This is a genomic window from Streptacidiphilus sp. EB103A, assembly GCF_041261405.1.
GTDB lineage: Bacteria > Actinomycetota > Actinomycetes > Streptomycetales > Streptomycetaceae > Streptacidiphilus.
This window is the reverse complement of sequence record NZ_JBGCAQ010000038.1, coordinates 1-41,585: the sequence shown is the minus strand read 5'-3', so window position 1 is coordinate 41,585 and position 41,585 is coordinate 1. Positions and strand designations below refer to the sequence as shown.

Below are 41,585 nucleotides of genomic sequence, written 5' to 3'. Positions count from 1 at the left end.
TCATCCTCGCCGCCCACTCACGACGCACCACAACCACCCACCCCACCAACAACGACCCCTGGACGATCACCAGCTACGAAAATCTTGTATGAGCCTGCATTTTGGGTCACTTGATCTACTTTTGGGTCACTCGTCCGACAGACCACGCCCGCTATGTCCGGGTTTGGCGTCGCGGGAGTGACCCGAATGTATGGGCAGTGACCCGAAAAGCCCGGCCCGAGGGGGAACCGGGGTCACTTTTGGGACAAGGTGTCACTTGATCATGCCGCAATGCCCGAATTGCCCTGATCCTGGCGTACCAAAAACACCCCCGCGTCCCAAAAGTGACCCCGGTTCGCTCGAACCCCTCTCGCAGAACCGGTTCTCCCCCCACCCCGCGACCCCCAGCCCGGGAACGGCGCCCGGCCCAGACCCGGCTCCCCCGCTGCTGTTGGCCCGCGAGCAGAGCGAGCAACAGCAACAAGCCACGGACGGGGGTGGGCGGCAACGGTGGCGCCATATAAGCCACCTACAGCTGCCGCAAACCCCGACCAACCCGCGCCCACCCACGACAGCTGCCGCCCCGACGGCGAGGCGGGGCGGCAGCGGCTCAGGGGCGACGGTCCGTCAGTCCGTCAGTTCGTCAGCCCGTCAGTTCGTCAGCCCGTCAGGTGGGTTCGCGTCGGTTGAGGCTGAAGAGGGTGTAGAGGATCAGCGAGGAGGCGAGGCCGACGGCCCAGCCGTAGTCGGCCAGTGGCTTGAGGAAGGGGATCAGGCCGTGCACCGGGAAGGGGCCCTGCTTGACGCCCTTGGCGTCCAGCGCGGAGTAGGAGCCGCCGACGGCGAGCACCGCCCCGACGACCAGGGCGACCACCGCCCGCCAGTTCCAGCCGCCCGTGTACCAGTAGCGTCCGCTCGCGCGGTAGAGCTCGTCCACGTGCAGGCTGGTGCGGCGCAGGATCCAGTAGTCGGCGATGAGGATGCCGGAGACCGTGCCGAGCAGGCCGCCGACGGTGCCGAGCCAGGTGAAGATGTAGACGTTGGGGTTGGAGTAGAGCTTCCACGGGAAGATCACGATGCCGATGACGCCGGTGATCAGGGCCCCGGTACGGAAGTTGACGAAGCGTGGGAGCAGGTGCGCGAGGTCGTAGGCCGGGCTGACCACATTGGCCGCGATGTTGGTGGAGAGGGTCGCGACCAGCACCACCAGCAGCGCGAACAGGGTGCCCGGGATGCTGCTCATCTTCCCGGCGAGCTCGATCGGGTCCCAGATCGGGGCGCCGTAGACGGCCTGCGAGCCCGAGGTGACCAGCACCGACAGCAGTGCGAAGAGGGTCATCGTGGTGGGCAGGCCCAGGGCCTGGCCCCAGAGTTGGGCGCGTTGGCTGCCGCCGAACCGGGTGAAGTCGGGGATGTTCAGCGAAAGCGTGGACCAGAAGCCGATCATGCCCATCAGCGAGGGGAAGAAGACCTTCCAGAAGCCGCTCCCCCAGCCAAGCGTCGACGGCTGGTTCAGCAGCGGGCCGAACCCGCCGGCCTTGACGGTGATCCACACCAGCAGCGCGATCGCGCCGACGATGACGAACGGCGCGGCCCAGTTCTCGAAGCGGCGCAGGGTCTCCATGCCGCGGGCGATGATGGCGATCTCCAGCACCCAGAACAGCAGGAACGACAGCCACAGCGTCCAGGCGTAGCCGCCGATCTGGGAGGCGTTCGCCCAGCCGTGGCCGAACGCCTTCCCGGCCAGGACGAAGATGCCCGAGCCGCCGATCCAGGTCTGGATGCCGAACCAGGCGCAGGCCACCGCGGCCCGCATCATCGCCGGCAGGTTGGCCCCGCGCACCCCGAAGGAGGCCCGGGCGAAGACCGGGAAGGGGATCCCGTACTTCGTGCCGGCATGGCCGTTGAGCAGCATCGGCACCAGCACGATCAGGTTGCCGAGGGCGATGGTGAACACCGCCTGCTTCCAGTCCATGCCGAGGGCCACCAGGCCTGAGGCCAGTGTCCAGGAGGGGATGCAGTGGGACATCCCGATCCACAGGGCCATGTAGTTGTAGGTGGTCCAGTGCCGCTTCTCCAGCGGGACGGGGAGCAGGTCGCCGTTGGCGAAGCGGGGGTCGTCCAGGACGACGTCGGGGGCGAGCTCCACCCGGCCGTCAGGCGCGGTGAGCTGTCTGGAGGTCAGGTCGGCGGGCTGGGCGGTAGCGGACATAGGCACCTCGGATCGCGGGAGGCCGGTGCGGAGAGTCGGTGCGGAGAGTCAGTGCGGTGAAATGGTGCGGCTTGGCTGGTCGGACACACGCTAGCGCCGGAGTGTTTCGCTCGGGTTCGCCGTCTGGTACCCGCCCGTCTCAGGACGGCGACCCGCCGGCCTCGTGGGGGTTCGGGGGGTCGCTCCCCGGAAAATTGGAGTAGCTGAACGCCGGAATGACGGCGGATCCGTATGCGTCGATGGTGCTCTCGACGGCGTCGTGCATGGCGTAAACGGCGAACTGGTCGACGCCCAGGGCGCGCAGTTGCTCCAGCTTCTCCAGGTGTGCCTCGACCGGGCCGAGCAGGCAGAACCGGTCCACGATCTCGTCGGGGACGAAGGCGGTGTCGGGGTTGCCGGCGCGGCCGTGATGGCTGTAGTCGTAGCCGGCGCGGTCCTTGATGTAGTCGGTCAGCGCCTCAGGGACCATGTCCGAGTGCTCGCCGTAGCGGCTGACCAGGTCGGCGACGTGGTTGCCGACCATGCCACCGAACCAGCGGCTCTGCTCCCGGGCGTGGGCGAGCTGCTCGTCGCTGCCGTCGGTGACATAGGCCGGGGCGGCGACGCAGATGCTGATCGAGTCGGGGTCGCGGCCGGCCTGCTCGGCGGCGTTGCGGACCGCCTTGACCATCCACTCGGTGAGGAAGGGGTCGGCCAGCTGCAGGATGAAACCGTCGGCCTGACGGCCGGTCAGTTCCAGCGCCTTGGGCCCGTAGGCGCCCATCCAGATCGGGAGCGCGCCGTCCTTGACCCAGGGCAGCCGCATCATGGTGCCGTCGATCTCGGTCTCGCGGCCCTCGGCGAGTTCCTTGATGGCGTGCATGGCCTCACCGAGGCGGGCCAGGGTGGCCGGCTTGCGCCCGGCCACCCGCATCGCCGAGTCGCCCCGGCCGATGCCGCAGACGGTGCGGTTGCCGTAGGTGTCGTTGAGGGTGGCGAAGAGGGAGGCGGTCACCTCCCAGGTGCGGGTGGACGGGTTGGTGACCATCGGGCCCACGGTCATCCGCTCGGTCTCGGCGAGGATCCGGGCGTAGGTGACGAAGGGCTCCTGCCACAGCACCACCGAGTCGAAGGTCCAGCCGTAACCGAATCCGGCCGACTCGGCCCGCTTCATCCGGTCGATCAGCAGCTGGGCGGGTGGGTCCGTCTGCAGTACGAGGCCGAAGTCCATGCTGTCGCTCCATTCCTGAGTTTCTGCCAGATGATCCAGATGATGCTGCGTCAGATCAGATACTGCGAGGTGCCTCGCGGCAGGTACGTCCCGTGGCCGGGACGGCCGACGTACTCGCCGTCGTGGATCACTGCAGCGCCGCGGGAGAGCACGGTGCGGGCCCTGCCGGTGATCTGCTTGCCCTCGTACGCCGAGTAGTCGACGTTCATGTGGTGGGTGGCGGCGGACATGGTGTACCGCTCGTGCGGGTCGAAGATGACGATGTCGGCGTCGGCGCCCGGGGCGATGGTGCCCTTGCGCGGGTAGAGGCCGAACATCCGGGCCGGGGTGGCGCAGGCCAGCTCGATCCAGCGGCGGCGGGAGAGGTGCCCGTCCAGGACCGCCTGGTGCAGCAGGTCCATCCGGTTCTCGACGCCCGGCAGCCCGTTGGGGATCTTGGAGAAGTCGCCCCGGCCCAGCTCCTTCTGCCCGTTGAAGCAGAACGGGCAGTGGTCGGTGGAGACCACCGAGAGGTCGTCGGTGCGCAGCCCGCGCCACAGCGCGGCCTGGTGCTCGCGGGGCCGCAGCGGGGTGCTGCAGACGTACTTGGCGCCCTCGAAGTCGGGCTCCGCCAGGTTGTCGGTGGAAAGGAACAGGTACTGCGGACAGGTCTCGCCGAAGACGTTCAGCCCGAGCCGCCGCGCGGCGGCGATCTCGGCGACGGCCTGCTCGGCGGAGACGTGGACGATGTAGAGCGGCGCGCCGCCGGCCACCCGGGAGAGCTGGATGGCCCGGTGGGTGGCCTCGGCCTCCAGCAGCTCGCGGCGCACCTCGCCGTGGTAGCGCGGGTCGGTGCGTCCGGCCGCCAGCGCCTGTTCGACCAGCACGTCGATGGCGATGCCGTTCTCAGCGTGCATCATGATCAGGCCGCCGTTGTCGCCACCGCGCTGCATGGCGCGCAGGATGCGGCCGTCGTCGCTGTAGAAGACGCCGGGGTAGGCCATGAACAGCTTGAAGGAGGTCACGCCCTCCTCGACCAGGATGTCCATCTCCTTGAGGGAGTCCTCGGTGACATCCGACATGATCATGTGCAGGCCGTAGTCGATGGAGCAGTTGCCCTCGGCCTTGGTGTGCCAGGTGTCCAGGCCGTCGCGCAGGGAGCGGCCGACGGACTGGACGGCGAAGTCGATGATGGTGGTGGTGCCGCCCCAGGCGGCGGCGCGGGTGCCGGTCTCGAAGGTGTCCGAGGCGGCGGTGCCGCCGAAGGGCAGCTCCATATGGGTGTGTGCGTCGACGCCGCCGGGGATGACATAGCGCCCGGTGGCGTCGTACTCGGTCTCCGCGGTCCAGGCCTGGGCGGCGGAGCTGCCGGTCGCGGCGAGGGCGACCACCCGTTCGCCCTCGATCAGGACGTCGGCGTGGACCTCCTCTGCGGCGGTGATGACCAGGCCGTTGCGGATCACGGTGCGGGGCAGGGACACGGTGGGTCAACTCCCTTCGATGACGGTGCTCTCGGCGCGGCGCAGCGCCTCGATCAGCAGGTCGGCGCCCTCGACGGCCTCGGCCTCGGTGAGCGACAGCGGCGGGGCGATCCGCAGGACGTTGCCGGACAGGCCGCCCTTGCCGATGAGCAGACCCAGCTCCCGGGCGTGCTCCAGGGCGGCTGTGGCGGCGGCGGGCGAGGGCTCGCCGTCCGCGTCGACCAGTTCGACGCCGATCATCAGGCCCTTGCCGCGGACCTCCCTGACCAGCGGGAGATCCGCCACGCGCAGCTGCTCGACCAGGGTGGCGCCGGTGTGCAGGGCGTTGCCCTGCAGGTCGTGCTCCAGCAGGTAGCGGAGGTTGGCGAGGGCCCCGGCGGTGGTGACCGGGCTGCCGCCGAAGGTGGAGATGGAGTTGGCGTCCAGGCAGTCCATCACCTCGGCGCGGGCCACCACCCCGCCCATGGCCAGGCCGTTGCCGATGCCCTTGGCGAAGGTGAGGATGTCGGGCGGCCCGGCCTCGCCGTGGGCCTGCCAGCCCCAGAAGTGGTCACCGGTACGGCCCCATCCGGTCTGCACCTCGTCCGAGATCCAGAGGATGCCGTGCCGGTCGAGCACCCGCTTGAAGGCGGCGAACAGCCCGTCGGGCCCGTGGGTGAAGCCGCCGACGCCCTGGATCGGCTCGGCGATCAGCGCCGCGACACTCCCGCCGACCTGGCCCAGCAGGTCCTCCAGGTCCTCGGTGCAGGCGGCGATGAAGTCGGCGTCCGAGAGGTGCGCGAACGGGCCTCGGGTGCGGACCCCGCCGTGGACGTAGAGGGTCTGCAGCGGGGAGAGGCTGGTCGGCGACCAGGCGCCGTTGCCGGTGATGCCGATGGTGGTGAAGGAACGGCCGTGGTAGCTGTTCCGCATCGCCAGCACCTGGTTGGAGTGCCGGTAGGCGGTGGCCAGCAGCAGGGCGGCGTCATTGGCCTCGGTGCCGGAGGTGGTGAAGAAGACCTTGGCGTCCGGGATCCCGGAGAGACCGGCGATCTGTTCCGCCAGCTCGACCATGCCCGAGGAGAGGTAGAGCGTGGAGGAGTGGATGATCCTCCCGGCCTGCTCGGCGACGGCCTTGGTGACCTCCGGCAGCGCGTGGGCGGTCATGGTGGTGAGGATGCCGCCGAAGAAGTCCAGGTAGCGGTTGCCGGCCGAGTCCCACACATGCCGGCCCTCACCGTGGGTGAGCTCGATCGGGTCGCTGTAGTACGTGGCCAGCCAGGCGGGGGTGACGGCGCGGTGGCGCTGGTAAAGGGTCTGGGTCGGGGTCGGCGTTTCTGATGCGCGGCTCTCTTCGGACATGGTCGGCTCAGGCCTCCGCGAGCGAGCCGTAGGCGTCCGGGCGCCGGTCCCGGTAGAAGGCCCACTGATGGCGGACCTCCTCGATCAGGCCGAAGTCCAGGTCGCGCACGACCAGCTCCTCCTCCTTGTCGGAGGCCGGCTCGCCGACGAACTGGCCGCGCGGGTCCACGAAGTAGCTGGTGCCGTAGAAGTCGTTGTCGCCGTACTCCTCGACGCCGACCCGGTTGATCGCGGCGACGAAGTACTCGTTGGCCACGGCGGCGGCCGGCTGCTCCAGCTGCCACAGGTAGGCGGACAGGCCCCGGCTGGTGGCGGAGGGGTTGTAGACCAGCTGCGCCCCGGCCAGGCCGAGCGCCCGCCAGCCCTCGGGGAAGTGCCGGTCGTAGCAGATGTAGACGCCGATCCGGCCGACGGCGGTGTCGAACACCGGCCAGCCCAGGTTGCCGGGCTTGAAGTAGTACTTCTCCCAGAAGCCCTTGACCTGCGGAATGTGGTGCTTGCGGTACTTGCCGAGGTAGCTGCCGTCGGCGTCGATCACGGCTGCCGTGTTGTAGTAGACACCGGGCTGCTCGACCTCGTACACCGGCACCACGATGACCATGTTGAGCTCGCGGGCCAGGTCCTGCATCCGGGTCACAGTCGGCCCGTCCGGCACGGCCTCGGCCCAGGCGTAGTGCTCCTCCTCCTGTACCTGACAGAAGTACGGAGCATTGAAGACCTCTTGGAACCCGATGATCTGCGCGCCCTGGGCGGCGGCCTCACGGGCGTAGCGCTCGTGCAGGTCGATCATGGAAGCGCTGTCGCCGGTCCACCTGGTCTGGACGAGTGCGGCGCGGACGATCTGAGCGGGGTTGGTCATGACACACCCTCACCTTCTACCGACGGGCTGACATATCGACCCGCATGTCTACGTGCGTAGACCGTAGGACGATCAACACAATCCTGGCAATACGTCGGGCGTAACACAGCGAAGACATTCGTGTTTCCCGCAACACCTGCAGATCACTCCTTTGGACGCGGGAAACCCCAGAGCGAGGCGATCAGCGCTCGCGTGGAGCGCTCGAAGAGCCGCTCGGGGTCCGGGGCCCCGGCCAGGGTCGCGGCCAGGGCCGGGTCCTGCTCCGCCGTCTCCTCGTCCCACAGCTCCGGCTCCCCCGGCTGCTGCCGCGGCGCGCGGTCGCGGTTGCGCTCCACCAGGACGAAGCCGACGACATGGAACTGCAGCACCCGGACCGCCTCGGCCGCCTCCGCCCCGCGCAGCCCCGCGGCGTGGGCCTCGTGCACCAGGGCGCGCTGCGCGGGCAGCATCATCAGCTCGGTCAGCCCGCGCTCGTGCACCAGCGCGATCAGATGCGGGCGCGCCCTGAGCTTGTGCCGCAGCGCCAGCGCGACGGACTCCGCCCGCGCCGCCGGGGTGGCGCCGTGCGCCTCGATCTGCCCCATCTCGGCGACGGTGCGCTGCACCAGCTCGTCCAGCAGCGCCTCCCGGTTCCCCACATGCCAGTAGATCGCGGTGACGGCGGCGCCCAGCTCCGCCGCGAGCTTGCGCATGGTCAGCGCCGCCGGGCCCCGGTCGCGCACCAGTGCCTCGGCGGCGAGCAGCACACCCTCGCGATCGATCGGCTGACGACCGCCCGACTGACGATTGCTCGACTGACGACCATCCGTCTGACGATCCGTCATCTTCCTTCGTCCTTCGGTCTTTACCCTTCGCGCCTTTCGGAGTAACAGTGTTACAGACCTCAACGCAGCAAGGGAGAACAGCCATGGCACGCGTACGGTACGGTCCGCGCACCGAAGCCGACATCGCCGCGACGAAGAGCAGCCGCGCCGTCCTCCCCGACATCTGGTCCACCGGTGTCGTCGCCGTCTGGGAGAGCGACCCGGACGCGGTGGCCCAGGTCCTCCCGCCGCCGCTGAAGCCGGCCGAGCGGGCCCTGGTCCGGGTCAACATCAGCCAGGTCGACCTGTTCGGATCGCCGCTCGGGGCCGGATCGTTCGCCGTAAGCGCGCAGCACGGCGCGCACACCGGCTGGTATCCGCTGGTGATGCCGATGACCACGGAGCGGGCGCTGATCGGCGGCCGGGAGGTGTTCGGCGAGCCCAAGAAGCTCGGCGAGGTGGCCGTGGTCCGCGACGGCGACCGGGTGAGCGCCACCCTGACCCGGCACGGGATCACCTTCGTCGAGGTGGTCGGCCGGGTCACCGGTGAACTGCCGCTCCCTGAGCCGGTGGAGAAGCTGGACTTCTACCTCAAGTTCCTGCCCGCCGTGGACGGTGAGGGCTTCGACCTGGATCCGGTGCTGGTGCACTGCACCCGCAACGAGCGGGTCCGGCGGCTGGAGTCCATCGACGGCGAGGTGATCCTGCGGGAGTCGGCGTTCGACCCGGTGGCAGACCTGCCGGTGCGCCGGCTGCTGGAGATCACCATCGGCGAGAAGACCTCGGACCAGCGCGGCCGGGTCGTGGAGCGGGTCAGCGCACAGGCGCTGCTGCCCTACGTCCACCAGCGCTACGACGACCCGATGCAGGTGCTGGACGCGCCTGCGGCCCCCGCGGCCCCTGCGGCGCCCACCGGGGGCCAGTGATGGAGCTGCTTCCCGGACAGGTGGCCGTGGTGACCGGCGCCGCGAGCGGCATCGGCCTGGCCATGGCGGAGCGCTTCGCCGCCGAGGGCCTCAAGGTCGTCCTCGGCGACGTCGAGGAGCCCGCGCTGGACAAGGCCGTCGCCGGTCTGCGCGAGCGCGGCGCGGAGGCGATCGGCGTGGTGACGGACGTGTCCGAGCGGGCCGGTGTGGACGGCATGGCCGACGCGGCGTACGGGACCTTCGGCGCGGTGCATGTGCTGTGCAACAACGCCGGGGTCGGCTCGGGCGCCGAGGGCCGGATGTGGGAGCACGAGCCCAACGACTGGAAGTGGGCCTTCGCGGTCAACGTCTGGGGCGTGTTCCACGGCATCCAGGCCTTCGTCCCCCGGATGCTGGCCGCCGGGGCGCCCGGACACATCGTCAACACCTCCTCGGGTGACGGCGGTATCGCCCCGCTGCCCACCGCCTCGGTGTACGCGGTGACCAAGGCCGCGGTGGTCACCATGACCGAGTCGCTCTACGCGCATCTGCGTGCCGAGCAGGCCGCCGTCAGCGCGTCAGTGCTCTTCCCCGGGCCGCACATGCTGCGCACCGGACTGTGGGAGTCGCACCGCAACCGCCCCGAGCGCTTCGCCAAGGAGCGGCCCCGGCGGACGCCGTACCGCAGCCTGGCGGGGTGGGAGGCGGCCATGGAGGCGGCCGGGCAACAGGTCGAGTTCACCCCGGTCGAGGAGGTGGCCGGGACGGTGGTGGACGGCATCCGCGCCGACCGCTTCTGGATGCTGCCCCCGAGCGAGCACAGCGACCGGGAGATCCGGGCCCGCTCGCAGTCGATGCTGGAGCGCAGCAATCCGACGTACCTGGAGAACTTCATCCAATGGGATGAAAAGGCATGAGCATCATCGGAGATGACTGATGACGACCCGTCAAGAAGGCTATTCGGACCCCTACCTGATCATCTCCTCGGACTGCCACGCCGGGCTGCCGACCGAGCAGTACCGCCCCTACCTGGAGTCCGCCCACCACGAGGCCTTCGACGGCTACCTCGCCGAGGCCGCACACCGGCGGGAGCAGGCGACCCGGCTCGGGGTGCGGAACGAGGCCTTCGCCCAGAAGTGGTTCGAGGAGCACAAGGAGGGCCTGCGCGGCGGCTGGGACGCGGCGCAGCGCGACAAGGAGCTGGACGGCGACGGCGTCGCCGGCGAGGTGGTGTTCCCCGACGCGGACGCCGTGGACAGCACCACCGCCGCCCCCTTCGGCGTCGGCCTGGGGCTGAGCGGGGACCAGGACCCGGTGCTGGGCATGGCCGGGGCCAAGGCCCACAACCGCTGGCTGGCGGAGTTCATCGCCGACAGCGCGGTGCCGGAGCGGCACGCCGGGGTGGCGCTGCTGCCGATCACCGCCGAGGTGGGGGCGGTCGTCGCGGAAGTGCGCCGGGCGCACGCCTCCGGGCTCCGCGCCATGATGATCCCCTCGATGTGGGTCAACGGGCCGCCGTACCACGACCGCCGCTACGACCCGGTCTGGGCCGTCTGCGAGGAGCTGCGGATGCCGGTGGTCACCCACTCCGGCGCGGCCCCGCACCATGAGTACGGCGACCACCTCGGGATCTATGTCACCGAGGTGACCTTCTGGCCGTCCCGCCCGCTGTGGTTCCTGCTCTGGTCGGGTGTGTTCGAGCGGTTCCCGGGACTGCGCTTCGGCGTGGCCGAGTCGGGCTGCTGGTGGCTGCCCAACCTGCTCTGGTTCATGGACCGGCTGTACCTGGGCGCGCACGGCGGCAAGAAGCTGTCGCCGTTCTCGGAGCTGACCATGGCGCCGAGTGCCTACGTCGACCGCAACTGCTTCATCGCCGCGACCAACACCAAGCGGCGCGAGCTGGCGCATCGCTACGAGATCGGTGTGGACGCCATCTGCTGGGGCAGCGACTTCCCGCACCCCGAGGGCACCTGGCCGAACACCCGGCAGTGGATGCGGACGGCCTTCCACGACATCCCGATCGGGGAGACCCGGCGAATGCTGGGACTGTCCTGCGCCGAGGTCTTCGGCTTCGACACCGACAGGCTGGCCCCGATCGCCCGCCGAATCGGCCCCACCCCCGCCGAGTTGGGCCAGCCCGAGGACCAGTCCGCGGTGGAGGCCGCCTGGGCGCCGGCCCGGGAGGTGGGCCGGCACTGGCTGACCGGACACGACTTCCCGTTCATCGGCACAGCCGCCCCGACCGAGGGGAGGACGCTGTGACGGACCGTCAAGAAGCCTTGGAGTCAGCTCCGGAGCGGTACACCGTCATCTCCGCCGACTGCCACGCCGGCGCGGACCTGCTGGACTACCGCCCCTACCTGGACTCCCGGCACCACGAGGCCTTCGACGCCTGGGCCGCGACCTACGTCAACCCCTTCACCGACCTCATGGCCGACGAGGCCGACCGCAACTGGGACTCCGACCGCCGGCTCGCCGAACTGGAGCAGGACGGCATCGTCGCGGAGGTGGTCTTCCCCAACACGGTCCCGCCGTTCTACCCCATCGGCTCCCTCACCGCACCGGTGCCCACTGCTGAGGAGTACCGCCTCCGCTGGGCCGGGCTGCAGGCCCACAACCGCTGGATGGCCGACTTCTGCTCGCTGGCGCCCGGCCGCCGGGCCGGGACCTTCCAGATCCTGCTCAACGACGTGGAGGCGGCCGCCGCCGAGGTCCGCCGCTGCCATGCGGCCGGGCTCACCGGCGGGGTGGTCCTGCCCGGCGTCCCGCCGGGATCCCCGGTGCCCGAGCTGTACTCGGCGGCGTACGACCCGCTGTGGGCGGTGTGCGCGGAGCTCGGCGTCCCGGTGAACCACCACGGCGGCTCGGCCGGACCGCTGCTGGGCGAGGAGCCGGCCGCACGGGCGGTGTTCATGGTGGAGACCACCTGGTTCTCCCACCGGGCGCTGTGGCATCTGATCTTCGGCGGCGCCTTCCGCCGCCATCCGGGCCTGCGACTGGTCCTCACCGAACAGGGCTCCGGCTGGATCCCGGGCGTGCTGGACATGCTGGACTACTACCACGGGCGGCTGGTCGGAGCGGCGACCAGGGCCGCGACGGCGGAGTCCAAGTTCGGGGCGGGCCTGGCCGAGGCGATGGGCGCCGGGCCGCGCGCGGTCTGGGAGGCCAACTGCTACGTCGGCGCGAGCTTCATGCGCGCCCACGAGGTGCCGCTGCGCGACCGGATCGGCCTCGACAAGATCATGTGGGGCAGCGACTTCCCCCATGACGAGGGCACCTGGCCCTACACCACCGAGGCCCTCCGCACCGCCTACGCCGGCCTGCCGTACGACGAGGTAGCCGCCATGGTCGGCGGCAACGCCGCCCACGTCTACGGCTTCGACCTCCCCACCCTCGACGCTCTGGCGGCCAAGGTCGGCCCCCTGGTCACCGACGTCGCCCAACCCCTCCCCACACCCCCACCGGGCGCCACCAGCCCGGCCTTCGCGACGGGAGGGTCGGTCCGGGTCTGGTGACAGCGGCCCATCCGCGGAGCCTGTCGTCTGCCCGAGCTACAAGCGGCGGAGCTGGATCCGGGGGTGCTTGCCCAGCAGTTGCGTCATGTCGTCGACGTCGCTGGTCAGGAGCGCGATGTTTCCGGGGCGCGCGAGAGCGGTGGCGGCGAGTATGGCGTCGATGGCGTACTTATGGCCGTGCAGCCCGGCACCGAGGAGCAGATCCGACGCTGTACCGGCGACGGCTTCCGTGACCGGCTCCACGGTGATCTTGGACAGGGTCCAGCGAAGGGCGGAGCGGTCGATCTTCGCGTGCACGATCTCGACCAGGATCGCGGCGCTGGTGACCACGGGGATGTCCTCCGCCCAAGCCGCCTGAACCCAGTTCTGCACCTCGCGGGTACGACGAACGGCCTGGGACAGCCCTTCGCTGTCCAGCATCAGGGCCTGGATCATGCGGCCGGATTGTTCTTCTGGCCGGACGTCTCGCCGCGCAGGAAAGCTCGCGCTTCCTCGACGGCCCGTTGGTCCGGCGGGCCGTTGACGGCCTCGAAGTCGTCCAGGAGCTCGCGCAGGTTGTCACGGGCGATTCGGCGCACGACTGCCTCCTCGACGTAGCGGGAGAACTCCCGCTTGCCGACCCGGGAGCGTACTGCCTCGACTGTGCCCTGATGCAGCGACGTACTGACCGTCACTGTCGGCCCTTCTCCCGGGGCGGCGCCGCCGTCTGGTGTCCACTTCGGTGCATCGGTTTCCGGCATGACCACACTCTAATGGAAAGTCTATGAATTGAGGGAGGCGACATGTTGGCAGCACCTACGCGTCGGTAACAACCTCTGTACAGGCGATCTCTCTCGCTCTACGCTCCCCTGCATGCCGAACCTGCCCGATGCCGTGCTCTGGTCCGTGCCCGCTTTCGTCCTGCTCACTGTCGTCGAGATCGTGTCGTTCCTGGTCCATCCGGACGAGGAGGAGCAGGGGTATGCCGGGAAGGACACCGCTACCAGCCTGACGATGGGGCTGGGAAGTCTGGTGACCAATCTCGGGTGGAAGATCCCGGCGTTCGCGCTGTACAACCTGGTGTACGCGCTGACGCCGTTGCGGGTGCCGGTGTTGTGGTGGACCACGGTGCCGTTGATGCTGCTGGGGCAGGACCTCTGTTACTACTGGTCGCACCGGAGTACGCATCGGGTGCGGCTGCTGTGGGCGCAGCATGTGGTGCACCATTCCAGCAGGCACTACAACCTGTCGACGGCGCTGCGGCAGCCGTGGACCGATCTGACCTTCGGGGTCTTCTATCTGCCGCTGGTGCTGCTCGGGGTCTCCCCCGCCGCCGTGGCGTTCTGCTCCTCCGTCAATCTGGTGTACCAGTTCTGGATCCACACCGAGCGGATCGACAGGCTGCCCCGGCCGCTGGAGTTCGTGCTGAACACCCCCTCGCACCACCGTGTGCACCATGCCTCGCAGGGCGGCTACCTGGACCGCAACTTCGGCGGGATCCTGATCGTCTGGGACCGGCTGTTCGGCAGCTTCACCGCCGAGGGCGACCGGCCCGTGTACGGGCTGACCAAGAACATCACCACCTTCAACCCGCTCCGGGTGGCCACCCACGAGTACGCCGCGATCGGCCGCGACCTGGCCGCCGCGCGCAACTGGCGCGAGCGCGCCGGGTATCTGTTCCGGGGTCCGGGGTGGCAGCCGGCGGACCTGACGGAGCGGCAGGCATCCACGCAGGAAGCCAGGGTCGCCGCGTGAGGCTGCGTGCGTACGCGGCGCTGTCCGTCGCCCATCTGGTGTTCATCCTGCTCGGCTGGGGCCTGGCCCGGGATATCAGCAAACCGTTGCTGATGCTCATACTGGCTGCGACTGTCGCTGCGGCCGCCCCGAGACTGCTGTTCTGCGCACTGATCGCGTCCTGCGCCGGGGACACTTTCCTGATATTCGGCGGCACCTGGTTCCTGCTCGGCATGGGCGGTTTCGCCGTGGCCCATGCCTGCTACGTCACCTGCTTCGTCCGCGGCGGCGCCCTGCGCGACCGCCGTCGGGTGCTGCGGACGGCGGCGCCGTATGCCGTGGTCTGGGCCGTGCTGATCACGCTGCTGTGGCCGGACCTGGACGCAGGGCTTCGCGTGCCGCTGGCCTGCTACAGCCTGCTGCTCACCGGCACCGCCGTGAGCTCCGCCTGCGCCGGGCTGCGCACCGGCTTGGGCGGCGGGCTGTTCCTGCTGTCGGACTCGCTCATCGCGAGCGGCCTGGCCCACTGGCCGCAGCTGCCGGTCGCGGACTTCTGGGTGATGACCAGCTACCTTGCGGGCCAGTACCTGCTCGCCACCGGCATCGCCGACCGTTACAGCGCCAGGTCGACGACGACCGGGGCGTGGTCGGACGTCCCCTTGCCCTTGCGGGCCTCGCGGTCGACGTAGGAGTCGGTGACCGCCTCCACGAAGGGCTTGTTGGCGTAGGTGAAGTCGATCCGCATGCCGTAGTTCTTGGGGAAGGCCAGCCCCCGGTAGTCCCAGAAGGTGTAGGGGTGGTCGTACTTGAGGGCGCGCGGGAAGACGTCCGCGAGGCCGACGTCCCGCAGATCCGCGAGCGCTTGCCGCTCCGGGGCGGTGACGTGGGTCTGTCCCTCGAACTTGGAGACGTCCCAGACGTCCTCGTCCGTGGGCGCCACATTGAAGTCGCCGAGCACCGCGAACGGACGCGCACCCGCCGTGTCCTCACGGACCGCCTCCCGCAGCGCGGCCAGCCACTCCAGCTTGTAGGCGTAGTGGGCGTGACCGACCTCGCGACCGTTGGGCACGTACACCGACCAGACCCGGACCGGGCCGCAGGTCGCGGCGATGGCCCGGGGCTCCTGTTCGGGCTCGAGCTCGATCAGCGAGGGCTCGGCGTCGGCGGCCGGATCGGCCAGGTAGCCCGGCTGGCCGGGGAGACCCCGCACCACGTCCTCGATGCCCACCTTGGAGAGGATCGCCACGCCGTTCCAGCGGCCGGTGCCGTGCGCCGCGGCCTCGTAGCCGAGCTCGCGCACCGCCTCATAGGGGAACGCGTCGGTGGCGCACTTCAGCTCTTGCAGGCAGAGCACATCGGGCGCGGCCGAGCCCAGCCATTCGAGCAGCTTGGGCAGCCGGGCGTTGACCGAGTTGATGTTCCAGGTGGCGACGCGGACGGTCATCGAGAGCTCTGCTTCCTTGCGATGGAGCGGCGGGCGGTGGGCCGACATCAACCTACCGCCCGCCACTGACAGCGGCCCGCTACCGGGCCCGGCCCGTCACTGCGGGCCGACCGGCCACACCACGGCGGCCGCGCCGCCGCCCCGGCGCACCGGTTCGGCCGCGGCCTGGAGCCGGCCGTCCGGGAGCGCCTGGATGCCCGTCGCCGCGCCGATCTCCGGGTTCGGTGCGAACACCTCACCGATCGCGGTCAGCGCCGCCGCGTCGGGGGAGGCCAGGAAGGCCGGCTCGGCGTCGGAGGCCGCCCCGTTGCGCTGGCTGGCCCGGGGGGCGGCGATGGCCTGCTCCAGGGTCAGTCCCCGGTCGACGTGGCCCAGCAGGGTCTGCAGCACCGTGGTGATGATGGTGGAGCCGCCCGGCGAGCCCAGCGCGAAGTCGAAGCGCCCGTTCTTCAGGACGATCGTCGGCGACATGGACGAGCGCGGACGCTTGCCCGCCGCCGGCAGGTTGGGGTCGGGCACCCCCGCGACCGGGGCGGTGAAGTCGAAGTCGGTGAGCTCGTTGTTGAGCAGGAAGCCGCGCCCCGGCACGACCATGGCGCTGCCGCCGGTCTGCTCGATCGTCAGGGTGTACGAGACCACGTTGCCCCAGCGGTCGGCGACCGTCAGATGGGTGGTGTTGGTGCCCTCGTAGGTGGTGGGCGCCGGGGTGCCGGCGGAGGAGCAGCCGGTCGACGGGTGCAGCGGGTCGGCGGGGGCCAGCGGGCTGGTGAGGCTGGAGTCCGGCTTGATCAGGCAGGCGCGCGAGTCGGCGAAGCGCTGCGAGAGCAGGGCCTGGGTCGGTACGTCGACCTGGCTGGGGTCGCCCACCCAGCGGTTGCGGTCGGCGAAGGCGATCCGGGTGGCCTCCAGGTAGTCGTGCAGGTACTGGGTGGAGCTGGCGTCCTTGAGGTCGAAGTTCTGCAGGATGTTCAGGGCCTCACCGACCGTCGTCCCCCCGCTGGAGGAGGGTGCGATGGAGTAGACGTCCAGGCCCCGGTAGTCGACCTCGGTCGGCGCCTGCTGCTTGACCCGGTACGCCGCCAGGTCCGCGGCCGACAGCTTCCCGGGCCGGGCGTTCCAGCCCGAAGCGGGGTCCACCTGCGGGTTCTGCACCAGGGAGGTGATGTCCTGGCCGATGTCGCCCCGGTAGAGCGCGTCGGTGCCCTTGGCCTCCAGTTCGCGGTAGGTGGCGGCCAGATCGGGGTTGCGGAAGACGCTGCCCACGGCCGGGGGCTTGCCGCCGGGCAGGAACAGCGCGCGGGTGGCCGGGAAGTAGGCGAAGCGGGTGGCGTTGGCGGCGGTCTGCTGGGCGAAGGTGGCGTCGACGACGAAGCCTCCGTCGGCGAGCTTCTCGGCCGGTTTCAGCGAGTCGGCGAAGGAGCGGGTGCCCCACAGCCGCAGCGCCTGGGCCCAGGTCTGCGTCGTGCCGGGGGTTCCGACGGACAGCCCGCTGCTGACCGCGTCGGCAAAGGCCAGCGGTTTGCCGTCGGCGCCGATGAAGAGGTTCTGATCGGCGGTCAGCGGTGCGGTCTCCCGGCCGTCCAGAGTGCTGACCTTGTGGGTGCGGGCGTTGTAGTAGACGAAGTACCCGCCGCCGCCGATCCCGGAGGAGTACGGCTCGGTGACGCCCAGCGCGGCGGCGGTCGCGACGGCCGCGTCCACGGCGTTTCCGCCCTTGCGGAGTACGGCGATCCCGATGTCGGTGGCCTCCGCCGAGACGCTGGAGACCGCGCCGCCGTAACCGGTCGCCTCCGCCTGCTTGGGCGCGGGGGTTGCGGCAGGGGCAGCGAGTGCAGAAGTGAGGCCGACCGACGGGGCCGCGCCGGTCGTGGCGACCAGCGCGACGGTGAGGAGCAGCGGTGATGCGAGACGTAACGGTGAACTCATGCGTGCCTCCGGTACCGGTGTGACTACGGCTCCATGACGATGTACAGACCATTGCTTCACGGCGGACCGCGATCGCACAAGGACACCGGAGGGTGACAGCGCCGGGGCGGTGCGTGCGCCTGCGGGGGCGTCGGCCATGATGGTGGGCGACAACTCGGACAAGCGGAGCCGGGGCGAGCGGAGCACTGAGGCGGGCGAGGGCGATGGCGGTACTGGCGGGTGTCGGCTACTCCGGGCCGCCGGCCTGGACGCTGGGCCGGGTGTTCAGTGACTGGCAGGTCGAGCCGGTGGTGCTGGCGCTGGCGGTGCTCGGGACCGCGGGCTACCTCTTCGGTGTGGCCCGGATCCGGCGCGGCGGCGGCTCCTGGTCCTTCGGCCGGGCCTTCGCCTATCTGCTGGGCATGGCGCTGTGGGTGTTCACCACCTGCTCCGGGCTCGGTGTGTACGAGAAGGTGCTGTTCACCGACCGCGCGGTGCAGGCCGTGGTGCTGCTGATGGTGGTGCCGCTGCTGCTGGCCATGGGCGCGCCGGTGACCGTGCTGGTCGAGGCGGCGCCCGAGCGGCTGCGGGAACGGCTGCGGGCCGGGCTGCGCGGCCGGGCCGCGCAGGTGCTGATGTTCCCGCTGGTGTCGACGGTGCTGCTGATCGTGCCGCCGTGGCTGCTGTACTTCAGCCCCTGGTACCGGCTGTCGCTGACCACCACCGGCTTCAACATCCTCTTCCACGTCGCGTTCGTGCTGTTCGGCCTCGCCTACTTCTGGCCGCGGCTGCAGCTCGACCCGGTGGCCCGGCACTACCACCCGCTGCTGGGCATCACCATCACCGTCGCCGAGGTGATCTTCGACGCGGCGCTGGGCTTCATCCTGGTGTTCGGCTCGCATCTGCTTCTGCCGCACTACTGGGAGGCTCTGAACCGGCCCTGGGGCATGTCCGCGCGCGCCGACCAGTCCTGGGGCGGAGCCGTGCTGTGGGGGCTCGGCGACATCGCCGGGGTGCCCTTCCTGGTCGCGCTGATCGTCCGGGTGGTCCGCGAGGAGCGGGTCCGCACCGCCGAGGTGGACGCCCAGCTGGACCAGGAGGCCGAGGCCAGGCAGGAGCTCCAGCGCACCGAGGGGGTGCTGGCCGAGCCGGAGGACATGATGCGGCCCTGGTGGCTGGACGACCCCAACCTGGCCCACCGTTACGGCCAGCAGGAGTAGGGCGTTCGGGCGGTACTTTTTCTGCGGGCCGTAGGGGGCTTGTCGCGCAGTTCCCCGCGCCCCTGGGGAGTGCAACTTGCTCGCAGCGGATCAGTAGCAGCACCGTGGGGGCGCGGGGAACTGCGCGACAAGCCAGGCAGGTGCTGCAGCCTGGAGTCGGCGGAACCGCTCTAACGGCGGTCCTTCATGTAGGTCTCGTACTCGGCGACGATCTCCTCGGTGGGACCGTCCGCGCGGATCACCCCGGCCTCCAGCCAGATGGTGCGCTCGCAGGTGTCGCGGATGGAGTTGTTGTTGTGCGAGACCAGGAAGACCGTGCCGGCCGACTCCCGCAGCTCCTTGATCCGCTGCTCGCTGCGCCGCTGGAAGGCGCTGTCGCCGGTGGACAGGGCCTCGTCGATCAGCAGCACGTCATGGGTCTTCGCCGCGGCGATGGAGAACCGCAGCCGGGAGGCCATGCCCGAGGAGTAGGTGCGCATCGGCAGCGAGACGAAGTCGCCGCGCTCGTTGATGCCGGAGAAGTCCACGATGTCCTGGTACTTCTCCCGCACGTCCGCGTAGGACATGCCCATCGCCAGGCAGCCCAGCACCACGTTGCGCTCACCGGTCAGATCGTTCATCATCGCCGCGTTCACGCCCAGCAGCGACGGCTGGCCGTCGGTGTAGATGGCCCCGGAGGCGGTCGGCAGCAGTCCGGCCACCGCCGACAGCGTGGTCGACTTGCCGGAGCCGTTGGAACCGATCAGACCGATCGCCTCGCCCTTGTAGGCGATGAAACTGATCCCGCGGACCGCGTGCACCTCCGAGATCGCCGGGGACGCCTTGCGGCGCACCATCCGCGACAGCGCCGAGGTGGCCGAGCCGCGCCCGGCCCCCGTGCCGTAGATCTTGTAGACGATGTGCACGTCGTCCACGATCACGGTGGGGATCCGCCCGCGGCCCTCCTCAGCCACGGCCGTACTCCTCCTCCGCCCTCCAGAAGAAGAAGTACCCTCCGACGCCGACCACCAGCGACCAGGCCACGGTCGACAGCCAGACATGCGCGGGCAGACTGCTGGCCGACACCGAGTCCATCAGCGCGTAGCGCATCAGGTTGTTGAAGATCAGCGCCGGGTTGGCGTTCAGTATCACGGCCACCCAGTGCGGGGCGTGCCGGGTGAAGGTGGTGACGCTCCAGAACACCCCGGAGGTGTACATCCAGGTCCGCATGATGAACGGCATCAGCTGGGCCATGTCCGTGGTCTTGGCGCCGATCCTGGCCATGAACATCGCCAGTCCCGCGTTGAAGACCGACTGCAGGAACAGGATCGGCAGGACCAGCAACCAGCGCAGCGTGAACGGCTCCCCGGTGGCCAGGATGATCACGCCCAGCACGCCCATCGAGAACAGCAGTTCCTGGAGCTGGATCACGGTGAAGGCGATCGGCAGGCAGGCCCGCGGGAAGTGCAGCGCCCGGATCAGACCCAGGTTGTCGGCGATCGAACGAGTGCCCGAAAGCACCGCAGACTGGGTGAACTGGAAGACGAAGACCCCGGTGCAGAGGTAGGCGATGAAGTTGGGAATGCCCCGGTTGGTCCCGAGCAGCAGGCCGAAAATCAGGTAGTAGACGGCCGCGTTCAGCAGCGGCGTCACCACCTGCCAGACCTGACCCAGCCGCGCGGCCGTGTAGGTCGCGGTCAGCCGGGCGGTGGCGAACGCAACGATGAAATGGCGCCGCCCCCACAGCCTTCGGGTGTACTCCGCGATCGGGGGCCTTCGCCCGCTGACGGCCAGTCCGTAACGCTCCGCCAGTGCCGCACTGCTCAGCGCCGTGTCCGCGCCGCCGTGGTACTCAGTCACCCTCAGACATTCTCATGTGCCAGGGGGCTCGGCAGCACGGACGCAGCAACGGGCACCGAATGGCGCAGCAGTGGACACCTCAGGTTCACCTACCGCCTCGTCAGATGACAGGAACCCCATCAGACGTAGGGGTCCCGTCGTCAGATCACCGGCGGCCGTCCCAGTCTGGTCATCCGCCAGACCGTGCGCCAACGGATCGGCCGGCGCGGTCCGCAGGGGGTTCGCCAGCCCTCGACGAAGCCGGCGAACCAGGCCCTGAACGCGGGCGCCGAGGGGCGCCGGGCCAGGGTGAGCACCAGCCAGACCCCGGTGTACACCGGCACCAGCAGGGCGGGCAGATTGCGCCGGGCCAGCCAGACCCGGTTGCGGGCGATGTTGTGGTTGTAGATCGCGTGCCTGCTGGGCGGGGTCTTCGGGTGGTGCAGCAGGATGTCGGCCCGGTACCGGATGTCCCAGCCCGCGTCCAGGGCGCGCCAGGCCAGGTCGGTCTCCTCATGGCCGTAGAAGAACTCGCCGGGGAGCTGGCCCGCGGTCGCGAACACCTCGCTGCGGACGGCACTGGCGCCGCCGAGGAAGGTGGTGACCTTGGAGGAGTGCATCGGGTCGGCGGCGCGCAGCCTGGGCACGTGCCGGCGCTGGGTCTCGCCGCTCTCCGGGTCGGCGATCCGGAAGCTGACGATGCCCAGCCGCGGCTCAGCGGCGAAGGCGGCGCGGATCCGCTCGGCGTCGTCGTCCTGCGGCAGCAGCCCGTCGTCGTCGAGGAAGAGCACCACGTCGACGTCGGAGCCGTTGCTGCCGAAGGCCTCGATCCCGACGTTGCGTCCCCCGGGGATGCCCAGGTTCTCCGCGGTCTCCACCCCCCGTACGCCCTGGGGCAGTTCGGGCAGGTCCGCCAGCGGGACGCCGTTGGCGACGACCACGCTCTGCACGGCGGGGCCGCGCTGGGCGGCTACGGAGTCCAGCAGCGCCTTCAGCTCGACCGGGCGGGTGCCCTGGGTCAGGATCACCGCGCCCAGGCGCAGCGGGGCGCTCATCTCAGCCTGCTTGACAGCACAATGCTAACCAGGTGCAGTACCGTCTGGAGCATCGCGATCCCGGCCAGGACCGCGACCGCGAGCCGGGTGAAGAACAGGTCTCCGTGGGCGAAGTCGGCGATCCCGGCGGCCAGCAGCACCAGCGAGGCCTCGACCCCGCCGATCAGCCGGTGGAACTTCAGCCCGGCGGCCAGCTTGCGGGCCGTGGCGACGCCGGAGGCGCGGGGGACGGCGGCGGAGTCCTTGACCGCGGTCAGCCCGCGGCGGATCCGGGCGACGTCCACCAGGTCGGTCTCGGCCTTGATCATGATCGCGCCGAGCGCGGCCAGGGTGCCGAGGAAGGCCCACATCCAGTTGACGGCGCCGACCTGCTTGAAGAGGTCGGCGGCCCGCAGTCCGGCGCCGGTGAGCAGCGCGGCCTCGGACATGTAGTGGCCGACCCGGTCCAGGTAGACCCCAGTGGTGGAGGTCTGCTTGCGCCAGCGGGCCAGCTCGCCGTCGACGCAGTCCAGGCAGAGGTAGGCCTGGATCAGCAGCGCGGCGAGGATCGCCCCGGTCAGGCCCGGGAGGAGCAGTGCGGCGCCGCCGAGGATGCCGGTGAGCATCATCAGCCAGGTCAGCTGGTTGGGGCTGACCGGCGCGTCGACCAGGTGCCGGGTGATCCGGGACGAGATCTTGCGCATGTAGAGGCGCCCGGCCCAGTGCTCGTCGGAGCGGCGCTGGAGCATCCCCTCGGGGTGGGCGACGGCGCGGAACTCCGCCAGGGTCGGCTTGCCGCCCTTGGCGGGCTTGCCGTCGCGGTCGCCGTGCTCGCCGTGGTTACGCGGTGGTGCTGACGTGTTTGACATAGTCGGTGTATGCGTCCCGGATGGCAGTGGGGTCGAGGTCGAGGTGCTCCAGGATGGTGAACCGTCCTGGACGTGTCTGCGGAGCGTAGTGCACCGCGGCGATGAACTCCTCGTCGGTGAAGCCGATCTGGTCGGCCGTCACCGGCAGGTTGTGGCGGGCCAGCACTGTGGCCATCTGCCCGCAGAGGTCGAGATCGCCGCGCAGGTAGGTGGCGAAGGCGCCGCCGAGGCCGACCTGTTCGCCGTGTTGGGCGGAGCGGGTCGGGTAGAGGATGTCCAGGGCGTGGCTGATCTCGTGGCAGCCCCCGCTGGCGGGACGGCTGCTGCCGGCCACGTTCATGGAGATGCCGGTGAGCACCAGCGCCTCGGCGAGGGCGCCGAGGAAGTCGTCGTCGTCGAGGGTGCCCGGGTGGCGCAGCATCATGGTGCCCGAGGTACGGGACATGGCGGCGGCCAGGCCGTCGACCGCCTCGCCGGTCTCCCGGTAGGACAGCTCCCAGTCCGCGATGCAGGAGATGTTGGAGACCGCCTCGCCGACCCCGGCGGCGACGAAGCGCGGCGGGGCCTGCCGGATGACGTCCAGGTCGACGATGATGCCGATCGGGCTGGGCACCCCGTAGGAACCCCGGCCTGCGTCGTTGTCCAGGGTGGACACCGGGGAGCAGATGCCGTCGTGGGCGAGGTTGGTCGCCACGGCGACCATCGGCAGGCCGACCCGGGCGGCGGCGTACTTGGCCGCGTCGATGATCTTGCCACCGCCCAGGCCCACGACCGCGTCGTAGTGGCCCGAGCGCATCTGCTCGGCGAGCAGCACGGCCGAGTCCAGGGTGCCGCCGGCGACCGGGAACCAGTCGGCGCCGGGCAGCTGCGGTTCGAGCCGCTCGCGCAGGGCGGCGCCGGAGCCGCCGCTGACGGTGACCGCCAGTCGGCCCGAGGCCGAGATGCGCTGGTCGGCGAGGATCGTTCCGAGGTCGTCCAGGGCCCCCGCCCTGATGTCGACGACCAGCGGCGAGGGAACCAGTCGGGTCAGTACCGGCACGCGATCTCCCGTCCCTTGGCCAGGTCGTCGTGGTTGTCGATCTCGACCCAGGACACCTCGCCGATGGGCTGCACGTCGACGCGCTGCCCCCGGTTCACCATCTCCTGGTAGCCGTCCTCGTAGTACAGCTGCGGGTCGCGCTCGAAGGTGGCCTGCAGCGCGGAGGCCAGGTCGGCGGCGGCGTGCGGGTTGATCACGGTGAGGCCGATGTACTCGCCGGTGGCGTCGGCCGGGTCCATCAGCTTGGTGATCCGGCGCACCCCCGTGGCCGGGTCGACGACGACCTTCATCTCCTCGTCGGCGAGCTTCTTCACGGTGTCCAGCGCCAGCAGGATGCCGGGGGCGCTGCCGGCGGCGGTCAGCCGCTCGTTGGCGTCCAGCATGGTGCGCTGCACCGAGGCGGGGTGGACGGTGTCGCCGTTGGCCAGCAGCAGGCCCTCGCGGAACAGGTCGCGGGCGCACCACAGCGAGTAGGCGTTGTTCCACTCCTCGGCCTTGTCGTTGTCGACCAGGGTGAGCTTCAGACCGTACGTCTGCTCCAGCGCGGCCTTGCGCTCGTACACGGCCTCCGCCTGGTAACCGACCACGATGGCGACCTCCTCCATCCCGACCTCGGCGAAGTTGCCCAGGGTCAGGTCGAGGATGGTCCGCTCGCCGTCCACCGGCACCAGGGCCTTGGGGAGGGTGTCGGTGTAGGGGCGCAGACGGCGTCCGGCGCCGGCGGCCAGAACGAGGCCGATCATGGGTTTCTCCGGTCCTAGGGGGCGTGCGGTGGCTCGCCTGGGGGTGGGCGTGCCGTTGCGATCGTAGGCGCTTCCGGACGTCCGGCCGAAAACGGCGGTGTCGATCATCATCGCGGACGGCAGTACCGGGCGACAAGCTTGGGCCATGTCACCGAGCTCACCTGCCCGGTACGGCAGACTGGTCCGCAGCAAGGGGCACGCCTGCCACGCCTGCCGCTCGACCCACGCCGAAAGGTCCTGCATTGTCGACCACTGAACCGACCACCCTGACCGCGACCGAGATCCTGCTGGAGCTGGTCGACGAGCAGGGACGGACCATCGGGACAGCGGAGAAGCACGCCGCCCACCAGGCTCCCGGGCAGTTGCACCGGGCCTTCTCCGTATTCCTGTTCGACACCGAGGGCCGGATGCTGCTGCAGCAGCGGGCCCTGGCGAAGTACCACTCCCCCGGTGTCTGGTCGAACACCTGCTGCGGGCACCCCTACCCCGGTGAGACCCCGTTCGCGGCCGCGGCCCGGCGCACCGCGGAGGAGCTCGGCGCCGCGCCGGTGCGGCTGCAGCAGGCGGGGACGGTGAGCTACGACCACCCGGACCTGTCGACCGGCCTGGTCGAGAAGGAGTACAACCACCTGTTCGTCGGGATCTCGGCGGCCGAGCAGCACCCCGACCCGGACGAGGTCGCCGCCGTGCGCCTGGTCACCCCGGCGGAGCTGGTGGCCCTGCGGGCGCAGAAGCCGTTCTCGGTGTGGTTCGGCACGGTGCTGGACGCGGCGCTGCCGGCGGTACGGGAGCTGCTGCCGGGGGCGGGCTGGTAGTCGGGTGGGGGAGGCGGGACGTTTCCGCAGCTCCCCGCGTGGCTTGTGGGATTCTCTGCTGCAGACCGTAAGGGGCTGGTCGCGCAGTTCCCCGCGCCCCTGGGTAGCTGCAACGTCCCGCAGTGGGCAAGTTGCACTATCAAGGGGCGCAAGGAACTGCGCGACAAGCCAGGCAGGCGCCGCTGCCGCCTAGTGGGTCAGCACCCGCAGGCTCCCGCCCACCCGGGCGAGGTCGGCCGGAACCTGCCCGACCACCTTCTCGCCGTCCACCGCGACCATCGGGACGACCGCCGAGGAGAGGAACGAGTTCAGGCCGGTGAGCAGGAAGTCGCCCAGCCCGCCGGCGACGATCCGCAGCACGGCCGCGCCGCCCTTGGCGCCCTCGACGGTCACCTCGGCGGTCCGCCCCCCGCCCAGCGGCAGCGAGACCGTGACCGGGCCCTCGTTGTCGCTCTGGATCAGCACGGTGAGGTAGCCGGTGTCGGCCGCCCCGGCGACGGTGCGCCAGTAGGCGTCGGCGCTGCCGGTGACCACCTGCGGACCGTCGAACAGCGGGCCGTCGGCCGGGGCCGCAGCGGAACGGCCGGGCGCGGCCAGTGCCTCCGCCAGCACCGTGCAGGGCCGCAGCAGCTCGTCGAGCTGCGGCACCTCGCCGCCGATCAGGTCGACCCGGTGCCCGGCCGCCAGGTGTCCGGCCAGCAGTTCCTGCACCCGGCGGTGCATGAACGCGCCGCCGTGCAGCACCAGATGCGGATGGTCGGCCAGCGCGTCGAGGTCTGCCGACTCCAGGTCGACGACCCGGTAGTCCCGTCCCTCGGTGCGCATCCGCTCGTGGAACGCCCGCAGCGGGCGCCCGCAGGCGGCGCCGCCGATCGGCTCGGCCGCTCGGTCCGAGGGCGTCCAGGCGGCCACCGCAGCGTAGGGCGCGTACAGCGCCCAGCTGGGGCCGGTCATCTGACGGGCCGCCAGGAACTCGCCGCCGTGGAGGCCGAAGAAGTCCGCGAGCATCCGGACCGTGCCGGCCTTCCCGGTGGGACGGCCCTCGGCGTCGATCGGCGGGCAGTCCGGATAGGGCGGGGCGTGCATGACGTCCATGTCCTCGCCCCAGCCCGAAGTTGCCACGCCGGTGTACACGTTGACGCCGGTGGCCCCGGCCGCCAGGGCCAGCACGCTCTGGTGGAAGCTGGTCGCGCCGGCCGCGTACGCACGGTCGTACAGCTCCGAGAAGCCCCAGTTCTCCTCCATGTTGGGGCCCGGGGCGCGCTTGGCGGCCAGCACATAGCGGGCATGCGCGTCATGGTCGGTGGAGACCACGCCCATCCAGTTGGTGAAGCCGTAGTTGATGCCGTTCCAGCGCTCGGGGCGGACCCGGGACAGCCAGTCGTCGAAGGAGTGCACATGCTCGGCCGGGGGGTTCACGTTGACCAGCACCGGGACCTCCGGGGCCAGCGCCTCGGACCAGCCGTGGTAGGCCGCGGCCAGCAGATCGGCGTGGTAGCGGCCCCAGTCGGCGCGGGCCAGCTGCTCCTGCACCGAGGCCGCGGTACGGCGTTCGCGCGGCGGTTCGATCCGGGCCCAGTCGTCGTGGTCGGTGCCGTGCGCCTGGTTGTAGGCGTCCAGGCTGCCGTAGTACCCGCTCAGCCCGCTGCGGAAGAAGGCCAGTCCGGGCGCGCTGTAGTCGTAGCACCACAGCGGCAGCGCCCCGTCGGTGAACAGGCCCTCGTTGGCTATCTGCACCAGCACCACCGGGCCGTTGGGGGCGGTGGTGGCCTGCAGCACCTCCTTGCTGACGGCCCGCATCCAGTCACCGACCCGGGCGGTGAAGTACGCGCCGAGCGGCGCGGGCAGCGGCCAGCGCTCGACCTTCCCGTCCGCGCCCAGCCGCGAGCCCGGCCAGAGGCCGGGGTCGCCCTCGGCGTCCAGGATCGCCTCGACCTCGGGGTTGTGCGCCGGGCAGATCCAGTCCGGCAGGCCGCCGTAGTTGGTCTCGGCGTGGATGAACGGGCCCGGCTTGGCGATCACGCTCAGGCCGAGCTCCGCGCAGATCCGCAGATAGCCCAGCAGGTCCCGGTCCGGACGGGTGGTCCCGGTGAAGTCCGGGAGCACGTCCGGATCCGGCTGGTGGTGCCGCCAGGGGATGTAGCTGGTGACGCACCGGATCCCGGTCGCGTCACGAAGGGTTCGCAGCCGATCCCGCCACACCGACGGGTTGTCCCGGTAGTACGGATAGTCGGCAGTGGCGAGCAGGCCGGGGGCGCCGTCGGTGTGGAGCACGCCGTCTCGGAGCTCGATGCGCACAGGGGGTCCTCTCGGGGCGAAAAGTCAGGGGTCGGTCGGTCTGCCAACGAACGCAGTTGACGCTGCGCTGATTGAGACGCCGTCAGCCCTGGCGGCTGCGGCGGATGTTGTCGCGGAACCAGCGGCCGCTCTGCTTGACGGTGCGCTTCTGGGTCTCGTAGTCGACGTGGACGATGCCGAAGCGCTTGTCGTAGCCGTAGCTCCACTCGAAGTTGTCCAGCAGTGACCAGGCGAAGTAGCCGCGGACGTCGGCGCCGGCGTCGCGGGCCGCGGCCACCGCCTCGATGTGCTCGGCGAAGTACGCGGTGCGCTCGGCGTCCTGGACCTCGCCGTCCTGGTCCGGCTGGTCGTCGAAGGCGGCGCCGTTCTCGGTGACGTAGAGCGGGATGCCCGGGTAGTCGGCGCCCAGCCTGGTCAGCATGCCGGTGAGGCCGAAGGGGGTGATCTCCCAGTCCATGGCCGTGACCGGATAGCCCTGGGGGACGAGCCGGGTCAGCGCCACCCCGTCGGCCGTCGCCTCGACCGCCGAGTCGTCCTCGGCGGTGCCCGAGAAGTAGTGGCTGGTGTAGTAGTTGACGCCGAGGAAGTCCAGCGGCTGGGCGATCACCGAGAGATCCCCGTGCTGGACCGGGAGATGCACCCCGCGGGCCGACAACTCGTCGACCACGTCGGTCGGGTAGCTGCCGAGCACCAGCGGGTCGGTGTAGATCCGGGTGCCGAAGCCGTCGGCGCGGCGCGCCGCGGCGCGGTCGGCGTCGGTGTCGGTGGCCGGCAGCGCATGCGCGGTGTTGAGGGTGATGCCCACCTGGATCGGCTCCGGCGCGGCCTCCCGCAGCCGCTGGGTCGCCAGTCCGTGGCCGAGCAGCAGATGGTGCACGGCGGCCATGGAGTCGCCGAAGTCCTGCCGTCCGGGGGCGTGGCGGCCGGTGTCATAGCCCAGGACCGCGGAGCACCAGGGCTCGTTGAGCGTGGTCCACCAGCGCACCCGGTCGCCGAGCCGGTTCATCGCGATCTCGGCGAAGTCGGCGAAGCGGTGCGCGGTGTCCCGGGCCGGCCAGCCGCCGGCGTCCTCCAGCTCCTGCGGCAGGTCCCAGTGGTAGAGCGTGACCCAGGGCAGCACCCCGCGCTCCAGCAGCCGGTCCACCAGGCGGTCGTAGAAGGCGATGCCGCGCTGGTTCACGGCGCCCCGGCCGCCCGGCTGGATCCGCGGCCAGGACAGCGAGAAGCGGTAGGAGTCCACGCCGAGGCCGGCGATCAGGTCCACGTCCTCGGGCATCCGGTGGTAGTGGTCGCAGGCCACGTCGCCGTTGTCACCGCCGAAGACGGCTCCGGGCACGCGGCTGAAGGTGTCCCAGATCGAGGCGGTCCTGCCGTCCTCGAAGGCGGCGCCCTCGATCTGGTAGGCGGAGGTGGCGACGCCCCACAGGAAGTCCACGGGGAAGCGGGAGCCCGCGTCGGAGCGCGGCTCGGGCGCGGACGCGGACGAGCGGTCGAGGCTGGTCGTCATGGTTCTCCAAGTCGGGCCGGGATGGCGTACTGCGGCGCAGCAGTGCGGGAGAGCGCTCTCTCGCACAGTGGGAGTGTTGCGCCCACCCTCCACGACCGTCAAGAGCCCCGCTGGAAGACCTGTTTGCCGTCGTCTTGGCTCCGAGAGGTGAAGCCAGGTCACATCCCTGCAACACCGTTGACTTCGAGTCTTGACAGCAACCACGCCCGGGGGCAAGCTCCGGGCAAGCGGAGAGCGCTCTCTCTGCTCGGTCGGCGAGTTAACTCTTTGTTGCCGGAACGTGATTGACGTGACGCAGATTACCCTGCTTGACTCCCCGACGGAACCGGTTACGGAACCGGTTCCCCACCGATCAATGACGAACGGAGGCGGACGTGCCGATCACCATCGCCGACGTGGCCAAGCACGCCGGGGTCAGCAAGACCACGGTCTCCCGGGTCCTCAACGGCAAGGGCGAACTCAACGCGGCCACAGCCGCCCGGGTACGCCAGGTGATCGCCGAGCTCGGCTACGTCCCCAGCGCCGGCGCGGTCGGCCTGGCCCGCGGACGGACCCAGATCGTCGGCATGCTGGTGCCCTCGCTGACCTGGCCGTGGATCGGCCAGGTGCTCCAGGGCGTGGTCGACGTCGTGGAGGCGGAGGGCTTCGGCCTGCTGCTGTTCACCTGCAACCGCGGCGAGGAGTCGCTACGCCGCTTCGCCCAGCAGGTCTCGGCGAAATCCTTCGACGGACTCCTGGTGATAGAGCCCGAGGGCACCCTCGACTACATCACCGAACTCCATGAGGCAGGCCTCCCGGTCGTCCTCATCGACGACCGCGGCCACCAGCCCATCTTCCCCTCGGTCGCCACCACCGACCGCTCCGGGGGCGCCTCGGCCGCCCGCCACCTGCTGGAACTCGGCAGGCGGCGGCCGGTCGTGGTCACCGGTCCGGAGAGCTTCGGCTGCGTCCAGGACCGACTGACCGGATTCGCCGACGAGTACGCGGAGGCGGGCCACCCCCTGCCGCCGGAACACGTGCTCGTCGGCGACTTCACCTTCGAGCAGGGCCGCAACGCGGTGAACCGGCTGCTCTCCACCGGCGCCTCCTTCGACGCGGTGTTCGCCCAGAACGACCTCTCCGCCACCGGCGCCCTGCTGGCCCTGCGCGAGGCCGGGCTGCGAGTGCCGGAGGACGTGGCCGTCGTCGGGTTCGACGACGTGCCGCTGGCCTCGTACAGCGAACCGGCGCTGACCACCGTGCACCAGCCGCTGCGCGAGATGGGCGACGCCGCCGCCCGGATGCTGCTCGCGCACTTCAAGGGCACGCCGCTGCCGACCGCGGCGGAGGTCCTCCCCACCCATCTGGTCGTCCGCGACTCCACCCGGTCCCGGACCTGATCGCAGCGTCTCGGCCCTGCACCGACGCACCGCTGCACCGCTGCACCCCCTGAGCCGCTCCACCTGAGATCCGTCTCGCACCACCCCGTTGAGCAGGCAGGACCGCCCCCCGGCGCCCTGTCGCAGTGAGCCACACCCTCAAACCGACATCTTCCGAAGTGGGGATCAATGCGCGTCAACCGCACCGCCACCGCAATCTTCGCCGGCGGCCTGGCGATAACCTGCCTCGCCGCTTGCAGCAGCAGCAACCCCGGGAGCAAGAGCAACAGCGGCTCCTCCAGCGGCGCCACCGTCCTGAAGATCGGCATGCCCGACGCGACGCTGACCGCCAACAACAACCCCTACCTCAACTCCTCGGCGGCAGCGGCCCTCGGCTACCGCTTCATGATCTACGAGCCCATGGCGATGCCCAACGACGCCAACCCCGCCGCCGCGGCCAAGCCGTGGCTCGCCAGCGCGTGGAGCTGGACCAACAACTACAAGACCGTCACCTTCACGCTGCGTAGCGGAGTGACCTTCTCCGACGGCACTCCGATGACCGCCGACGACGTGGCCTACTCCTTCCAGATCCTGAAGGACAAGCCGGCGCTCAACTTCAACGCGCTCGACATCGCCAGCACCAGCGGCAGCGGCAGCACCGTCACCGTCAACTTCAACACCTCCCAGTTCGTCACCCAGGCCAAGGTGCTGAAGACCTTCGTCATCCAGAAGAAGCAGTGGTCCGCGATGGCGGACCCGACCACGGACGTAGTGGCCAACCCGATCGGCACCGGCCCGTACACCCTGAAGTCCATCAACACCCAGAACGCCATCCTGGACGCCCGGGCGAGCGGCTACTGGCAGACCGCGCCGAAGGTCAAGGAGCTGCAGTACACCTCCTACTCCGGCAACGACACCATGACCACCGCGCTCACCAGCGGTGCGGCCGAGTGGTCCTACGTCTTCATCCCCAACGCCAAGACGATCTACGCGGCCAAGGACCCGGCCCACAACCACCTGTTCTTCCCGCCGAACCTGAGCGCGGACGGCCTGTGGATCAACACCACCGTCAAGCCGTTCGACAACGCGGCGCTGCGCGGGGCGATGGCGATGGTCATCAACCGTGAGGACATCTTCAACCAGGGCGAGTCGGGCTACTTCAAGCCGCTGGTCAACAGCGTCACCGGACTGCCCACCCCGGCCGGCAACTCCTTCATCTCCCCGCAGTACGCGGGCAAGACCGCCTCGGTGGACGTAGCCGGCGCCAAGGCCAAGCTCACCGCGGCCGGCTTCAAGTACAACGGCAGCACCCTGGTCGACCCGAGCGGCAAGCCGGTCACCATCACCCTGACCGACCCGGCCGGCTGGTCCGACTACCAGACCGACCTGAGCATCATCGCCGACAACTTCTCCCAGATCGGGATCAAGGCCACCATCGACAAGGCCGACGAGAACGCCTGGACCAAGGCCATCGGCGCCGGCAACTTCCAGGCCGCGATGCACTGGACGAACGGCGGTTCCACGCCGTACGACTTCTACGAGAACATCATGGACGGCGCCAACCTCAAGCCCATCGGCACCGACAGCCCCAACGGCAACTACGGGCGGTTCAACAGCCCGCAGGCCACCCAGGCGCTGAAGGACTACGCCAACGCCGCGGACGACGCCTCCCGCGCCAAGGCCCTCAGCACCATCGAGGACATCATGGTGCAGCAGACCCCGATGATCCCGACCTCGGCCGGCAACGTCGGCGCCGAGTACTCCACCAAGAACTGGACCGGCTGGCCGGACGACTCCAACGTCTACGCGGGCGGACAGCCGACCATCCCCAACGCGCTCCAGGTCGTCCTCTCGCTGACTCCGGCCAAGTAGCGCAGGCTCCACGGCAGGCCGCTCCACCGCACAGATCGCCCACCCGCGCTCCGGTCCCGCCCCGTCTCCCCACCGGGCGGGACCGGGGGCACCGACCCACGAATGGATACCGGGATGACGCTGACTCATACGTCAGATCAGCCACCGGCGCCGCCGGACAACGACACCGTCCTCGAGGCCGACGGGCTCACCAAGCACTTCGCGGTGCGCAGAGTGGGACGCCAGGCCATGACCCGAGCTCCACGGGTGGTCCACGCCGTCGACGACGTCACCCTGACGCTCCGCCGGGGGCGGGTCACCGCCCTGGTCGGCGAGTCCGGATCCGGCAAGTCCACCGTGGCGCGGCTGCTCGCGCAGCTGTACCCGCGCACTGGCGGCGACATCCGGCTGCACGGGACGTCGGTGACAGTCCGCGGGGGGAGGCGCTTCCGGGCGTACAACCGCAAGGTCCAGATGATCTTCCAGGACCCGTTCGCCTCGCTCAACCCGGTCCACACCATCCGCTACCACCTCAGCCGGGCGCTGCGGATCCACGGCAACGCCGGCAGCGGCGCGGCCGAGCTGCATCAGGCGCTGGAGAACCTGCTGGAGCGGGTCCAGCTCACCCCGGCCACCCGCTACCTGGACAAGTTCCCACACGAGCTGTCCGGCGGCCAGCGCCAGCGCGTCGCGATCGCCCGAGCCCTCGCGGCCGATCCCGAGGCGCTGCTCGCCGACGAGCCGGTGTCCATGCTGGACGTGTCGATCCGGCTCGGCGTGCTCAACCTGCTCAGGGACCTCAAGGAGCGGCTGCACCTGGCCATCCTCTACATCACCCACGACATCGCCTCGGCCCGCTACTTCGCGGACGACACCCTGGTGATGTACGCGGGACGGATGGTGGAGGGCGGCGACAGCGAGACCGTCACCCAGAACCCGGCGCACCCCTACACCCAGCTGCTGATCAGCTCGGCGCCCGACCCCGACCGCATCGTCGGCGAGGGCACCCCGGACGACACCGTGGACGCCTCGGGCGGCGAGCCGCCGAGCCTGATCGACCCGCCGGCCGGCTGCCGGTTCAACCCGCGCTGCCCGCACGCCATGGACATCTGCCGCACCGAACTGCCGCCGCGCTTCCCGGTGAACGGTGACCCGGGGCACTGGGCGTCCTGCTGGCTCTTCGACGCGGAGCACGGTCCCGCGAAGGCCCCGCCCCCCGCGGAGGTGTCCGAGTGAAGTACTTCCTGCAGCGGCTGGCGTTCTACCTCTTCACCGCCTGGGCCGCGATCACCATCAACTTCTTCATCCCCCGGCTGATACCCGGCGACCCGGTGATGGCCCTGATCAACAAGAACCGGGGCCAGATCGACTCCCATGCGATCGCCTCGCTCTACATCCTGTTCGGACTGAACAAGCACCAGAGCCTGTGGTCCCAGTACACCGCCTACCTGGCCAAGCTGGCCCACGGCGACCTGGGCATCTCCTTCTCCAACTTCCCCACCCCGGTCTCCACCATCCTGGTCAACGCGCTGCCGTGGACCATCTGCCTGGCCGGCGCGGCGACCGTCATCAGCTTCGCGCTCGGCACCTTCCTGGGTGTGCTGTCCGGCTGGCTGCGCGGCTCCCGGCTGGACTTCCTGCTTCCGGTCACCACCTTCATCTCCTCGATCCCGGCGTTCTGGCTGGGCCTGCTGACCGTGGCCACGGTCATCGCGGTGGGCAGCACCTTCCCGGTCTCCGGCGGCTACGACCCCGGGCTGATCCCGCACGCGGACACCACCTTCATCGGCAGCGCCATCGAGCACAGCTGGCTGCCGCTGGGGATGCTGGTGGTCACCACCATGAGCGGCTGGATCCTCAGCATGCGCAACATGATGGTCACCGTCGGCTCGGAGGACTACATCACCGTCGCCCACGCCAAGGGGCTTTCGGACCGTCGGGTGATGTTCAACTACGCGGCCCGCAACGCGCTGCTGCCCAATGTCTCCGGCTTCTCGCTGGCGATCGGTCAGATCCTGGGCTCCACCGTGCTGGTGGAGATCGTCTTCAACTACCCGGGCGTCGGTTACATGATGCTGCAGGCCGTCGGCTCCACCGACTACCCGCTGATGCAGGGCGTGTTCCTGTGCATCACCCTGGCAGTGCTGGTGGCCAACCTGCTGGCCGACATCGCCTATCTGATCCTCGACCCGCGCACCCGCAAGGAGGGCTGAGCGATGGCCACCGCCGCGTCCAACACCGCCCTGACCTCGGGTGGTTCCGTCGCCCCGCACGACCCCGAAGCGACCGCGCCGGATTCCACCCGGTCCAAGCGCCGCCACCTGCGCTTCCTTTCCAGCCCCAAGGCCGCCGTCGGCGCCGGGCTGCTGCTGTTCTTCACCGTCCTCGCGATCGTCGGCCCCTACATCACCCCGTACGACCCGAGCGCGCGCAGCAACGACCTGCTGCAGGCCCCGTCCTGGCACCACTGGTTCGGCACCACCCACCTCGGCCAGGACATCTTCAGCCAGGTCGTCGACGGCACCCGCAGCGTCATGTACGTGGGCTTCCTGGCCGGCCTGGTCGCCAGCGCGCTGGCGGTGCTGATCGGGGTGACCTCCGGCTACCTCGGCGGCTTCGCGTCGGACGCACTGTCCGCGCTGACTAACGTGTTCCTGGTGATCCCGGCGCTGCTGCTGATCATCATCATCACCTCCAGCCTGCCCACCGGCGGCGAGACCGTGGTCGGCCTGGTCATCGGCTTCACCTCGTGGGCCTGGGGAGCCCGGGTGCTGCGGGCGCAGACCCTGTCGCTGCGGCGCCGGGACTTCATCGAGGCGGCCCGCGCCACCGGGGAGTCGACCTGGCGCATCATCGTCTTCGAGCTGCTGCCCAACCTCAGCGCGGTGATCATCTCCGGATTCATCGGCACGATGATCTACGCGGTGATGAGCGAGATCATCCTGGCCTTCATCGGCGTCCCCGGCCTGGCCGACTGGAACTGGGGCACCGTCCTGTACTGGGCGCAGAGCCAGCAGGCCCTGGCCCAGGGCGCCTGGTGGTGGTTCGTCCCGGCCGGACTCGCCATCGCGATCCTGGGGACCTCGCTGTCGCTGGTGAACTTCGGCATCGACGAGTTCGTCAACCCCCGACTGCGCAACAACGGTGAGCGCGGCGCCAAGGGCGCCGACGGCCGCCCGGTACGGATGCGGGTCGGCTTCACCCCGGTCGTCATCCCGATCCCCGACGAGCCGGACGAGTCCGACCGGCCCGGAGCCGGCGTGGTCGGATCCACCAGCACGAGTGAGGATGTCGCACAGTGAGCAGCAAGGCGTCCGGCAAGGAGCCGGTCCTCAAAATCCAGAACCTGTGCGTCGACTACGGCCTCGGCAAGGACTCGGTGCAGGCGGTCCGCGACGTCAGTCTGACGCTGCACCGCGGTGAGGTGCTCGGCCTCGCCGGTGAGAGCGGGAGCGGCAAGTCCACGCTCGCCTACGGCCTGACCCGGCTGCTGCCCCCGCCCGGGGTGATCACCGGCGGCAAGGTGATCTACCACCAGCCGGGCGGCGACCCGGTGGACGTGCTGCGGCTCAGCGACGCCGGTCTGCGGCAGTTCCGCTGGGCCGAGACCTCCATCGTCTTCCAGGGCGCGATGAACTCGCTCAACCCGGTGCACACCGTCGCCTCCCAACTGATGGACGTCATCGCGGCGCACGAGCCGAGGATGCCCAAGTCGGCGCGGCTGGCCCGGGCCAAGGAACTGCTGAAGCTGGTGGGCATCGCCCCTGACCGGCTCAACAGCTACCCGCACCAGCTCTCCGGCGGCATGCGCCAGCGGGTGATGATCGGCATGGCACTGGCCCTTGAGCCGCAGGTCGTCATCATGGACGAACCGACCACCGCGCTCGACGTGGTGATGCAGCGTCAGATCCTGTGCCAGCTGGTCGATCTGAGGGAGCGGCTGGGCTTCTCGGTGCTGTTCATCACCCACGACCTGTCGCTGCTGGTCGAGTTCTCGGACCGGATCGCCATCATGTACGGCGGCCGGATCGTGGAGGAGGCCCCGGCGGCCAAGCTCTACAAGGACCCGCTGCACCCCTACAGCCACGGCCTGCTGAACGCCTTCCCGCCGCTGCGCGGGGAGCGACGCGAGCTCAGCGGCATCCCGGGCTCCCCGCCGGACCTGCGGTCGATGCCCACGGGCTGCGCCTTCAACCCGCGCTGCCCCAAGGCCTTCGACCCCTGCCGCACCGACCTCCCGCCACTCGTCGTGCCCACCGACAGGGAGGGCGAGAACCGCACGGTCGCCTGTTGGCTGCACCCGGGGGCCTGAGAGCCCCGCATCAGACTCGACCCGGCCGACGGCTCTTGAGGGGGAGCCGCCGACCGGGTCGTCCCTTTAATCGCACGTATCAGCGGCCGGAACGGCGACGGGACGCCTGCTCGGGAACTCGGTCAGGGGGTGCCGTGCATGAGCCTTGCCGTGCTGCGCGGGTACGGAACGGGGACCGGGCGGTCCATCGGCGGCCCGGGCGGCGGCGGTCATGTCAGTGGGGACGGGCAGGAACGCCAGCAGCGCGGCGAGGGCCAGGGAACCGATCACGCGAGCAGGGCTCACGGTCTACCTCCAGAAGTGCCGGTGCGGGGGCCCGGATGGGTTCCGGGGCTGCACCCGCACGTGGCGAAGGTAGGGGAATCGATTCTCCGGGCCTCCTGGACACACTCAACGGCGCGTCAATTTGTCGACAGATGGCCGAATAGGCATTCATTGTCACTAATGCACCCGTACGGCGTCACTCCGCAGGATGACTGGCCAGCGAGGGTTCGAGCTCCCTGGCGAGCTGCCGCGGAATCACCGGCTCTTCCACGAGCGCCGGTCGCGCTGCGCCGCAGCACCAGCACTGCCACCGCCAGCAGGACCGCGGCCACCGCCGCCAGCACCGGCCCCACCGAGCTCAGCTCGGTGTACGAGGCCCCCACCGCGTACCCCGTCGCCGACTCGGCGGAGGCCCAGAACAGCCCCGCGACCAGGCTGTACGGCGCGATCCTGCGGAACCGGAGCCCGGCCGCCCCGGCGAGGTGCGGCGCCAGCGTCCGTACCACCGGCATGAACCGGCAGACGAAAACCGCCGCCCCACCGCGCCGGGCCAGCAGCCGATAGGTACGGGTCAGCATGACCCTGGGCACGCGCCGTCCGATCGCGCTGGTTCCCAGCCGGGGTCCGAGCGCCCGTCCGGTCCGCTGGGCCAGCAGGTCCCCCACCAGCACCGCGGTCACCGCGGTGGCGATCACCAGCGGCAGCTGCACCGTACCCGTCCGCGCCAGGAACCCCGAGATCAGCAGCGTGGTCAGGCTCGGCGCGAAGGCACTGAGCAGCAGCACCGACTCGGCCAGCACCACGGCCGCCTCCGCCCCGTACACCGCCAGGGGCGGCAGCTGCACCAGCAGCTGCTGGAGCCAGCTCATCGCGGGGCACCTCCCCGGACGGAAGGCAGCCGAGCCGGACGCTGCCAACCTGGACGACGTACGAGCGACTGCCAAGCCGTCCGCAGCGATGCCAGCCCGGTCTGCGCCGCCTCGACGAGGAACAGCCATCCGTCCGCGTCCCGCTGCGCCAGCACCCGCCGGTCGATGATCGCCTGCTCGGTCATACGCTCCATGGACTCAACGCTAGGAGCTGGCGGCGCTCAGGTGATCCGCCCAGAGGAGGGTCCCCCGGCACGCCGCCCTACCACCCGAGGACTACACGAACGGGAAGCAGCTCCCCCCTGCGGATTGTTGCAGCGGTGTGATGGTTGACGGCGTGGTGGTTGACGAGGAAGCAGTACAGCATCGCAGCGACGCTCAAAGCAGTGACGTCGTGGTGATCGGCGCCGGCCAGGCCGGGCTGGCGGCGGCATTCCATCTGCGCCGCCGCGGTCTGCCGCCCGGCTCCGGCTTCACCGTCCTGGACGCCGAGCCGGCCCCCGGCGGGGCCTGGGCGCACCGGCCGCCGACCCTCACCATGGCCGCCGTGCACGGCTTCCACGAGCTCCCCGGCATGCCGCTGCCGCCCTTCGCCGAGCAGCGCCCCGCCCGCGAGGCGCTGCCGGAGTACTTCGCCGCCTACGAACATGCCCATGACCTCCAGGTCCTGCGCCCGGTACGGGTCCACGCGGTACGGGAGGCCGGCGACGGGCGGCTGCTGGTGGAGTCGGACGCCGGGCGGTGGACCGCCAGGGCGCTGATCAACGCGACCGGGACCTGGACCAGGCCGTTCATCCCGGCGGTCCCGGGCGCCGCCGACTTCCGGGGCCGGCAGCTGCACAGCTCGCACTACCGCGGCCCACAGGAGTTCACGGGCCGGCGGGTGCTGGTGGTGGGCGGCGGCGCCTCGGCGATCCAGGTGCTCGCCGAGACCGCCGCCGTCGCCGACACCCTCTGGGTGACCAGACGGCCGCCGGTGTTCCGGGAGGACCGGTTCACACCCGAGCTCGGCCGCGCCGCCGTCGCCATGGTGGAGCGCCGGGTCCGCGCGGGCCTGCCGCCCGCGAGCGTCGCCTCGGTCACCGGGCTGCCGCCGACGCCGGCGCTGCTCCGGGCCCGGGAGCTCGGCGCGCTGCACCGGCTGCCGATGTTCGAGCGGCTCACCCCGGAGGGGGCGGTGTGGTCGGACGGCCGCACCGAGCGTTTCGACGCCGTCGTCTGGGCCACCGGCTTCCGCCCCGAGGTAGGCCACCTGGCACCGCTGAACCTGCGCTCCCCCGGCGGCGGCATCCGGCTGGACGGAACCAGGGCCGTCGCCGACCCCCGGGTCCACCTGGTCGGCTACGGCCCGTCCGCCAGCACCATCGGCGCCAACCGGGCCGGCCGCGCGGCAGCGGTGGCGGTGGACCGACTCCTCGCAGCGGACCGTACGGACGCGCTCGCGACTACGGCTTCTACTTCTACGGCTTCTACGGCTTGATGGCGACCCCGCCGTAGGCGTTGGCGTGCGAGCGGGGCAGCACCACGTCCTCCAGGTCGCCGTCCGGTCGCCATTCGTGGACCGGTACCACGCCGGGCTCCAGCAGTTCCAGGCCCTCGAAGAGGCGCAGCACCTCGGCATGGGTGCGCGGGGTGAGGCTCACCCCGGAACTGTTGACCGCCTGCAGCGCCGACGCGGCGGCGGCCAGCTTGTCGGCGTCCATGAGGTCACCGGTGGCGTGCGAGAGGATCACCACGCTGCCGGGGGCGAGTTCGGCGGTGTAGCGGGCCAGCACGTCCGCCGGGCGCTCGCCGTCCGGGATGAAGTGCAGCAGTGCCACGCAGATCAGCGCGACCGGCCGGCTGAAGTCCAGCAGTTCGCGGCTCTCCGCGGAGCCGAGGATCTTCTCCGGGTCGCGGACGTCCGCGTCCACATAGCCGGTGCGCCCCTCCTGGCTGCCCCGGAGCAGGGCGCGGGCGTGGGCGAGCACGATCGGGTCGTTGTCGACGTAGACGACGCGCGCCGTGGGGTCGACGGCCTGGGCCACCTCGTGGGTGTTGCCTGCGGCGGGGATCCCGGTGCCGATGTCGAGGAACTGCTGGATGCCCAGTTCGGCCGCGCTGCGCACGGCCCGCCCCAGGAATCGGCGGTTGGCCCGGGCCCCGGCCGGGACGTGCGGAAGCAGTTGCACGACCTGGGCTGCCGCAGCGCGGTCGGCCGGAAAGTTGTCCTTTCCGCCCAGGTAGTAGTCGTAGAGCCGGGCGGAGTGCGGTACGTCCGGCCGCAGATCCTGCGAGGGAGGCACGTCCTCGTCGCTGTCGTCGTGCACGTGATCGGCTGACGTGTCGGACACGCTGTCCCCTACCCTCTTCTGGTCGTGCTGTCGCTTGACATGTTCCCTCATCACCGGCCCCGATCGTCGGAAGTCGGCGCAAGAGGAGCCCTTCCGTCCGCCGCCTGATGTGTTCAACTCATGAAGATGGCATATGCTATTGACGATGCATCACCATGATGGCTTGATGTGAGACACGTCGCGTCGCCCTTCCCGGCCGTCAAGCCCTGAAGCGCGGCCGACCCAGCCGAGCCACCCCTCGGCGCCCCCTCGTGACGGCTTCCCACGCCACTTGGGGGCTCCGGGCTCGACTTCACCCACATCGCCCACATCACCGGTCCCGGGCGGGCGAACATGATTGCTGACATCACGTCAGTGATCGACTCCAAAAACCGCTGTGCCGGAGCCTGCGCGTAGCGGATCATCTCCTGCATGACTCTTCTGCATCAGGCCGGTCCGGGCGACGGGACGGCCGCCTCCGTCGAGCCCGCCGACCTGCTGCCGCTGCGCATCAGTCTCGACGACGGCGACGGCCCCGGCGACGTCGTGGACGCCCTCGCGCTCGCCTCCTTCACCATGGGCGCCCAGCCCTGGGCCAGATCCGCCTCGGTCAGCCCGGCCAAGCCCGACGCGACGCTGCTGCCGGCCGGCGCACGGGTGATCCGCCGCAGCGAGGCGGACAACCGTACCGTGCTGCTCGCGGACGGGCCGGGCTGGACGCTCAAGGCGTCCTGGTGGCGCAACGGTGGAACAGTGAACGCGGATGTGACCGTCACCGCCGCCGACGACGAACTCGCCAAGTCCATCCTGGCGCAGGCCATCGACGGTGCGGAGGAGGAGAAGCCCACCGAGGAGGACGTGGTCGCCATGGGCTTCTGGCACCTCGCCGCCGGCCGCGGCCCGGTCCGCGCCCGACGCCGGATCGAGGCCCCCGGCTGGGACGCGGTCCGCAGCAACTACACCCGCAGCGTCGTCGACTCCTTCGACGGCCTGATGAGCCTCCAGCCCGAGCAGGTGATGGGCAGGCTGCTGCTGATGCACGGTCCCCCCGGCACCGGAAAGACCACCGCGCTGCGGACCCTGGCCCGCGCCTGGCGCGAATGGTGCTCGGTGGAGTGCGTGCTCGACCCCGAGCGGCTGTTCTCCGATCCCGGCTACCTCATCGAGGTGGCACTCGGCCCGCAGCGCCAGCACCACGGCCCGGGCGCCGGCGACGACAGCGGCGAGGAGCAGTGGCGCCTGCTGCTCCTGGAGGACTGCGACGAACTCATCCGCGGCGGCGCCAAGCGCGCGGCCGGACAGGCGCTCTCCCGGCTCCTCAACCTGACGGACGGTCTGCTCGGCCAGGGCCGCAAGGTCCTGGTGGCGGTGACCACCAACGAGGACCTCGAGCGCCTCCACCCGGCCGTGGTCCGCCCGGGCCGCTGCCTCGCCCGCATCGAGGTCGGCCCCCTCACCGAAACCGAGTCCACCACCTGGCTCGCCTCCGCAGCCCCCACCCCACCCGGCGGCGCAACCCTCGCCGAGCTCTACGCCCTCCGCCAGGGCCCAGGCATCCTCCTCCCGCAGCAGGCGGCGGCGCGGGACGGGTTGTATCTGTGAGGTGGCGGTTCGGGGAGGCGGGGCGGCGTAGCTGCTTGTTTGCGGAAGCTGTGGGTGGCTTACATGGCGCCACCGTTGCCGCCCACCCCCGCCCGTGGCTTGTTGCTGCTGCTCGCTCCGCTCGCGGGCCAACTGCGGGAGGTGGCGGCCTGGTTGGGCGCCGTAGGCCCGTGCGGGCGGGCGGGCGTACGGGCGGGCCAGGGGGCGCGCGGCGGTCGGCGTGGTCCATTTTGGGCTCATACAAGATTTTCGTAGCTGGTGATCGGTTCGGTGGGGCTGGTGACGGGCTGCTGTTCTGGGTGCAGGCTGGGGTCGTGTGACATCGAAG

37 protein-coding genes are annotated in these 41,585 nt (G+C 70.4%); 16 read left to right on the top strand and 21 right to left on the bottom strand.

What is annotated here, in order from left to right; all coding sequences use genetic code 11:
• Nucleotides 1-646: 646 nt before the first annotated feature.
• The 6 genes from ABH941_RS39505 to ABH941_RS39480 form a co-directional block, all read right to left on the bottom strand.
• Entirely contained in the window at nucleotides 647-2,191 is a 1,545-nt protein-coding gene (locus tag ABH941_RS39505; protein ID WP_370136394.1) for an NCS1 family nucleobase:cation symporter-1, read from the bottom strand.
• A 139-nt stretch (nucleotides 2,192-2,330) separates the two neighbouring features.
• Entirely contained in the window at nucleotides 2,331-3,401 is a 1,071-nt protein-coding gene (locus ABH941_RS39500) for a TIGR03842 family LLM class F420-dependent oxidoreductase (RefSeq protein WP_370136386.1), read from the bottom strand.
• 50 nt (nucleotides 3,402-3,451) lie between these two features.
• Nucleotides 3,452-4,855 (bottom strand): dihydropyrimidinase, encoded by a 1,404-nt coding sequence (gene hydA / locus ABH941_RS39495; RefSeq protein ID WP_370136405.1) that lies wholly within the window; start codon nucleotides 4,853-4,855, stop codon nucleotides 3,452-3,454.
• Nucleotides 4,856-4,867: 12 nt separating this feature from the next.
• On the bottom strand, nucleotides 4,868-6,202 hold the full coding sequence (locus ABH941_RS39490; protein WP_370136379.1) for an aspartate aminotransferase family protein: 1,335 nt from the start codon (nucleotides 6,200-6,202) through the stop codon (nucleotides 4,868-4,870).
• A gap of 7 nt (nucleotides 6,203-6,209) precedes the next feature.
• A complete protein-coding gene (locus ABH941_RS39485) occupies nucleotides 6,210-7,061 on the bottom strand; it encodes a nitrilase-related carbon-nitrogen hydrolase (RefSeq protein WP_370136375.1) in 852 nt (283 codons plus the stop codon).
• Nucleotides 7,062-7,204: 143 nt separating this feature from the next.
• Nucleotides 7,205-7,885, bottom strand: coding sequence for a TetR/AcrR family transcriptional regulator (locus ABH941_RS39480; RefSeq protein ID WP_370136372.1), 681 nt, complete (start codon nucleotides 7,883-7,885; stop codon nucleotides 7,205-7,207).
• A gap of 83 nt (nucleotides 7,886-7,968) precedes the next feature.
• On the opposite strand from ABH941_RS39480, the gene ABH941_RS39475 reads away from it, so the two are divergent.
• Genes ABH941_RS39475 through ABH941_RS39460 form a run of 4 tightly spaced genes read left to right on the top strand, consistent with a single transcriptional unit; the run spans nucleotide 7,969 to nucleotide 12,284 of the window.
• Entirely contained in the window at nucleotides 7,969-8,790 is an 822-nt protein-coding gene (locus ABH941_RS39475) for an acetoacetate decarboxylase family protein (protein ID WP_370136369.1), read from the top strand.
• On the top strand, nucleotides 8,790-9,686 hold the full coding sequence (locus tag ABH941_RS39470) for an SDR family NAD(P)-dependent oxidoreductase (RefSeq protein ID WP_370136365.1): 897 nt from the start codon (nucleotides 8,790-8,792) through the stop codon (nucleotides 9,684-9,686). Before ABH941_RS39475 ends, ABH941_RS39470 begins: the two co-directional genes overlap by 1 nt.
• 19 nt (nucleotides 9,687-9,705) lie before the next feature.
• Complete coding sequence (locus tag ABH941_RS39465) at nucleotides 9,706-11,031, top strand: amidohydrolase family protein (RefSeq protein ID WP_370136362.1); 1,326 nt, start codon at nucleotides 9,706-9,708, stop codon at nucleotides 11,029-11,031.
• Nucleotides 11,028-12,284: an amidohydrolase family protein gene (locus ABH941_RS39460; RefSeq protein ID WP_370136359.1), complete on the top strand. Its 1,257-nt coding sequence runs from the start codon at nucleotides 11,028-11,030 to the stop codon at nucleotides 12,282-12,284. The genes ABH941_RS39465 and ABH941_RS39460 overlap by 4 nt, the downstream gene beginning before the upstream one ends.
• A gap of 36 nt (nucleotides 12,285-12,320) precedes the next feature.
• On the opposite strand, the gene ABH941_RS39455 is transcribed toward ABH941_RS39460, so the two are convergent.
• Together ABH941_RS39455 and ABH941_RS39450 are read right to left on the bottom strand one after the other, a co-directional pair.
• Complete coding sequence (locus ABH941_RS39455) at nucleotides 12,321-12,719, bottom strand: PIN domain-containing protein (protein ID WP_370136354.1); 399 nt, start codon at nucleotides 12,717-12,719, stop codon at nucleotides 12,321-12,323.
• The gene (locus tag ABH941_RS39450; RefSeq protein ID WP_370136348.1) at nucleotides 12,716-13,024 is read right to left on the bottom strand and encodes a hypothetical protein; all 309 of its coding nucleotides are present in this window, start codon (nucleotides 13,022-13,024) and stop codon (nucleotides 12,716-12,718) included. The genes ABH941_RS39455 and ABH941_RS39450 overlap by 4 nt, the downstream gene beginning before the upstream one ends.
• 112 nt (nucleotides 13,025-13,136) lie before the next feature.
• Between ABH941_RS39450 and ABH941_RS39445 the strand changes: the two genes are divergently transcribed.
• Together ABH941_RS39445 and ABH941_RS39440 are read left to right on the top strand one after the other, a co-directional pair.
• A complete protein-coding gene (locus ABH941_RS39445; protein ID WP_370136346.1) occupies nucleotides 13,137-14,018 on the top strand; it encodes a sterol desaturase family protein in 882 nt (293 codons plus the stop codon).
• A complete protein-coding gene (locus ABH941_RS39440; protein WP_370136340.1) occupies nucleotides 14,015-14,686 on the top strand; it encodes a lysoplasmalogenase in 672 nt (223 codons plus the stop codon). Before ABH941_RS39445 ends, ABH941_RS39440 begins: the two co-directional genes overlap by 4 nt.
• Here the strand turns inward: ABH941_RS39440 and ABH941_RS39435 are convergent.
• Complete coding sequence (locus tag ABH941_RS39435; protein WP_370136337.1) at nucleotides 14,611-15,441, bottom strand: exodeoxyribonuclease III; 831 nt, start codon at nucleotides 15,439-15,441, stop codon at nucleotides 14,611-14,613. The two genes, ABH941_RS39440 and ABH941_RS39435, sit on opposite strands and share 76 nt — an antisense overlap.
• Before the next feature lie 96 nt (nucleotides 15,442-15,537).
• A complete protein-coding gene (ggt, locus tag ABH941_RS39430; RefSeq protein ID WP_370136334.1) occupies nucleotides 15,538-17,367 on the bottom strand; it encodes a gamma-glutamyltransferase in 1,830 nt (609 codons plus the stop codon).
• A gap of 203 nt (nucleotides 17,368-17,570) precedes the next feature.
• Here ggt and ABH941_RS39425 point away from each other — a divergent pair, with 203 nt between their 5' ends.
• On the top strand, nucleotides 17,571-18,566 hold the full coding sequence (locus ABH941_RS39425; protein WP_370136330.1) for a cytochrome c oxidase assembly protein: 996 nt from the start codon (nucleotides 17,571-17,573) through the stop codon (nucleotides 18,564-18,566).
• A gap of 170 nt (nucleotides 18,567-18,736) precedes the next feature.
• Here the strand turns inward: ABH941_RS39425 and ABH941_RS39420 are convergent, their stop codons facing one another.
• The 6 genes from ABH941_RS39420 to ABH941_RS39395 form a co-directional block, all read right to left on the bottom strand.
• On the bottom strand, nucleotides 18,737-19,519 hold the full coding sequence (locus ABH941_RS39420; RefSeq protein WP_370136328.1) for an ABC transporter ATP-binding protein: 783 nt from the start codon (nucleotides 19,517-19,519) through the stop codon (nucleotides 18,737-18,739).
• The gene (locus ABH941_RS39415; protein ID WP_370136325.1) at nucleotides 19,512-20,405 is read right to left on the bottom strand and encodes an ABC transporter permease; all 894 of its coding nucleotides are present in this window, start codon (nucleotides 20,403-20,405) and stop codon (nucleotides 19,512-19,514) included. The genes ABH941_RS39420 and ABH941_RS39415 overlap by 8 nt, the downstream gene beginning before the upstream one ends.
• A 140-nt stretch (nucleotides 20,406-20,545) precedes the next feature.
• Nucleotides 20,546-21,439 (bottom strand): glycosyltransferase family 2 protein, encoded by an 894-nt coding sequence (locus tag ABH941_RS39410; protein WP_370136321.1) that lies wholly within the window; start codon nucleotides 21,437-21,439, stop codon nucleotides 20,546-20,548.
• Nucleotides 21,436-22,167, bottom strand: coding sequence for a CDP-alcohol phosphatidyltransferase family protein (locus ABH941_RS39405; RefSeq protein ID WP_370136401.1), 732 nt, complete (start codon nucleotides 22,165-22,167; stop codon nucleotides 21,436-21,438). Before ABH941_RS39405 ends, ABH941_RS39410 begins: the two co-directional genes overlap by 4 nt.
• A 91-nt stretch (nucleotides 22,168-22,258) precedes the next feature.
• Entirely contained in the window at nucleotides 22,259-23,326 is a 1,068-nt protein-coding gene (locus ABH941_RS39400) for an iron-containing alcohol dehydrogenase family protein (protein WP_370136317.1), read from the bottom strand.
• Entirely contained in the window at nucleotides 23,314-24,069 is a 756-nt protein-coding gene (locus ABH941_RS39395; RefSeq protein ID WP_370136313.1) for a sugar phosphate nucleotidyltransferase, read from the bottom strand. Before ABH941_RS39395 ends, ABH941_RS39400 begins: the two co-directional genes overlap by 13 nt.
• A 242-nt stretch (nucleotides 24,070-24,311) precedes the next feature.
• Here ABH941_RS39395 and idi point away from each other — a divergent pair, with 242 nt between their 5' ends.
• The gene (gene idi, locus ABH941_RS39390; RefSeq protein ID WP_370136309.1) at nucleotides 24,312-24,884 is read left to right on the top strand and encodes an isopentenyl-diphosphate Delta-isomerase; all 573 of its coding nucleotides are present in this window, start codon (nucleotides 24,312-24,314) and stop codon (nucleotides 24,882-24,884) included.
• Nucleotides 24,885-25,073: 189 nt separating this feature from the next.
• On the opposite strand, the gene ABH941_RS39385 is transcribed toward idi, so the two are convergent.
• Complete coding sequence (locus ABH941_RS39385; RefSeq protein WP_370136306.1) at nucleotides 25,074-27,182, bottom strand: beta-galactosidase; 2,109 nt, start codon at nucleotides 27,180-27,182, stop codon at nucleotides 25,074-25,076.
• An 82-nt stretch (nucleotides 27,183-27,264) separates the two neighbouring features.
• The gene (locus ABH941_RS39380; protein WP_370136304.1) at nucleotides 27,265-28,689 is read right to left on the bottom strand and encodes a GH1 family beta-glucosidase; all 1,425 of its coding nucleotides are present in this window, start codon (nucleotides 28,687-28,689) and stop codon (nucleotides 27,265-27,267) included.
• A 374-nt stretch (nucleotides 28,690-29,063) separates the two neighbouring features.
• Between ABH941_RS39380 and ABH941_RS39375 the strand changes: the two genes are divergently transcribed.
• The 6 genes from ABH941_RS39375 to ABH941_RS39350 all read left to right on the top strand — a co-directional run bounded on the left by ABH941_RS39375 (nucleotide 29,064) and on the right by ABH941_RS39350 (nucleotide 36,210).
• A complete protein-coding gene (locus ABH941_RS39375) occupies nucleotides 29,064-30,068 on the top strand; it encodes a LacI family DNA-binding transcriptional regulator (protein ID WP_370136301.1) in 1,005 nt (334 codons plus the stop codon).
• Between the two features lie 168 nt (nucleotides 30,069-30,236).
• A complete protein-coding gene (locus ABH941_RS39370; protein ID WP_370136299.1) occupies nucleotides 30,237-31,919 on the top strand; it encodes an ABC transporter substrate-binding protein in 1,683 nt (560 codons plus the stop codon).
• 114 nt (nucleotides 31,920-32,033) lie between these two features.
• Nucleotides 32,034-33,134 carry an ABC transporter ATP-binding protein gene (locus ABH941_RS39365; protein WP_370136296.1) on the top strand — a complete coding sequence of 367 codons (1,101 nt, stop codon included), beginning with the start codon at nucleotides 32,034-32,036 and terminating at the stop codon, nucleotides 33,132-33,134.
• Nucleotides 33,131-34,111: an ABC transporter permease gene (locus ABH941_RS39360; RefSeq protein ID WP_370136292.1), complete on the top strand. Its 981-nt coding sequence runs from the start codon at nucleotides 33,131-33,133 to the stop codon at nucleotides 34,109-34,111. The genes ABH941_RS39365 and ABH941_RS39360 overlap by 4 nt, the downstream gene beginning before the upstream one ends.
• A gap of 3 nt (nucleotides 34,112-34,114) precedes the next feature.
• Nucleotides 34,115-35,200, top strand: a complete 1,086-nt coding sequence (locus ABH941_RS39355) for an ABC transporter permease (RefSeq protein ID WP_370136289.1) — start codon at nucleotides 34,115-34,117, stop codon at nucleotides 35,198-35,200.
• Nucleotides 35,197-36,210 (top strand): ABC transporter ATP-binding protein, encoded by a 1,014-nt coding sequence (locus tag ABH941_RS39350; protein ID WP_370136287.1) that lies wholly within the window; start codon nucleotides 35,197-35,199, stop codon nucleotides 36,208-36,210. Before ABH941_RS39355 ends, ABH941_RS39350 begins: the two co-directional genes overlap by 4 nt.
• Before the next feature lie 401 nt (nucleotides 36,211-36,611).
• Here ABH941_RS39350 and ABH941_RS39345 read toward each other — a convergent pair whose 3' ends face one another.
• Nucleotides 36,612-37,343 carry a DedA family protein gene (locus tag ABH941_RS39345; RefSeq protein ID WP_370136285.1) on the bottom strand — a complete coding sequence of 244 codons (732 nt, stop codon included), beginning with the start codon at nucleotides 37,341-37,343 and terminating at the stop codon, nucleotides 36,612-36,614.
• A complete protein-coding gene (locus tag ABH941_RS39340) occupies nucleotides 37,340-37,537 on the bottom strand; it encodes a hypothetical protein (protein ID WP_370136282.1) in 198 nt (65 codons plus the stop codon). Before ABH941_RS39340 ends, ABH941_RS39345 begins: the two co-directional genes overlap by 4 nt.
• A 143-nt stretch (nucleotides 37,538-37,680) precedes the next feature.
• Between ABH941_RS39340 and ABH941_RS39335 the strand changes: the two genes are divergently transcribed.
• The gene (locus ABH941_RS39335; protein WP_370136280.1) at nucleotides 37,681-38,823 is read left to right on the top strand and encodes an FAD-dependent oxidoreductase; all 1,143 of its coding nucleotides are present in this window, start codon (nucleotides 37,681-37,683) and stop codon (nucleotides 38,821-38,823) included.
• Here the strand turns inward: ABH941_RS39335 and ABH941_RS39330 are convergent.
• Nucleotides 38,813-39,676 carry an SAM-dependent methyltransferase gene (locus ABH941_RS39330; RefSeq protein ID WP_370136277.1) on the bottom strand — a complete coding sequence of 288 codons (864 nt, stop codon included), beginning with the start codon at nucleotides 39,674-39,676 and terminating at the stop codon, nucleotides 38,813-38,815. The genes ABH941_RS39335 and ABH941_RS39330 overlap by 11 nt on opposite strands.
• A 411-nt stretch (nucleotides 39,677-40,087) precedes the next feature.
• On the opposite strand from ABH941_RS39330, the gene ABH941_RS39325 reads away from it, so the two are divergent.
• Nucleotides 40,088-41,257 (top strand): DUF5925 domain-containing protein, encoded by a 1,170-nt coding sequence (locus ABH941_RS39325; RefSeq protein WP_370136274.1) that lies wholly within the window; start codon nucleotides 40,088-40,090, stop codon nucleotides 41,255-41,257.
• Nucleotides 41,258-41,585: the final 328 nt, after the last annotated feature.

Excerpts from the sequence above, each read along its gene's own strand:
- ABH941_RS39505 (WP_370136394.1), bottom strand. The coding sequence starts at position 2,191 with ATGTCCGCTACCGCCCAGCCCGCCGACCTGACCTCCAGACAGCTCACC.
- ABH941_RS39500 (WP_370136386.1), bottom strand. The coding sequence starts at position 3,401 with ATGGACTTCGGCCTCGTACTGCAGACGGACCCACCCGCCCAGCTGCTG.
- ABH941_RS39490 (WP_370136379.1), bottom strand. The coding sequence starts at position 6,202 with ATGTCCGAAGAGAGCCGCGCATCAGAAACGCCGACCCCGACCCAGACC.
- ABH941_RS39485 (WP_370136375.1), bottom strand. The coding sequence starts at position 7,061 with ATGACCAACCCCGCTCAGATCGTCCGCGCCGCACTCGTCCAGACCAGG.
- ABH941_RS39480 (WP_370136372.1), bottom strand. The coding sequence starts at position 7,885 with ATGACGGATCGTCAGACGGATGGTCGTCAGTCGAGCAATCGTCAGTCG.
- ABH941_RS39475 (WP_370136369.1), top strand. The coding sequence starts at position 7,969 with ATGGCACGCGTACGGTACGGTCCGCGCACCGAAGCCGACATCGCCGCG.
- ABH941_RS39470 (WP_370136365.1), top strand. The coding sequence starts at position 8,790 with ATGGAGCTGCTTCCCGGACAGGTGGCCGTGGTGACCGGCGCCGCGAGC.
- ABH941_RS39465 (WP_370136362.1), top strand. The coding sequence starts at position 9,706 with ATGACGACCCGTCAAGAAGGCTATTCGGACCCCTACCTGATCATCTCC.
- ABH941_RS39455 (WP_370136354.1), bottom strand. The coding sequence starts at position 12,719 with ATGATCCAGGCCCTGATGCTGGACAGCGAAGGGCTGTCCCAGGCCGTT.
- ABH941_RS39450 (WP_370136348.1), bottom strand. The coding sequence starts at position 13,024 with ATGCCGGAAACCGATGCACCGAAGTGGACACCAGACGGCGGCGCCGCC.
- ABH941_RS39445 (WP_370136346.1), top strand. The coding sequence starts at position 13,137 with ATGCCGAACCTGCCCGATGCCGTGCTCTGGTCCGTGCCCGCTTTCGTC.
- ABH941_RS39435 (WP_370136337.1), bottom strand. The coding sequence starts at position 15,441 with ATGACCGTCCGCGTCGCCACCTGGAACATCAACTCGGTCAACGCCCGG.
- ggt (WP_370136334.1), bottom strand. The coding sequence starts at position 17,367 with ATGAGTTCACCGTTACGTCTCGCATCACCGCTGCTCCTCACCGTCGCG.
- ABH941_RS39425 (WP_370136330.1), top strand. The coding sequence starts at position 17,571 with ATGGCGGTACTGGCGGGTGTCGGCTACTCCGGGCCGCCGGCCTGGACG.
- ABH941_RS39410 (WP_370136321.1), bottom strand. The coding sequence starts at position 21,439 with ATGAGCGCCCCGCTGCGCCTGGGCGCGGTGATCCTGACCCAGGGCACC.
- ABH941_RS39405 (WP_370136401.1), bottom strand. The coding sequence starts at position 22,167 with ATGCTCCAGCGCCGCTCCGACGAGCACTGGGCCGGGCGCCTCTACATG.
- ABH941_RS39395 (WP_370136313.1), bottom strand. The coding sequence starts at position 24,069 with ATGATCGGCCTCGTTCTGGCCGCCGGCGCCGGACGCCGTCTGCGCCCC.
- ABH941_RS39380 (WP_370136304.1), bottom strand. The coding sequence starts at position 28,689 with ATGACGACCAGCCTCGACCGCTCGTCCGCGTCCGCGCCCGAGCCGCGC.
- ABH941_RS39370 (WP_370136299.1), top strand. The coding sequence starts at position 30,237 with ATGCGCGTCAACCGCACCGCCACCGCAATCTTCGCCGGCGGCCTGGCG.
- ABH941_RS39365 (WP_370136296.1), top strand. The coding sequence starts at position 32,034 with ATGACGCTGACTCATACGTCAGATCAGCCACCGGCGCCGCCGGACAAC.
- ABH941_RS39355 (WP_370136289.1), top strand. The coding sequence starts at position 34,115 with ATGGCCACCGCCGCGTCCAACACCGCCCTGACCTCGGGTGGTTCCGTC.
- ABH941_RS39345 (WP_370136285.1), bottom strand. The coding sequence starts at position 37,343 with ATGAGCTGGCTCCAGCAGCTGCTGGTGCAGCTGCCGCCCCTGGCGGTG.
- ABH941_RS39340 (WP_370136282.1), bottom strand. The coding sequence starts at position 37,537 with ATGGAGCGTATGACCGAGCAGGCGATCATCGACCGGCGGGTGCTGGCG.
- ABH941_RS39325 (WP_370136274.1), top strand. The coding sequence starts at position 40,088 with ATGACTCTTCTGCATCAGGCCGGTCCGGGCGACGGGACGGCCGCCTCC.